Origin of the sequence: Mesorhizobium alhagi CCNWXJ12-2, assembly GCF_000236565.1 — a bacterium.
Lineage (GTDB): Bacteria > Pseudomonadota > Alphaproteobacteria > Rhizobiales > Rhizobiaceae > Allomesorhizobium > Allomesorhizobium alhagi.
This window is the reverse complement of sequence record NZ_AHAM01000300.1, coordinates 1-56,902: the sequence shown is the minus strand read 5'-3', so window position 1 is coordinate 56,902 and position 56,902 is coordinate 1. Positions and strand designations below refer to the sequence as shown.

Annotated in this window: 51 protein-coding genes and 4 pseudogenes; 36 read left to right on the top strand and 19 right to left on the bottom strand. The window is 61.1% G+C overall.

The window, feature by feature from the left end:
- Window positions 1-15 precede the first annotated feature (15 nt).
- From MAXJ12_RS31355 to MAXJ12_RS31340, 3 genes are all read right to left on the bottom strand, one after another.
- Entirely contained in the window at window positions 16-684 is a 669-nt protein-coding gene (locus MAXJ12_RS31355) for a Crp/Fnr family transcriptional regulator (protein ID WP_244421673.1), read from the bottom strand.
- 312 nt (window positions 685-996) lie between these two features.
- Window positions 997-1,197: a DUF6894 family protein gene (locus tag MAXJ12_RS31345; protein WP_008840222.1), complete on the bottom strand. Its 201-nt coding sequence runs from the start codon at window positions 1,195-1,197 to the stop codon at window positions 997-999.
- A gap of 709 nt (window positions 1,198-1,906) precedes the next feature.
- Window positions 1,907-2,158: a helix-turn-helix domain-containing protein gene (locus MAXJ12_RS31340; protein ID WP_008840218.1), complete on the bottom strand. Its 252-nt coding sequence runs from the start codon at window positions 2,156-2,158 to the stop codon at window positions 1,907-1,909.
- Between the two features lie 783 nt (window positions 2,159-2,941).
- Here MAXJ12_RS31340 and MAXJ12_RS37330 point away from each other — a divergent pair.
- Window positions 2,942-3,325, top strand: a complete 384-nt coding sequence (locus MAXJ12_RS37330) for a hypothetical protein (protein WP_139044147.1) — start codon at window positions 2,942-2,944, stop codon at window positions 3,323-3,325.
- Here MAXJ12_RS37330 and MAXJ12_RS31330 read toward each other — a convergent pair.
- From MAXJ12_RS31330 to MAXJ12_RS31320, 4 genes are all read right to left on the bottom strand, one after another.
- Window positions 3,306-5,636, bottom strand: a complete 2,331-nt coding sequence (locus MAXJ12_RS31330; protein ID WP_008840216.1) for a putative bifunctional diguanylate cyclase/phosphodiesterase — start codon at window positions 5,634-5,636, stop codon at window positions 3,306-3,308. The genes MAXJ12_RS37330 and MAXJ12_RS31330 overlap by 20 nt on opposite strands.
- Before the next feature lie 388 nt (window positions 5,637-6,024).
- Complete coding sequence (locus MAXJ12_RS34780) at window positions 6,025-6,333, bottom strand: hypothetical protein (protein WP_050898962.1); 309 nt, start codon at window positions 6,331-6,333, stop codon at window positions 6,025-6,027.
- A 158-nt stretch (window positions 6,334-6,491) separates the two neighbouring features.
- Window positions 6,492-6,770: a hypothetical protein gene (locus MAXJ12_RS34775; RefSeq protein WP_050898960.1), complete on the bottom strand. Its 279-nt coding sequence runs from the start codon at window positions 6,768-6,770 to the stop codon at window positions 6,492-6,494.
- Between the two features lie 192 nt (window positions 6,771-6,962).
- Window positions 6,963-8,420: a TrkH family potassium uptake protein gene (locus tag MAXJ12_RS31320; RefSeq protein ID WP_008840215.1), complete on the bottom strand. Its 1,458-nt coding sequence runs from the start codon at window positions 8,418-8,420 to the stop codon at window positions 6,963-6,965.
- Window positions 8,421-8,535: 115 nt separating this feature from the next.
- On the opposite strand from MAXJ12_RS31320, the pseudogene MAXJ12_RS40290 reads away from it, so the two are divergent.
- The 4 genes and pseudogenes from MAXJ12_RS40290 to MAXJ12_RS31305 form a co-directional block, all read left to right on the top strand.
- A pseudogene (locus tag MAXJ12_RS40290) lies at window positions 8,536-8,682 on the top strand (IS91 family transposase); the annotation flags it as partial.
- 274 nt (window positions 8,683-8,956) lie between these two features.
- Window positions 8,957-9,165, top strand: a pseudogene (locus MAXJ12_RS31315) (SMC-Scp complex subunit ScpB); the annotation flags it as partial.
- Between the two features lie 404 nt (window positions 9,166-9,569).
- Window positions 9,570-9,797: a DUF768 domain-containing protein gene (locus MAXJ12_RS31310; protein ID WP_008840212.1), complete on the top strand. Its 228-nt coding sequence runs from the start codon at window positions 9,570-9,572 to the stop codon at window positions 9,795-9,797.
- A gap of 288 nt (window positions 9,798-10,085) precedes the next feature.
- A complete protein-coding gene (locus MAXJ12_RS31305) occupies window positions 10,086-10,613 on the top strand; it encodes a YciE/YciF ferroxidase family protein (protein ID WP_008840210.1) in 528 nt (175 codons plus the stop codon).
- Between the two features lie 276 nt (window positions 10,614-10,889).
- On the opposite strand, the gene MAXJ12_RS31300 is transcribed toward MAXJ12_RS31305, so the two are convergent.
- The 3 genes from MAXJ12_RS31300 to MAXJ12_RS31290 all read right to left on the bottom strand — a co-directional run bounded on the left by MAXJ12_RS31300 (window position 10,890) and on the right by MAXJ12_RS31290 (window position 13,610).
- The gene (locus tag MAXJ12_RS31300; protein WP_008840209.1) at window positions 10,890-11,720 is read right to left on the bottom strand and encodes a manganese catalase family protein; all 831 of its coding nucleotides are present in this window, start codon (window positions 11,718-11,720) and stop codon (window positions 10,890-10,892) included.
- Between the two features lie 950 nt (window positions 11,721-12,670).
- Window positions 12,671-13,138, bottom strand: coding sequence for a DUF421 domain-containing protein (locus MAXJ12_RS31295; RefSeq protein ID WP_008840207.1), 468 nt, complete (start codon window positions 13,136-13,138; stop codon window positions 12,671-12,673).
- 4 nt (window positions 13,139-13,142) lie between these two features.
- On the bottom strand, window positions 13,143-13,610 hold the full coding sequence (locus tag MAXJ12_RS31290) for an MgtC/SapB family protein (RefSeq protein ID WP_008840206.1): 468 nt from the start codon (window positions 13,608-13,610) through the stop codon (window positions 13,143-13,145).
- A 430-nt stretch (window positions 13,611-14,040) separates the two neighbouring features.
- Here MAXJ12_RS31290 and MAXJ12_RS31285 point away from each other — a divergent pair, with 430 nt between their 5' ends.
- Window positions 14,041-15,315, top strand: a complete 1,275-nt coding sequence (locus tag MAXJ12_RS31285; protein ID WP_157999692.1) for a DUF2254 domain-containing protein — start codon at window positions 14,041-14,043, stop codon at window positions 15,313-15,315.
- A gap of 2 nt (window positions 15,316-15,317) precedes the next feature.
- On the opposite strand, the gene MAXJ12_RS31280 is transcribed toward MAXJ12_RS31285, so the two are convergent.
- A complete protein-coding gene (locus MAXJ12_RS31280) occupies window positions 15,318-15,566 on the bottom strand; it encodes a hypothetical protein (RefSeq protein ID WP_139044145.1) in 249 nt (82 codons plus the stop codon).
- 205 nt (window positions 15,567-15,771) lie between these two features.
- On the opposite strand from MAXJ12_RS31280, the gene MAXJ12_RS31275 reads away from it, so the two are divergent.
- The 4 genes from MAXJ12_RS31275 (at window position 15,772) to MAXJ12_RS34770 (ending at window position 19,752) form a co-directional block, all read left to right on the top strand.
- Complete coding sequence (locus MAXJ12_RS31275; RefSeq protein ID WP_008840203.1) at window positions 15,772-16,260, top strand: DUF992 domain-containing protein; 489 nt, start codon at window positions 15,772-15,774, stop codon at window positions 16,258-16,260.
- A gap of 3 nt (window positions 16,261-16,263) precedes the next feature.
- Window positions 16,264-17,274, top strand: coding sequence for a YihY/virulence factor BrkB family protein (locus tag MAXJ12_RS31270; protein WP_085984143.1), 1,011 nt, complete (start codon window positions 16,264-16,266; stop codon window positions 17,272-17,274).
- 224 nt (window positions 17,275-17,498) lie between these two features.
- Window positions 17,499-18,602: an AI-2E family transporter gene (locus MAXJ12_RS31265; RefSeq protein ID WP_008840201.1), complete on the top strand. Its 1,104-nt coding sequence runs from the start codon at window positions 17,499-17,501 to the stop codon at window positions 18,600-18,602.
- A gap of 934 nt (window positions 18,603-19,536) precedes the next feature.
- The gene (locus MAXJ12_RS34770; protein ID WP_008840199.1) at window positions 19,537-19,752 is read left to right on the top strand and encodes a hypothetical protein; all 216 of its coding nucleotides are present in this window, start codon (window positions 19,537-19,539) and stop codon (window positions 19,750-19,752) included.
- Between the two features lie 546 nt (window positions 19,753-20,298).
- On the opposite strand, the gene MAXJ12_RS31255 is transcribed toward MAXJ12_RS34770, so the two are convergent.
- On the bottom strand, window positions 20,299-21,015 hold the full coding sequence (locus MAXJ12_RS31255) for a GntR family transcriptional regulator (protein ID WP_008840197.1): 717 nt from the start codon (window positions 21,013-21,015) through the stop codon (window positions 20,299-20,301).
- A gap of 155 nt (window positions 21,016-21,170) precedes the next feature.
- Between MAXJ12_RS31255 and MAXJ12_RS31250 the strand changes: the two genes are divergently transcribed.
- From MAXJ12_RS31250 to MAXJ12_RS37325, 5 genes and pseudogenes are all read left to right on the top strand, one after another.
- Entirely contained in the window at window positions 21,171-22,181 is a 1,011-nt protein-coding gene (locus MAXJ12_RS31250; RefSeq protein WP_008840196.1) for an ABC transporter substrate-binding protein, read from the top strand.
- A 52-nt stretch (window positions 22,182-22,233) separates the two neighbouring features.
- Complete coding sequence (locus MAXJ12_RS31245; protein ID WP_139044144.1) at window positions 22,234-23,706, top strand: sugar ABC transporter ATP-binding protein; 1,473 nt, start codon at window positions 22,234-22,236, stop codon at window positions 23,704-23,706.
- Window positions 23,706-24,649 (top strand): annotated as a pseudogene (locus tag MAXJ12_RS31240) (ABC transporter permease). The gene MAXJ12_RS31245 and the pseudogene MAXJ12_RS31240 overlap by 1 nt, the downstream one beginning before the upstream one ends.
- On the top strand, window positions 24,646-25,593 hold the full coding sequence (locus MAXJ12_RS31235; RefSeq protein WP_008840192.1) for an ABC transporter permease: 948 nt from the start codon (window positions 24,646-24,648) through the stop codon (window positions 25,591-25,593). The pseudogene MAXJ12_RS31240 and the gene MAXJ12_RS31235 overlap by 4 nt, the downstream one beginning before the upstream one ends.
- Window positions 25,594-25,767: 174 nt before the next feature.
- Complete coding sequence (locus MAXJ12_RS37325; protein WP_139044143.1) at window positions 25,768-25,971, top strand: hypothetical protein; 204 nt, start codon at window positions 25,768-25,770, stop codon at window positions 25,969-25,971.
- A gap of 77 nt (window positions 25,972-26,048) precedes the next feature.
- Here the strand turns inward: MAXJ12_RS37325 and MAXJ12_RS31225 are convergent, their stop codons facing one another.
- Window positions 26,049-26,276, bottom strand: a complete 228-nt coding sequence (locus MAXJ12_RS31225; RefSeq protein ID WP_040589064.1) for a hypothetical protein — start codon at window positions 26,274-26,276, stop codon at window positions 26,049-26,051.
- A 919-nt stretch (window positions 26,277-27,195) separates the two neighbouring features.
- The gene (locus tag MAXJ12_RS31220; protein ID WP_008840189.1) at window positions 27,196-28,074 is read right to left on the bottom strand and encodes a GNAT family N-acetyltransferase; all 879 of its coding nucleotides are present in this window, start codon (window positions 28,072-28,074) and stop codon (window positions 27,196-27,198) included.
- 243 nt (window positions 28,075-28,317) lie between these two features.
- Here MAXJ12_RS31220 and argE point away from each other — a divergent pair, with 243 nt between their 5' ends.
- The 6 genes from argE (at window position 28,318) to MAXJ12_RS31190 (ending at window position 34,031) form a co-directional block, all read left to right on the top strand.
- Window positions 28,318-29,442 (top strand): acetylornithine deacetylase, encoded by a 1,125-nt coding sequence (argE, locus tag MAXJ12_RS31215; protein ID WP_008840188.1) that lies wholly within the window; start codon window positions 28,318-28,320, stop codon window positions 29,440-29,442.
- A 19-nt stretch (window positions 29,443-29,461) separates the two neighbouring features.
- Entirely contained in the window at window positions 29,462-30,385 is a 924-nt protein-coding gene (locus MAXJ12_RS31210) for a 2-hydroxyacid dehydrogenase (RefSeq protein WP_008840187.1), read from the top strand.
- A gap of 14 nt (window positions 30,386-30,399) precedes the next feature.
- Window positions 30,400-30,756 carry a cupin domain-containing protein gene (locus MAXJ12_RS31205; protein WP_008840186.1) on the top strand — a complete coding sequence of 119 codons (357 nt, stop codon included), beginning with the start codon at window positions 30,400-30,402 and terminating at the stop codon, window positions 30,754-30,756.
- A gap of 151 nt (window positions 30,757-30,907) precedes the next feature.
- Entirely contained in the window at window positions 30,908-31,498 is a 591-nt protein-coding gene (locus MAXJ12_RS31200) for an aldehyde dehydrogenase family protein (RefSeq protein ID WP_008840185.1), read from the top strand.
- Window positions 31,495-32,559 carry a tartrate dehydrogenase gene (locus MAXJ12_RS31195; protein WP_008840184.1) on the top strand — a complete coding sequence of 355 codons (1,065 nt, stop codon included), beginning with the start codon at window positions 31,495-31,497 and terminating at the stop codon, window positions 32,557-32,559. The genes MAXJ12_RS31200 and MAXJ12_RS31195 overlap by 4 nt, the downstream gene beginning before the upstream one ends.
- Complete coding sequence (locus MAXJ12_RS31190; protein WP_008840183.1) at window positions 32,556-34,031, top strand: NAD-dependent succinate-semialdehyde dehydrogenase; 1,476 nt, start codon at window positions 32,556-32,558, stop codon at window positions 34,029-34,031. Before MAXJ12_RS31195 ends, MAXJ12_RS31190 begins: the two co-directional genes overlap by 4 nt.
- A gap of 101 nt (window positions 34,032-34,132) precedes the next feature.
- On the opposite strand, the gene MAXJ12_RS31185 is transcribed toward MAXJ12_RS31190, so the two are convergent.
- Window positions 34,133-34,822 (bottom strand): haloacid dehalogenase type II, encoded by a 690-nt coding sequence (locus MAXJ12_RS31185; RefSeq protein WP_008840182.1) that lies wholly within the window; start codon window positions 34,820-34,822, stop codon window positions 34,133-34,135.
- Between the two features lie 377 nt (window positions 34,823-35,199).
- Here MAXJ12_RS31185 and MAXJ12_RS31180 point away from each other — a divergent pair, with 377 nt between their 5' ends.
- Window positions 35,200-36,576: an aspartate aminotransferase family protein gene (locus MAXJ12_RS31180; protein WP_008840181.1), complete on the top strand. Its 1,377-nt coding sequence runs from the start codon at window positions 35,200-35,202 to the stop codon at window positions 36,574-36,576.
- Window positions 36,577-36,785: 209 nt separating this feature from the next.
- Here MAXJ12_RS31180 and MAXJ12_RS31175 read toward each other — a convergent pair whose 3' ends face one another.
- From MAXJ12_RS31175 to MAXJ12_RS31165, 3 genes and pseudogenes are all read right to left on the bottom strand, one after another.
- Window positions 36,786-37,262: an Lrp/AsnC family transcriptional regulator gene (locus MAXJ12_RS31175; protein ID WP_008840180.1), complete on the bottom strand. Its 477-nt coding sequence runs from the start codon at window positions 37,260-37,262 to the stop codon at window positions 36,786-36,788.
- Between the two features lie 12 nt (window positions 37,263-37,274).
- A pseudogene (locus MAXJ12_RS31170) lies at window positions 37,275-38,347 on the bottom strand (tartrate dehydrogenase).
- Window positions 38,348-38,397: 50 nt separating this feature from the next.
- Entirely contained in the window at window positions 38,398-39,723 is a 1,326-nt protein-coding gene (locus MAXJ12_RS31165) for an NAD(P)/FAD-dependent oxidoreductase (RefSeq protein ID WP_008840179.1), read from the bottom strand.
- A gap of 592 nt (window positions 39,724-40,315) precedes the next feature.
- Here MAXJ12_RS31165 and MAXJ12_RS31160 point away from each other — a divergent pair.
- The 7 genes from MAXJ12_RS31160 to MAXJ12_RS31130 all read left to right on the top strand — a co-directional run bounded on the left by MAXJ12_RS31160 (window position 40,316) and on the right by MAXJ12_RS31130 (window position 48,899).
- Window positions 40,316-40,543 carry a hypothetical protein gene (locus MAXJ12_RS31160; protein ID WP_008840176.1) on the top strand — a complete coding sequence of 76 codons (228 nt, stop codon included), beginning with the start codon at window positions 40,316-40,318 and terminating at the stop codon, window positions 40,541-40,543.
- A 322-nt stretch (window positions 40,544-40,865) separates the two neighbouring features.
- Window positions 40,866-42,530, top strand: coding sequence for an ABC transporter ATP-binding protein (locus MAXJ12_RS31155; protein ID WP_040589075.1), 1,665 nt, complete (start codon window positions 40,866-40,868; stop codon window positions 42,528-42,530).
- Between the two features lie 37 nt (window positions 42,531-42,567).
- Window positions 42,568-44,238: a peptide ABC transporter substrate-binding protein gene (locus MAXJ12_RS31150; RefSeq protein ID WP_008840174.1), complete on the top strand. Its 1,671-nt coding sequence runs from the start codon at window positions 42,568-42,570 to the stop codon at window positions 44,236-44,238.
- Window positions 44,239-44,307: 69 nt separating this feature from the next.
- Entirely contained in the window at window positions 44,308-45,258 is a 951-nt protein-coding gene (locus MAXJ12_RS31145; RefSeq protein WP_008840173.1) for an ABC transporter permease, read from the top strand.
- A 35-nt stretch (window positions 45,259-45,293) separates the two neighbouring features.
- Window positions 45,294-46,172, top strand: a complete 879-nt coding sequence (locus MAXJ12_RS31140) for an ABC transporter permease (protein ID WP_008840172.1) — start codon at window positions 45,294-45,296, stop codon at window positions 46,170-46,172.
- Between the two features lie 58 nt (window positions 46,173-46,230).
- The gene (locus tag MAXJ12_RS31135; RefSeq protein ID WP_040589073.1) at window positions 46,231-47,541 is read left to right on the top strand and encodes an NAD(P)/FAD-dependent oxidoreductase; all 1,311 of its coding nucleotides are present in this window, start codon (window positions 46,231-46,233) and stop codon (window positions 47,539-47,541) included.
- A 50-nt stretch (window positions 47,542-47,591) separates the two neighbouring features.
- Complete coding sequence (locus MAXJ12_RS31130) at window positions 47,592-48,899, top strand: NAD(P)/FAD-dependent oxidoreductase (protein ID WP_008840170.1); 1,308 nt, start codon at window positions 47,592-47,594, stop codon at window positions 48,897-48,899.
- A gap of 150 nt (window positions 48,900-49,049) precedes the next feature.
- Here MAXJ12_RS31130 and MAXJ12_RS31125 read toward each other — a convergent pair whose 3' ends face one another.
- Window positions 49,050-49,988 carry an ornithine cyclodeaminase family protein gene (locus MAXJ12_RS31125; protein ID WP_008840169.1) on the bottom strand — a complete coding sequence of 313 codons (939 nt, stop codon included), beginning with the start codon at window positions 49,986-49,988 and terminating at the stop codon, window positions 49,050-49,052.
- Between the two features lie 307 nt (window positions 49,989-50,295).
- On the opposite strand from MAXJ12_RS31125, the gene MAXJ12_RS31120 reads away from it, so the two are divergent.
- The 7 genes from MAXJ12_RS31120 to MAXJ12_RS31090 form a co-directional block, all read left to right on the top strand.
- Window positions 50,296-51,162: a GNAT family N-acetyltransferase gene (locus MAXJ12_RS31120; RefSeq protein ID WP_008840168.1), complete on the top strand. Its 867-nt coding sequence runs from the start codon at window positions 50,296-50,298 to the stop codon at window positions 51,160-51,162.
- A 20-nt stretch (window positions 51,163-51,182) separates the two neighbouring features.
- A complete protein-coding gene (locus MAXJ12_RS31115; RefSeq protein ID WP_008840167.1) occupies window positions 51,183-52,352 on the top strand; it encodes an alanine racemase in 1,170 nt (389 codons plus the stop codon).
- A gap of 59 nt (window positions 52,353-52,411) precedes the next feature.
- Window positions 52,412-53,686: an NAD(P)/FAD-dependent oxidoreductase gene (locus MAXJ12_RS31110; RefSeq protein ID WP_008840166.1), complete on the top strand. Its 1,275-nt coding sequence runs from the start codon at window positions 52,412-52,414 to the stop codon at window positions 53,684-53,686.
- Window positions 53,683-55,137, top strand: a complete 1,455-nt coding sequence (locus MAXJ12_RS31105) for an aldehyde dehydrogenase family protein (RefSeq protein ID WP_008840165.1) — start codon at window positions 53,683-53,685, stop codon at window positions 55,135-55,137. The genes MAXJ12_RS31110 and MAXJ12_RS31105 overlap by 4 nt, the downstream gene beginning before the upstream one ends.
- 34 nt (window positions 55,138-55,171) lie before the next feature.
- Window positions 55,172-55,534: a nucleotide-binding domain containing protein gene (locus MAXJ12_RS31100; RefSeq protein WP_008840164.1), complete on the top strand. Its 363-nt coding sequence runs from the start codon at window positions 55,172-55,174 to the stop codon at window positions 55,532-55,534.
- Entirely contained in the window at window positions 55,531-56,196 is a 666-nt protein-coding gene (otnC, locus tag MAXJ12_RS31095; protein WP_008840163.1) for a 3-oxo-tetronate 4-phosphate decarboxylase, read from the top strand. Before MAXJ12_RS31100 ends, otnC begins: the two co-directional genes overlap by 4 nt.
- Window positions 56,197-56,433: 237 nt before the next feature.
- The coding region (locus tag MAXJ12_RS31090) for a haloacid dehalogenase type II (protein ID WP_008840162.1) at window positions 56,434-56,902 on the top strand (469 nt) is incomplete at its 3' end.

Below are 56,902 nucleotides of genomic sequence, written 5' to 3'. Positions count from 1 at the left end.
TTAGGGTCCGGCCAGCTATGTCAGCCTTAGATACTCGCTGTCGAAGCTCGACAGTTTCATCAGTTTGGTACGGTTGATTATCTCAACAGATCCAGCCTTGAACGAGGCGATATCGGCCTTCCGCAACGCCCCAAAGGTCCGGCTGACATGAACAGCCGTGAGGCCAAGGATATCGGCAAGATCCTGCTGGGTGAGTGGGCAATCGAATCTCCCTCGGGCGGCCAGGCCGTACGCTGCCAGCCTTTCCTCCAGTTCGAGCAAAAGGTGGGCGGTCCTGGTTATCGCATTGCGTCGCCCGGCGTTGATCAGGTGTTCCGCTAAGATAGAATTCTGGCGCGCGATGGCGCGGGTCAGCGTACTGCCGATGGCTTGGTGCAGGAGCATCGCACGGTCCAGTGCCCGCTTCGGAACTTCGAACAGCGACAGCTCCGATATCGCCGACAGTGTGGCGTAGTTCGGCCCGTCGACAGCCCTGACGCCGATGATGTCGCCCCTAAGAGGCGTGTCGATGATCTGCCTGCCGCCGTTGTGGAGTTCGCGGTAAAGACACCCCCAGCCAGATTTGACGATGAAGATTCTTTCGTCCGTGTCGTCCTGGCGGCTGATTACCGTGTGGGAACGGTAGCGTTTCGCAGCAACATTGAGGAATGCATAAGCCTCGCGTTCATCCTCCGTCAATGACACTCCAATCGGATGTGCACGGACGAACTGCAACAATGTCTGCATGAAAAACTGCGTTATGCCTCAATCGAAACACAACCTACAATAGGTGCTCGGCAAACGCCAGTCTCCGACAGTGTCCGAACGTATACCGAGCAATGCTCGTATCGGAGCCGTCGATTGGGACCGTATCCGTGGCGCGCTGATTAGCCCATGCAGCGGAATTCATCGCGAGCCGTGGGCGGAGAATTGCAGCCCGCGTCCCGATTTTTCTGGTGCTTTGGCGGTTGGGGGCCTCTGAGACAGCGACCTCGATGACCAACGCCATTACGGCTTTCAAGAGGTGCTGTTTTCGTCGCCGACTTCAACGGCAAGACGGCGCATGACCGTGGGTGTGACTTCCCGTGCATAGTCGATGAGGGCGCTAAAAGCCTCGGTCCTGGCCGCATTCCTGTCGCCGGCCAGCCATGTTCCTTCGGTGTCCGAAAAGAGCCGGTCATTGTTGCGTAGGTCCAAATAATAAAGGGAAAGGGCCATGCGGTTAGTCTCCTATGGGCTCACTGCTGTCGAGATCCCACAGCCTTCGAGCGGACTGGACTGCCACTGATCGGCCTTTCGTACCCAGCTTCGGGTGCGCCATAGCTACCCTCAGCGGGCGCGATCAGCGCTTTCGATCACGGATGACGATTTTGCCGCTTGGCACGGATCGATCCGTTGCGGCGCCAGATCGTCGCCGAGAACGGCAGCCGTTCCTGTCATGTCTCATGGCCCAGAATGCCCGCTTCGGCCTCCCGGCCAGTCGCCATCTCGGCGACAATCGAGCCGATGCGTTCCTCGAAGAAGTACACGAACTTGATCGCCATGCCGCTGTTCCAGGTGATTGCGCAGTCCAAGCTTCACATCCAGATGGGGCGAGATCAGGAACCGGTCCTGCAGGTTGAGCATGCAGAGCACCCTGTTCTGTAAAGCGAATTTGCGGAGTGCGGCATCGGCTCCCCCCTTTTTCAAAGGGCAAGAGCACGCGTATCGCCTGGTCGGCTGCGCCCGTAACATCGTGCAGCCGATAATTAAGTATGAGGGTGCGCGCCGTCGATCTGTGGGCGTGTGTACAAAACCGACACGGGACGAGTCTTGGTGTGTCTCCAACAGGTCTGTGAAGCGAGCGTTCAACCGGTCACCAACCTACCCGAAAGCGTCATTGGTTGACAAAGTTCGATATTGCCGCTGACACGGAGAGGCATCCATTTCAATATGCCGCACCACCATCTGCGCCATCGCCTCCTTGTACGTTAGACCTTTTCGGCGGCCATTCGCGCGGCCAGAAACCGTTGTCGAGCGCCTCCATCAGCCAGCCCAGATGCGCCGGGATAATCCTTGGGTTTGTGCGCCGCTCGAACGCCGATATTGTCATCGAGCTGGTGTAACCGAGCAGCGACGCCAATTGCGCTTGAGTAAGGCCGAGCCGCTTGCGGATTGCCCGAAATTCACCTGACGTCATAGTTCTTTATGAGCTACTTCCGCTGCCATTGTTTTGCGCTATCCGGACCGATTCCGGCATCATGAAACGCTCGGCAGCCTCACCCGTTGCATGTCCGGCTTGGTCTGAGCGGATGTCGGCGAGTACCCAGCGTTCAGGCGCGCTCCCCCGATTTTGTTGATTTGGTCACAGCCCAGTAAAGCACTGTCCGCGACGCAGCGGAATCGTTGTCCGGTTTTTTGCGAGATGCGCAGCCTAGGCATTCGTTGAATGGCTTATCCTCTTCAGCTTCCGAGCCTCGCGTTCAAGCGTCGCACGGTCATTGCCGTGCCGCCTGATCAAGTCGCGGACCTGCCCTAGGGACATGTCGAACTCATGGGCGAAGTCGCGAATCTCATAGTGATCACCGGACGATAGGCGACCTTGGTCCTGTTTGCTGTTCTTGCTTTTACCATCTGCCATCACGCTCTCCCTGTCGAGAGCGAACCCGCCCTAGCGGGCAATTGTTCCAAAATGGAGGGCTCCTCTTGGGAGAATGACGACTGAAGAATTATGTTCTAGTGCGGCAATTCTCAAAGTATCGGAGATCGCCATGTCCAGGCGCGAAGCGCCAGCGGTAATACTGCTATTTGGCGGCGAAGCGGGGAGAGCCGGCGCACACACGAGGAGGTGGCTCGGCTCTCACCCTGCCCAGAGGTTCTACCTCCCGCCCTCCGGGTCGTGGTTCTTCAACCACATTTGGCCCGAATTGTTCCGCGCGGGGGTCGTGATGTGTGGGACCGGTGTTTGTGAATCCGCGGCCGGATGCCTGAAATTCTCGACCATACCGCATTCGATGCCTGGCTTGATCCCGGCAAGGTTCGCCTGTCGAAGCGAAGGAAGCTGGGCGATACGCTCGATGACGCGACGTGTTGCGGCTGCTGCGCACGTTTAACCGCACCGGTTCAATGTACTCGGAAATCATCTGCCGGGTCTGAACGCAAGAAACCCGCCGCGCGAGAGGGGACCCGAAGCAGCGGCGGGCTTCCTTTTTCCAAGGGGTTCGGGGTTGCCCTGAGGAGTTCCCCTTGGATACTTGAAAACTGCCGCAAGAGCATCTTGTTCCAAATCCTTGGGCACCCGCTTTCGTGGCTCGACGTCGGGGTTGAGCTGATGCCTAAGGCGATGGCTAGATCCGATTTTGCCTAACCTGTGACTGCAGGCCTGCAAGAATCTCCTCGAATTCGTATCTCGGTAGTGGACGTGACAGCAGGAAGCCCTGAAGCTCGTCGCAGCCGATCGACCCCAAGAAGCGATCCTGCTCGACGGTTTCGACGCCTTCCGCAGTCGTCTTAAGGCCCGTTGCCTTTGCGAGGTCGACGATCGCTCTGACGATCGCCTCGTCACCATTTTCGGAACCAAAGCCCTGGACGAAGCTGCGATCGATCTTGATGCGATCCACATCGAGCTGTTGCAGGCGGCCCAGAGAGGAAAACCCGGTTCCGAAGTCGTCGAGCGCGAACCTCACGCCAAGCTCCTTGAGTGCTTGGATATTTTGCTGCACGTGCCCGTCCTTGTCGGAAAGGGCCGTTTCCGTCACTTCAAGCTCGAGCCGACGCGGACTCATGCCCGTTGCCATGAGTATGTTGGCGACACGAACAGCATACACTGGGCTCCGTAGCTCAACTGCCGAGACGTTGACGGCGAGCGTCTCGACAGACCAGTTGACTGCCGCGCTACACGCTTCATTGAGCACAAATGCGCCCAGCCGCTCGATCAGGCCTGTTTCCTCCGCCAGCGGAATGAAGGCATCAGGCGCCACGCGACCACGTACGGGATGGTCCCAGCGGACGAGTGCCTCTGCTCCGGCAAGCCCGCGGCTCCGGGCGGCGTAGAGAGGCTGATAGTAGACGCAGAACTGGCCAGAGTCATCTAGAGCTTCACGAAGGTCCCGCTCGAGTGCGCGCCTTTCCGTAACCAACTCTTCCTGGGCAGGGGAGAAAATTGCATAGCCGCTCCGGCCGTTTGCTTTGGCCGTGTAAAGCGCGATATCAGCCTTGCGGGTAATGGCAACGCGTTCCACACCGTCCTTCGGTGCAATTGCTGCGCCGACGCTTACCCCAATAAAGACCTGCGTTCCGGCAAGTTCAAAGGGATGGCGGGCAGTTTCGACGATCCTTGTGCATAGCTGCTCGATCTGGGCTTCATCGGCGGGATTGCGGAGAATAATCGTGAACTCATCGCCGCCCAACCTCGCGACCGTATCGCGTTCGTCCGTCAGGCGGCGCAACCGATCGGCGAACTCGCGCAGCAGCTCATCACCCGCCGGGTGCCCCAGCGTGTCGTTCACCTCCTTGAACTTGTCCAGATCGAGGTAGAGGACCGCCACCCGCTCCCCGGCTTTCGCGATTGCAGCAAGTGCTTCATCCAAACGGATCTCGAACTGCTTTCTGTTCGGCAATCCGGTGAGCACGTCGTGGGAGGCGAGGTGCCTTATTTCAGCCTGCGTGCGGTTGAGGGACAAGGAGCGGCGGCGGAGCACGATCAAGAAACCTACCAAGGCCACTATGCCCGCGATGAAGAGGGCCAGAAGCACCGGCCAGACATCGCCGAATACGACCGTGCCTGGGCGATACGGCGTCCAGACGTAGTGTCCGATCGCTTTGCCAGCCGAGTCGATCAACGGGCTGACACCTTCATCCCGACCATGATCTTGTGTCCAGGAGAACCTGAGGCCGTCGAGCAGATAGCTGTTTTGGAGTTCCCTTACGAGGCTGTCGTCAAGGTAGCGGACCGCGATGTGCAGGGCTTCCCCTCCCGCAGGCTGCTCAATTTCACCGCTATCCGATACGATCGGCTTGACACTTATGATTGCGGGCCGTCCGGAAACCACCGAAATCTCCGAGGTGCCGATCGTCAGAACCTGATCCGAAGTCCCCGATGCGTCTCCAGATCTCAAGCGGTTCCTCAACTCCTCTACAAGGGGCTGAGTTTGTGGCCAGATATCACGAACCATCTCCGGATCGGCCATTGTTCCGTCTACGGCAGCGTAGAGCGGCCGGTTTTCTGAATCGATGACATAAGCACCGTCATGTCCGAAGTAGGTGTTCATCCAGCTGCCGAGATTGACGTCGATCCAGTCCGTCGCCCCTGCGCGAACATTCTCGACCGCGTCGTCCCATACGGTGACGCTTTCCTGATCATGTGCGACCGTGGATCGCAACTGCGACACCACGAGATCGACCAGCGCCCTCTGGCGCTCTACGGAGATCCGATCCGCCTCTGCCGTCGACCAGTACAAGAGGCTACCCGCGATCAGGTTGAGACTTATCGCGGCGGCAAAAAAGGGAACGACAGTGCGGATGAAGAAGCGCAGGGCGCTTGGGCTTCCGAAGTGACCCATTACATGAAACCGGCAATTGTTCTTGTTCTTCCGTAACTTTGCCACCTGAAGCATTAACAGGCTGTTGCCGACTGCAGCCCGGACGAGCGCGAAATTTTGGTGTGCGGCATAGTGCATGCCTAGCAAGAGGCTCCCCGGCAGACAGGAGCTCCGATTTGACAAAAACGACGGATCAGCCGTCGACCACCCACACCAGGTTCTCGTAGAAGGCTTCCCGAGACAGCCGTTCCGCATCCGTCATCGCCGAGTGCTGCACCCTCGATAACGATTCCGGATGGGGTCTTTATGTCGGCACGGTGGATTTCCCGTCGGGCGCAATATGAGAGATCTCCCTGCATTCCTCGCGAAACCTGTTCTTCCATTCGCGGTGCGACGGGGTCTCGCTCTCCCACCATGGATCGCAGTCGTGCGGTCGAAGTGCGCCACCGATGCATGATGTGCGGACCGTATTTGGAAATCATCGCCGATCCACATGTCGTACAGACGGAAAGGACTCGCGCCGTTCCTATCGACCAGTACGTCCGGCATAGGGTGACGTCTCGCGGCGCGGCAGAGACAACTCTAGCCGTATATCGAACGGGTCGATCTCCCGAACCGTGTAGTCGGCAGCCTGCATACTGCGGACAATGTCATCGGCTATCCGCTCGCGGCCGATGTTGCGAAAAGCACCGGCGAGGCGGCCGGCAATCGTGCTGTGACCTCCTTCGAGGAGGCGCGCGAGAATTTCAGATGCGTCCGAGAACATCGCCAATGCCGTCCTCGCGCCGGTCCGCTTTTGCGTGAAGAAGGCGTGTGAGGCTTCGATGAGCGCCACCGGTAAGGGGCGTAGAGACGAAGGCCGTCTGATTCGGCAATATCGCGGGCGTGCTAGCCGGCAAGTCAAAAATCGAGGTGCCGTGCAAAAGGGAAGTGGGCTTGTTGCCGCCAACGGGAGATCGCACCAGCAATTGCCCCGGAACCGTGCGATTGCCGTTATGAAGGGCGATCGAGGGTCCCGGGGGCGATGCACCAGTCTTTGCCGAAGCGGTCACTCAAATAGCTGGCGCAAAAGTCCCAAAACGAGGCGTACCAGCCCGTCGTCTCGCCCTGGCGCTGATGCGGATTGGTCGCAAGGTACCAACCCTTCATGACTTCTTGCAGAAAGCCGCCTTTGAGGGGCCGTTCGCGATGGGTGCGGGAGGGATTGCTCGAACGGATGGCGACGATCCGCTGATCCTGCAGTTCTTTTAGCGCAGCGAGCGACTCGGCCAATTTCTCATGTGGCGGTGCCATCTTTCACGGTCCTTGGGTTTTTGTGTTGCGCGCTTATTAGGGTCTTGCGCCGCGCTGTATATGCAATCAGCTGATCGCTGGTTGGTTGGGAAGGCGCAAAAATGCATGCCAGCCGGATTCCTTGAAAACAATTCTTTCCGCCAGTGAGCGCTGGCCCAGCTTTGCGGAAGATCAGCGCGCCCAGAAAGTCGGTGTGAAGATCACCAGCACGGCGAGAATCTCGAGACGTCCGAGCAGCATGGCGAAGGAAAGAATCCATTTGGCCGAATCCGGCAGCGATGAGAAATTACCGACTGGGCCGATGATCGGGCCGAGGCCGGGACCGACATTGGTGAGCGCGGTCAACGCGCCGGTCATCGCTGTCACGAGGTCGAGGCCGGTCGCGCCGAGCATGATCGTCGCGATCGCCCAGATAACGAAGAAGGCTGCGATGAAAAGCACGATCGTCCGCTGCATGTCGTGGTCGATCGTGCGGTCTCCATAACGAACCGGCAGCACTGTATGCGGATAGATCAGCCGGCGCAGGCCGTTGGCCATCAGTTCGAACAGGATCAGGAACCGGTAAGCCTTGATGGCGCCGGTCGTGGAACCCGAGCAGCCGCCGAGGAAGGTTGCGACGAAGATGCAGACGACCGCGAAAGGACCCCATTGCGTGTAGTCGTCGCTGGCGAATCCCGTTGTGGTGATAATAGACATAAAATTGAAGGCCGAATGCGTCAGCGCCTCGAAGAACGGCGTATCGAGCTGGACACGCAGATAGATCGCGACGGCGACCGTAAACACGATGCAATAGCCGGCGAAAACCCGGATCTGCGGATCGCGCAGTGCGTCGAAACGGCCGCGAACCGCAAACAGAATCATGATCGAAAATGGCAGGGCGCCGAGAAACATGAAGAAAACCCCGATCCAGAGGATCGCCGGCATTTCGGCATAGCGGACGAACGACGTGTCGTGGGGGGAGAACCCGCCGGTCGCGAGCGTCGCCATTGCGTGGTTGACGGCGTTGAATCCTTCCATCCCCGCAGCCGCATAGCTGATGGCGCAGGTAACGACGAGGCCGGTGTAGATTGCGATCAGGCTGATGGCGAAGGTCTGGAAACGCTCGAACGGTCTGTCCTCGATGTCCGACGATTCGATCTTGAAATAGGAAACGCCGCCGACGTTCAGGAAAGGCAGCAGGAATAGGCCGAGCGCGATGACCCCGAGGCCACCCATGAAGTTCAGCAGCGAGCGCCACAGGATCAGCCCCGGAGGGGCATTGTCGAGCCCGCTTATCACTGTCGATCCGGTGGTGGTGATGCCGGAGACGGATTCGAAGAAGGCATCCGCCATGCTCATTTCCAGTGACGAGGCCAGAAATGGCACAGCGCCGGCGATGGCCATAGTCAGCCAGAGCAGATTGACGAGGAAGAAGCCGAACCGCGTCGTCACCGGCGGCGCGTGTCCCTGCGTTGCGAGCGCCACCGCGATTGCAAGCCCGCCCATGAACAGCGCCGAAAAGGCGAAGACCCGCCAGTCTTGGTTGCCGAAATAGAGGTCGACCGCCGCCGGGATCAGCATCGCGGCGGAGAGATAGAGGGCGAAGACGGCTGCAACGTGGATCGCGGCGCGAACGGCAATTCTATTCACGTAGACGGGACCCCAGGCGTGACGCGCCCCCGTGCGGGGCAAGCCAGCCGGGGGCGTCGGAAGCCTAACAGTGGCTTCATCGGGATGAATATGCAATACACCTGCCAATCTCTAGCCGGTCGACTACCTCCACCTCGACTTCACCTTGCCGGTCGAGACCGCCGCCGTCGCCGATCAGAACAAGGCGGTGATCCATGACCTCCCGTTCGGCGCCGCCTCGGCACCCGCATGCTTAACCGCCGTCCTACATACGTGCGGCTCGCTATCGCCATTGCCACAGCGGCCTGACTGCGATCGACGGCGCCGGTGTGACCTTCCGCGTCAAGCACCACCGCCGCAACGGGGAGGCGCGCCACTCATTCATACGGTCAATGGCTCTCGATAGAGCGAGAAGCCCTGTCATGCGATCCCCCAAGATCAGTACGAGGCGAGCCTTCGCGCCCGGATTGTTTTGCGGTAAACACGCGATGGTGGAGGAATCCGGCTGACATGCGATGGCCGAACATCAACGCCCAAAGTTCCTTCCATGGCATACCTCCGGGCCGCGCAGCCCGACGCCGGGCGCGCCCTACCTATGTGACGACGAAACAGTTCCTGCTGCAGTTCGGGTTCAATTCGCTGCGCGGCCTGCCCGACGCCGAGGCGCTCGAGGACGAGCTTGCTTTCGAAGGAAAAGCTGCTGGCGGGAGACATGCCGGCGGCGCTCGATGATCCAGCCCGCGATGAAGATGTTGAGGCTGGGTAGAGCAGTTCGTCATTTTGAATTTCGGCTTTGTGGTGTCTTTTGCCATCGACCGGGTCAGCGAGGTGTTCAAGTCCGCGGCCGAACGGACCGAGGAATCCGTCCGCGACAAGACGTGCTCGCAGCCGAAACGCTGAGCCGATGAAAAATTCTGCAAGGCCGCTTCCCCACCGAAGCGGCTTTTGCCGATTCCAGATTTGCGGAAGATTCGAAAGCGACAATGCTTACAACCGAGCCTCCCGCCCGTGATCTATAGACATCGATACCGGTGCAGGTTGGCATCGCACACGCTTGGCGCAGGCGTTCTGTCACTCACGCCGCATAGCCGGTCGTTCCGCTGTCGGCATCCTTTTGCACAGCATGGCGTTGTGTCGAGTGACCGCTCAAGAAATCGCTGGGAGGCTCAAATGAGCAAACGCGCAGAAGACTTCATGGACAGTTGGCTCGATGCCAAAGTTACCGACCGGCACCTCAAGGCGCCGGAGAAGTCGGCGCCGATCCTCGCGGAAAAGTGCGCCAATGACGCCAAGAAAGCGGGCGTTCCGCTTGAGGAACTGGAAGAGGTCGTGGTCGACATAGAACAAGCGATCACCGACGAGCTGACGGTTGCAGCGCCCAAAGGAAATCCTGCATGAGCTTCAAGGGCCTGGTCTTCATTCGCCGATGGGCGAAGGAGGATATCGACAAGCCGCGCGTCTTCGGCGAGCCGCGGAGTCGGCGCGCCCGAACTGGCCGAGGCGTTCCGCAAGGACGCAAATATCGGCGCAGGTCAAGCTTGAACAGGTTGAGGAGGAAGTCGGCCTCCTGGAAATGATGGACGGCTGATCGCTTGAAACCCCGAAATGATGGGAACAACTGTTGGGGCGGCGGGTTATCAGGGGCCTCCGTCAGGCGAGGCTTCTACCAACCCGGAGACGAACACAATGGCAACCACGAAGAAGGCCTCAAAAACGGAAACCAAGGGTCTGGAAGACCTATTCCTCGACGGCTTGAAGGACCTGTATTACGCCGAGAAGAAGATCTTGAGGGCGCTGCCGAAAATGGCGAAGGGAGCCGAATCCGAAGAGGTGACGGCGGCTTTTGAGAAGCACCGGGCCGAGACCGAAGGCCAGGTAGACCGTCTCGACCAGGTCTTCGAACTGTTCGGCAAGTCCGCTCGCGGCAAGACCTGCCCGGCCATTGACGGCATCCTGGAAGAAGGCTCGGAGATCCTCGAAGAGTATAAGGGCGCTCCGGCCCTGGACGCCGGTCTCGTGGCAGCGGCCCAGGCGGTCGAGCATTACGAGATCGCCCGCTATGGGACCCTCATCGCGTGGGCGGAACAGCTTGGAAAATCCGAGGCGGTGAAGCTCCTGAAGGCCACACTCGAAGAAGAGACGAAAACAGACGAAGCGCTCTCCGCCCTTGGCGAGGGCGGTGTCAACGAACGCGCATTGCAACAAGCTGCATGACCATTTGGAATGGGTGGCCGTTGGCCTCCCTTTCCATTGCAATGGCAAGGAGGCCGGCCTTGTCAACTCGTGATTCCAGCTCCTGCGTGACCTTCGAGAGCCGGAGCGGACCCCATGGCGATGTTGCCGGGCAGTTCTCGTCGGCAACTTCAACGCCTTTAGCCAGCGCTGGCTGCTGCGCGACAGCAAGCGTAATAGCTTGTTGGGAGGCCCACCGTCTTTGGTGGTGGGCCTCCTTATCTGCGGATAGCTAGCCTGCCAGTTCGGCTTCGAAGCCTATCCCCTGATCTGCTCGTGCTGGGCGCCGCTGTCTGGCCGCGGCGGCGCCAACACGGGCTCGCTTCCCGTCGGTTCGCCAGCAACCGTCGAGAACTCCCCCTTGCCGTCGAGCGACGGGCCGCTCGACCACCGGCCCTCGGGTGGATCAATGCCTTCGACGAAACAATTGACAAACGCGTAGCTCACATATTGCTGCTCCTGTTCCTGCGGGAACGAATTGGGAATCGGCAGCGAGGCCGCAAGCCCACCCATGTCCTCGATGGCGGCCAACCATTGCTGCTGGTGCATGGTGTCCCTCGCTATCAGGAAAGAAAGCATCTCCTTCATGCCCGGATCGTCGGTCATGTTGTACAGCCGAACCGCGAGAACCCTGCCGCTGCTCTCCGCGGTGACATTGGCCATCATGTCGGCGGCCAAATTTCCGCTGGCATAGACATGCGATGCATTGAAAGGGACGCCGTTCGAGTTCTCAGGAAGCGCGGCCAAGCCTGTCGACAATATGTGCCGGAAGTTCATTCCGTTGAGCACCGATCCCCCCACCGCGTCCTCCGAGACCTGCTCCTTCAGGGACATGGGAGCGTTTTCAAGGTTGAGTGCAACGGCGGTCGAGAGCATCTCGATATGAGAAAGCTCCTCCGTGGCCGTGTTCAGAAGCATGTCGCGATACTTGGTTGGCCCGCGCGCGCCCCAGGCTTGGAAGAAGTATTGCAGCGCCACGCGAATTTCGCCTTCGACACCGCCAATGGCCTGTTGAAGAGCGCGGGCAAAGACCGGATTGGGCTTTTCAACCCGGACGGGAAACTGCAGTTTCTTATCGGTGTAGTACATGTGGTAACCTCCGTTGGGCTTGCCCAACCCGGCGCCCACATGGTTGTTCCGAAAGAGTTCGAAAAAAGCGCTGCATGTATTTCGGAACAAAGAAGTGGCCACGCTGTTTGGCGGGCCACTTGCGAGATGCAAATGCCGCTGTACGTTGCCGAACCTGGGCCGGCGCGGGAAACCCCCGTCGCGCCGGGTAGGCCATAGATAATCTTAGTCATGGTTACAGTCCTTTGTACGCAGGAGTTTGGCCTGACTATCTTTCTGTCGTCCATCAAGAGATTTCCGACTGACCTTGTAGCTCTGATCTTGCGGCAGTTGCAGACTTCCGCAAGGGGTGTGGAAGCTCTGGCGTCGCTGGGTGCGCGAACAGATGGGAGTCGTTCCCACAGTCGTGGTCTTTGGGGTCAAGCCGTTGGACCGGATCAACTGATTCTGCGGGAGGAGGCCTGTATGGGTCTATTCGCGATCGGCTGGAAGATCGGCGAGGCCGAAGCTGATTTCCTAAGGGAACAGCCCCACTCGTGCAAAAGCTGAGGTGACGCTTTTGGAAATCAGAGCGGATGGGCAACTTAGAAATGCGCTTTGCCCGCCAGCCCTCTGCTTGACGCTCAAGCGTTTCGCAATTGTAGCCGTTACCGCTCGGTCAAGTCGCGAGTGTTGGCGATATGCCGAACTCGCGCCCTCCGATCGTGGAGGGCAAGTCGCCAGAAGGAACGACATCACATCCGGTGACGGCCAACTCTGCTTCTTCACAAGCAGAACCGAGCCGAACAGTTTCAATGAGATAAGGTTCCACTGCTCAGGTCTCGTGTTCACTAATGGAAACCGCCACATCAGACCTTCCGGCGCGAATAATCATCATGAATTTGGAGATGAATCGGCAATCGCGGGGCGGAGGTCTTTGAACGCGTCGGTCTGCGTTGAAAACGGAGAACCAGCCTCTTGTTGTCATGACGTTAGCGACTTTGGACTATGCTGATCGAGCCGTCGGTCTCCAAAACCACACAGGCCGCCTCGCTGATGTCATCGGAGCCCTGCTGCCGTAACGCGGCCAGGATTTCCTCTCGGGTCACTCGCTGCGACTTCATCGCCCGGTCAAGGAACGTGCCATCCCTGACCAGAAGCGTAGGCTCGCTCTTTACCAGGTTGCGTACTCGATCCGAGCGCACCGCGAGCCACGTGATCGCGTATTGGAGGCACACCAGCAGCGCCAGGGCCAGCACGCCATCAGCCAACGGAACGGACCTGCTGAGAAGAACGCTGGAAAGTGTCGATCCCAGCGCAACAGTGACCACCAGATCAAAGGCATTCATCTTGCTCAGGGTCCGCTTGCCGGACGCCCGAAGCATGATGATCAAGGCAACATAGGCAGCAGTGCCCACTATCAGAATACGCAGGAGACTGCCCCACGTGTCGAACAGCATCGGTTCAGTCACGGTCTCCACCTTTATGCCCATCCCCATTGCCGGTCGCATGGTTGGCCCTTGTGAGCAGCCACAGGCTGAGGAGATTGACCACACTGAGCACGACCGCGATGTTGGCTCTTCCAAGTCCAACCGCAACTCCGATCGCGCCTGCGTTCCAGATGCTGGCAGCCGTCACCAAGCCCTTGACGTTGCCGCCGTTTTTAAGGATCGCACCGCCGCCGATGAATCCGATCCCGGTAATGACCCCTTGCAAGACTCGGGCACGCGCTTCCGTGTCCTGAGGCGCCGTCATCTCGATGATGATCGCAAAGCCGCAAGCTGCCATGGCCACGATCGGCAGGGTGCGAAAGCCTGCGCTGTGACGGCCACGCCCGCGTTCCCAGCCGATCGGAAAGGCAAGTCCGAAGGCGAGCAGCACCAGTGCAACATCGGAGACGAGCACATCGAGATCAAAGCCAAGGTCAGGCACTTCCTTCTCCAACTGCGGCCTTGTCAGCCTCTGGACCCGACGTGAGGCAAATGGCTGCGGGTGTGATTGGGCTGCCTGTCGACGAACTCCACGATCGTGCCCTGCTCAACCACCTCAGCAAGCTCCAGTTGGTCATGCGAACGCGGCAATCCGAATGGGTCTTGTCGACCAGTTCCGGCTCGGGCGCGCCGTGCAAGCGGTAGGTTGGCTCCGACAAGTTGATCCAGATGCCGCCGCCGAAATCCCGAGGCGATCAATGTGGGCGTCTAGACGGCTTGCCGCGGATACCCGATCGCCAACGCCCGGCGGCTACTCTCACCTGCTCGCACGGCTTCCGATTTGGCATAACGGCTCCCGAATGGCCTTGGTTCCGGCACATGGTTAGCGGAACATCCGCTACCTCGCCGCGTTCGTGCAGCAGGAGGACGATTTGCCGCTCAATTGGTTCCTGTTCAAACGGATCACGCGGGGGCTTTGGTTCCTGCCGGCGCTGTTCTCGGTCTTTGCCGTCCTGGTCCTTGCCGCCGCCTATTTCTCCACCATCTTTTTTGCCGATCCGATCAGACCCGGTAATCTTCCGATCACAGTCTCGCAGGAGGCGGTAGAAAGCATCCTCAGCATAGTGGCCGCGAGCATGCTGACGGTCTCTGTGTTCGCTCTATCGACACTGGTGAACCTGCTGGCGAACGTATCCCAGTCCGGGACGCCCAGGGCCGTTCCGCTCATCGTTGAGGACAGGCGTGCACAGACATCCATATCCGTGTTCATCGGCGCTTTCCTTTTCAGCATCGTCGGAATCATCGGGTTGTCCGGCGAGATCTACAGTACGAGCGGGCGGCTCATTCTATTCGGCGCCACCGTCGTCGTCGTGCTGGCGATCGTGTTTTCGCTCATCAGGTGGATCGGACAGATTTCGGTCGTCGGCCGTGTCGGCGAGACGATCGATCGTGTGGAAAAGGCCACGAAGGACGCTCTCGAGCGTCTCGGTCCGGCTGCGCTCTACGGGTGCTGCAGAAGCACGTCCGTGACAGGCAGCGGATTCGCGGTGCGGGCCGAGCGGGTCGGTTTCGTCCAGCACTTCGACAGGGAACGCCTCCAGGAAATTGCCGAGGGACACAAACTCAGCATACACGTCCTGGCCCGCCCGGGCAGTTATGTCGACTACGACACCATACTGGCGCAGGCTGCTGGAGAGGCGCCCGACGACAGTCTGACAAGCATGCGCCAGGCCTTTCTAGTGGGCGGTGAAAGAACCTTCGACTACGATCCCGGATATGGTCTGACCATTCTGGCGGAGATCGCGCGTCGGGCATTGTCCACGGCAGTGAACGATCCCGGCACCGCCATCGACGTCATCTTCTCGCAAACCCGGCTCCTTGGCGACTGGGCCCGAAGCGCTTATGGAGAGCAGGCAGAGTCAAAATTCGGCCGCATCTCCGTGGAACCGGTGGCGCCGGCCGAGCTCATTGCGGAAGCGTTCGGCTCGATCTCGCGAGATGCGTCTGCATCCGTCGATGTGACCTTGGCCATGGTGCGGGGCCTGAAGACGCTTGCTAAGGCGGCGCCTTCCGATTTCCGGAAGCCCGCGATGCAACTCGCTCAGGAGATCCTTGCCCGGGCCGAGTTCTCAATGAAGCTTCCCCAAGATATTGCCGCCGTTAGGGCGGCGGTTGAAGAATTGGCAACCGCCAAGGCGACTTCCTGAAGTCACCGGTCGCGAGTTTCTCGGCTCGGCAACGCAACTTTCTGTTTGAGAACCGGAGGCATTGACCCGCAGAGCAACAGCGAGTCGAGCGCGCAGCCGTCCTTGTGCGGGTCGGAGCCGCCGATCAGGTTGCCCTTCTTGCAGTCGATGCCCTGCCCGCCGCCACTTCCATCGGCGGCCCGATCGCGCATTTCAGCAGGCAGCGGGACCGGGCCCCGCATCGTGACGAGGCTGATCGTTTCAAAATTCAACATTTCGCTAGGTGAACTTACTAGGGTGTGGCTTCAGAAACTCGAGACAAAGCTGTGGCTTCGGCAACCATCATCTTTTGAGTCGCGTCTGCGCGGCGGCCAAGCATGCACCTTCTGAGGTCTGCGAAACTGCCAACCAGCTAGGGAACAATACCAAGCGCCGTGGGTTCGCGTTTGTAACACCGTGCAAAGAAAGGTGAGCGAGATGATGCATACGCCGATGATCTCAACCGCGGCTGCACTGGCGTTAACCCTGGCTGCCATGGCGATCACGGGTGCGTTCGCGACTACGCGGGCAGGGGCCCAATCCCCGACGGCCCATATGGGAACGCTGACCTGCGTACTCTCTCCTGCCTCGGAGGAGCCGTTCGGGATTGAGCGGGAGCTATCGTGTGATTTCGAACTCTTCAAGGGGCCGCGGGCGAACTTCCGGGGCATTGTCAAGCGCATCGGCGCATCGGTCCCGGACCCAGGGCAGATCGTCATGGCGTGGACCGTGTTCGGGCCCTCGATCAACACCCCAGCCGGCCATCTCGAAGGACGCTATGTGGGATCCCTGGGCACGCAGCCAGAGAATGGCCTGATCGGCGGAATGGAGTCGTCGATCCACCTCAAGCCGCTTACCGCTGCCCCCGACTTCGTCAATGCCGCGCTTTCCATCCTCGAGCTCGAACTCAGCTTGATGAAAGCGTAGAGGATGAGCCAGCCGAGGTCGCATTCGGTGGACGCGGCGACTAGCCGACGCGCTGGTGAACAGGGCCGAGGCCGGCAGGCGGCCGGCCCTTCGCGAATACCGCTGGCTGGATGGAAGGATGTGCTGTGGCGTGTGGCTCGCGAGAGCAATGAGGATCGCATAATGCTGGTCGCGGCAGGTGTGACGTTTTACTTGCTGTTGGCTCTGTTTCCAGCGCTCGCCGCTTTCGTCTCGCTCTATGGCTTTGTGGCCAATCCGCATACGATTGCGGAACATATCTCGTTTCTGGGCGGCCTGCTTCCCTCTGGTGGCATGGACCTCATCCGCAGCCAGCTTGGATCACTGGCCGACCAGGAAACCAATGCCTTGAGCTTCGGCTTCGTCGCCGGACTGGCTATCGCGCTGTGGAGCGCCAACAATGGGATCAAAGCCACCTTTCAAGCCATGAACATCGCCCATGAAGAACAGGAGAAGCGCGGTCTGGTTCGGCTGCATCTTGTCACATTCTCGTTCACGATCGGCTCGATCCTTATCGGCATTCTGTTCCTGGTCTCGGTGGGCGTAGTGCCGGCCGTGCTCGCCTTCCTGAACCTTGGCCAGTGGGCGGAGACCCTCGTCAAGACGCTGCGCTGGCCCGTCCTGCTGATCGTGGTTGCAGCAGCGATTTCGCTCATCTACCGCTTTGGTCCAAGTCGCGAGCGTCCACAATGGCGGTGGCTCACATGGGGCTCTGGAATTGCCACGGTGGTCTGGGTCGTCACGTCGATGGCCTTTTCGTACTATCTGGAGAACTTCGCCAACTACAACGCAACCTACGGCACCCTTGGCGCCGTGATCGGCTTCATGGTCTGGGTCTGGATCTCAGTCATGATCCTGCTCTTTGGCGCCGAACTCAACGCCGAACTGGAACATCAGACCGCAAAGGATACGACGACCGGCGAGCCTCTGCCGATTGGCTCTCGAGGTGCCACCATGGCCGACACGATCGGTAAGTCATCGATCGAGAAGCCCTGAACGTTCAGCCCAGGGAGAAATGGGTATTAGGCGTGAGCTCCACCTCCAACGTCCAGTCCGGTTTTGCGAGTGCGCGGTGCCCATGCCTGGGGCTGGGCGCGAGAGAGGTGAAGGACTCACCTGCCGGTGCCTGATGCGCATCAACGGGCATGCCGCGTTCGAGGGTCGCTTCGGAAATGGGGAAAGATCGGCGTCGGCGTCGATCCGAACATGAAGGCAAACCCGTGGCAAGGATCAGGGACAGCTCCCCCGGAATTCACCCGCTGACGATCGTCAGGTACGCGGTCGCTCTCGTCGCATTTGCGGTTGCCATGCTGTTTATCCTATGGACGGCGAGCAACGCCTTTCTCCTGATCTTCGCGGGCATCCTGTTCGGGGCGTTTCTCGATGGTCTTACCCGTCTCCTCGGCAGGCTGGTCGAATGGAGCCATGGAATCCGCCTGGCCATCGTCTGCACCATTCTCGGCCTTCTGATCGTGGCGGGGATCGTTTGGGGCAGCGCCGTCGTCGCCATGCAGGCGACCGAACTGATGACAACGCTTCGCGAGCAACTCAACCAGGTGCTCGGTTGGCTCGAACAACGCGGATTGCAGGTTCCCGACACCCTTGTCGGTTCCGAGAATGCCGCAGGCGAGCCTCCGGATAGCGAGCCGACCGGCAGCGAATCCGATACGCCAAGCATCCAATCCTTCCTTCCAGATTTGCAGGCCCTGTTCGGAACCGCATGGACGGCGCTCGCGGTGGTGTTCGGCCTGCTCGGCAACGCCGTCGTGATCATCTTTCTCGGGGTCTTCATCGCCGCTCAACCAGCGGTCTATCGGGACCTGCTGCTGCTTCTTTTTCAGCCTGCGCGCCGCGAGCGGGGTCGGGCAGTGCTGGACGAGGCGGGCGAGACGCTCCGTCACTGGCTGCTCGGCCAATCCTTGACCATGACGGTCATCTTCCTGGTCACCTGGCTCGGCCTGTGGCTTGTCGGTGTGGGACCTTCCTTCGCGCTTGGATTGCAAGCAGGCTTGCTCGCCTTCATCCCGACAGTCGGGCCGCTCGTTTCGGGCATCGCGATCATGCTGGCAAGCCTCGCCAGCGGATTGTATGGCGTTATCGGCGCACTGGCGATCTATGTCGGGGTGCAAGCCCTGGAAAGCTATCTCCTCACTCCCATGATCCAGAAGCGCGCGATCTCGGTGCCTCCGGCCGTCCTCTTCGCTAGCCAGATCGTTCTCGGCGTGCTCTTCGGATTGTACGGTCTTGCTCTGGCAACACCGCTCGCCGCCATTGGACGCGTCTTTATCCTCCGCTTCTACGTCGAGGATGAAGAGCGCCCATGACGGCATGCCTGATGTGTTGCGATAGCCCTGCTTCCCGCTGGTGGCAGCGGCATTGGAAGCGCATCGCCGAAAGCACCCCTCGCCCCAGGATGAGTGATAGGGTCGGCGCTTCATGCCGCAGTGGGCGTGGCAATCGCGGTTATGAGTGTGGACCTCATGCCGCGAATCTTGGAGGGCACTCCGCTTTGGTTGGCGGTCGTAGCCTTCCTGTCGTTTGGCATTGAACGTAAGAATGCGCCGAGTTTGGCTCGGGTTGATCATTCAATTATGAGAATCCTGCCTGGGTGGTTTTCAAATTTGCTGCAGCAGGAAAGACCCCGGCCAGTGGGCTTGGGCTATCATGCGTTCGGTGGTGTCGGTGAATCGGAACCTGTTGTCGCCCACCATGTGGCGACGCAGCATTCGGAGCATTTCCGGTCGGGCACGCTCGACAATTGCTATCCCGGCCAGCCGCGCCGGTCGCATGTGAAGCCGAAGGTCGGACTTGCGGGCGTGGGTAGGTTCTCCTGTTCCGCGGCAACGATGCCATCGAGATCGGGTGATGGCGCCGAGCACCCTGAAGCGCCAAAGGTCGCTCTCGTGGCGAATAGGTCTTGGAATGCGTCGCATCAGTAGAAGCCGAGCGATTTCGGCAGGCGATGTCCAGGTCGCGATACCACGTTCGGCCTCGTCGTCGAGTAGCTGTTCGCCCCGAATAGCCGCATCGCGATACTGCCGGAAAGTGAAGGGGAGTTCGCGCCCGTAGGTGTGCGAACGGTGGGACAGGGTCGTAGGCGGGGTGTCGGCAGCTTCGCACGGTCGCCTCCGCCTCGCTCGACAATCAGAAGGAGGTCTGGAAGAAGCATAAGCCTAGCGTCAAAGCCGGCGTGACGACGGTCCACGAGTTCTTCGCAAAGCGTGGCATACTGGCGCTGATTTTCCCGGTACTGTCGCGGTGGCAGCGGTCGTCTTCTGCGGCGTCGTGCAGGCGCTGGGGCTCTTCGGCGCCGGGGCTGCGCCGGAATTCTGGCTTCAGCTCCTCTCGGTCGTGCTGTTCGTTCTAGTCGGCGCGCTGTTCCTGCGCAACCCCGGCGAGAGCTTACTGACACTGACGCTTCTCTTGATCGTACTGTTCATGGCGGAGGGCAGTCGAAGGTCATCTTCGCTCTGACCATCAGGCCGTTTCCGAATTGGGGCTGGGTACTCCTCAGCGGCATTGTCGGCATCGTGCTGGCGCTGGTGCTCTGGGACAGCATGCCCGTCGCTGCAGCGTGGCTGCTGGGAGCGCTTTTGGCCATCGGGTTGGTCAGCGAGGGTTTTGCACTCGCCTGGCTGGCATGGCGTGTGCGTCAGGCGTGAGGGCTGAGAGACCCCGGAGGGCAGCCTCGCCATCGCGGCAAGTTGGTCCAAACTCAATTCACGAGCGGCCGGCGTGGCATCGCTCGCTCACTGCTGTCTGCCAATGTCTGCTTGGGAGGCGATGGCGGACGAAGAAGAAATGACATGGATATTCACAGTTTGATCAGCAGCGCAGGAAAGACGGGCATGGAATGCTAGCACGAATTCATGGATCCGGATTCCACAAAAAGGAGCTGACCCGTTGTGGCTGCTGCAATGCAACTGGGAAGATTTCAAGCGCGTTGAAGGCTGCCCGACGAATGCACTCACCACGTCAAGATATTCTCTGCCGGAGCGTGCGCGGGGCCTCGTACACCAGTCAGTTGCCGTCAAATAACGCCGGGTATTCCCTGGCGAAGTCTTCCAGTTCACCAATCACCGAATCCAGATGGGCCGACATTGCTTTTCGGGCAGCAAGGGCATCGCCGGCGGCGATCGCCGCGACGATTGCGGCATGTTCCCTGAAGGTCAGGGCAATGCGCCTCGGTGTGATCAGCAACCGGCGGGCGCGGTCGAGCGACAATCGCGCCCCCTCCGCCACGGCCCGTGCGCGCGGATAGCCGATCACCGAGACAAACAGGTCGTGCAATTCTAGGTCGAGTCGGTGGAATTGGGCGCGCTCGTCCCCAGCGATCGCTACTTTCTGCTGGCCCATGTTGAGCCGCAATGCTGAAAGCAGCTCTTTCGAGCGGTGTTGCGCGTGGTACGCAACTGCTTCCCCTTCCAGGGCGCGGCGGAGGAACATATTCTCTCGCGCGTCGGCAAGGCGTATGCGCGAAACGATGGATCCGCTTTGCGGGCGGATGTCGACCAGACCCTCCTCCTTGAGGCGGTTCAACGCCTCGGCGACCGGGAAACGCGACACGCCGAACCGCCGCGTCAGCTCCGCCTTGTCCAGTTTGGCCCCGGGTTCAAATTCCAGGTTGACGATGGCGCGGCGCAGCCCGTCGACGACCCGAGCTGTAGCCCCCGAGGGCCGCGTCATGCGCACTACGGGGGAGCCCACCGTCAGACCCGTTTCTTCAGTTGCGCCCATACTGGCATGTTAGTAGGTTGATTGCCGCGTGCCAATGGCGGCTTTGGCCCGGGCCGAAGTGGAGGGGTTCGGGCAATTTGCACAAATCCGCAATTAGGCAGCAAACCGGCAGTCGATCACGCCAACAGCGACGACGACGTCAAAGGGAGGAAGTAATGAACAAAGTTGTGCATCGGGCAATTCTGGCCACGGGGTTCATCCTCGCGGCAACCGCATCCCAAGCCGATACCTCGGACAAGCGGATCGCGCTTTCCAACAACTATGCCGGCAATTCGTGGCGCCAGGCCATGCTGAAGAGCTGGGACAAGGTCACCAAGCAGGCAGTCGCCGACAGGGTCGTCGCTGCGGCTGACGCGTTCACCACGGCCGAGAACCAGGTAACCGAGCAGGCGGCGCAAATTCAGAACATGATCCTCCAGGGTTATGATGCGATCGTCATCAACGCGGCCTCGCCGGACGCGCTCAACGGCGCCGTGAAGGAGGCATGCGACGCTGGCATAACGGTCGTGTCCTTCGATGGCATCGTCACTGAGCCCTGCGCATGGCGCATTGCCGTCGACTTCAAGCAGATGGGCAAGGATGAGGTCCTTTACCTGAAGGAAAAAATGCCCGAAGGCGGCAATCTGCTGGAGATCCGCGGCCTCGCCGGCGTCTTCGTCGACGACGAGATATCGAAAGGCATCCACGAAGGCGTGGCGGAGAACCCGCAGTTCAAGATTGTCGGCTCGGTTCACGGCGACTGGGCTCAGGATGTCGCGCAGAAGGCTGTTGCCGGCGTTCTACCTTCGCTGCCGGAGATCAAGGCGGTCGTGACGCAGGGCGGCGACGGCTATGGTGCGGCACAGGCCTTCAAAGCCGCGAACCGGCCGACACCGCTCATCATCATGGGCAATCGCCAGGATGAACTCGCCTGGTGGAAGGAACAGAAGGACGCCAACGGCTACGAGACCATGTCGGTGTCGATCGCGCCCGGCGTCTCGACACTGGCGTTCTGGGTTGCCCAGCAGATCCTGGACGGCAAGGACGTACCCAAGGATCTGACCGTGCCATTCCTGCGCATCGACCAGGCGAATCTCGAGGAGAACCTGGCCAATACGGAAGCGGGCGGCGTGGCCAACACCGAATATTCGCTCGAGGACGCGCAGAAGGTCATCGGCGGCATGTAATATTGGACCAGGCGGGCAGCCACTCGACAGGCAGCCCGCCTGGCCGATGCAGATGCAGTTGCAGAACAATCATAACGTCCTCATTCATCTGGATGGCGTCGAAAAGAATTTCGGCGCCGTTCGCGCGCTTGCGCGGGTCAGCCTCGCGGTGCCGGCCGGCGTGTGCCTCGGCCTTGTCGGGCACAACGGCGCCGGCAAGTCAACGCTGATGAACATCCTCGCCGGCACGCTTTCGGCTTCAGCCGGCCGCATTCTCGTTTCGGGCGATGATGTTTCCGAGCGCTATGGAGTTGCCGCCGCAAACCGCTTGGGCATACGCTGCGTCTTCCAGGAGCTGTCGCTCTGCCCGAACCTGTCGGTCGCCGAGAACGCTCGAATCATGCATCCGCCGCTAAAGGGGATCGGCTGGCGCCGCCGCGCCGCAACGCTGATCGGCGGCATGCTCGACTCAATTTTTCCTGGCCATGACATCGACCCGTCACAGCTCGTAGGCGACCTTTCCATCGCGAGGCGGCAGATGGTCGAGATCGCCCGCGCCTTCTCGGCAACCGACACGCAGGTCCGGCTGGTTATCCTTGACGAGCCGACCTCGTCGCTGGACGGCGTGCTGGCCGGCCAGTTACTCGCTTTTGTACGAAACTTCGTCACCGGCGGCGGCGCAGTGATCCTCATCTCGCACCTTCTCAATGAAATCCTGACGACCGCCGGCCGCATCGTGGTCATGCGCGACGGCGGCGTTGTCGCAGACCGTGTGGCGCGCGACTTCACACGGGTCACGCTCGTCGAGAGCATGGGCAGCGTGGCACAGGAACAGGCCCCGCGCGAGCAGCGCTCGGCAACCGCCGCCGTCGAACTCAAGGTCTCGGCGGCACCCGCGGTGCAGGGCGACGCGACCACTCTGGTGGCCAACCGCGGCGAGGTCATCGGTCTCGCTGGCCTCGGGGGCCATGGCCAGACCGAAATGTTGGTCCGCATCTTCCATGGGCAGCGCAAGGCGCAGGCCGGGGTCACGGTGTCCGGCAGCACGGCAATGGTTGCGGGCGACCGGCAGGCCGACGGCTTGTTTCCGCTCTGGTCGATTTGCGGCAACGCCACCATCAGTTCTCTGACGCGGCTGACCAAAGGCTGGCTAATCGATCCGCGCGCGGAAGCGCGCATGGGCGAGGAGTGGAAGCAGAAGATCGGCATCCGTACGCCGGACATGGCCAATCCTATCCTCTCCCTATCCGGCGGCAATCAGCAAAAGGTGCTGTTCGCTCGCGCCCTCGGTTCTGACGCCGACATCATCCTCATGGACGATCCTATGCGCGGTGTCGACATCGGCACGAAGCAGGAAGTTTACGGCATGCTGAGGCAGGAAGCGGCGGCGGGGCGCACGTTCCTCTGGTACACGACCGAGATGGACGAGTTGAAGCATTGCGACCGGGTTTATGTGTTCCGCAACGGGCGCATCGTTGACGAGCTTTCGGGCGACTCCATCATTGAGGAACGGGTGCTGCATTCCTCCTTCGAGGCTGCCGCCTGATGCCAGTCTCATTCCTGGCCCGCAACGCCCGCATCCTGCTGCCAATGCTGTCCTTCGTCGCCATCCTGCTGGCGGTATTCTGGCTGCAGCCGCGCGCCATGAGTTATGTCGGCCTTAACCTGCTGCTCAATCTCGCGCTGCCGATCGCCTTTGCGACTATCGCCCAGATGTTCGTCATCACAGTAAACGATCTCGACCTGTCGCTCGGCGCCTATGTCGGGTTCGTCGCCTGCGTCGCGGCCACCTGGCTCACCGAGCAGCCGCTGCTCGGGATGGCGGCGCTGGCAGGCGGGGCATTCTGATCTATGCCGCGGTCGGCGCGTTGATCCATCTCAGGAACCTGCCATCCATCGTCGTGACGCTTGGCATGTCCTTTGTCTGGCTCGGCCTGGCGATCCTCGTGCTGCCGACGCCCGGCGGCAAGGCACCGGACTGGCTGCGAGCGCTGATGACCTGGAAGACGCCGCTGGTGCCGTTCACGATCTACGCCCTGCTCGCTCTCGCGGTGGTCGTGCATTTCGGGCTGATGCGCTCCGCCCTGGGCGTGGTGCTGCGCGGCGTGGGCGGCAATCCACGCTCGGTCGAGCGCGCCGGCTGGTCGCTGCTGAAAGCCAAGGTGATCATGTTTGCGTTTGCCGGGCTGTTCGGCATGTTCTCGGGCCTGTCGCTGGTCGGCCTCACTACTTCCGGCGACGCCAACATCGCCTTGCGCTATACGCTGCTCTCGATCGCCGGCGTTATCCTCGGCGGCGGAGAGTTCACGGGCGGTCGCATCTCGCCGGTCGGCGCGGTCATCGGCGCCATGACGCTGACGCTTGCCGGGTCCTTCCTGTCCTTCTTGCGGCTCAACCCCGACTGGCAGATCGGCGCGCAGGGCGCCATCCTCATTCTGGTGCTGGCGCTGCGCGTGATCATAAACCGCGCCGAGGCGAGTGGCCTATGACGGCGCTGCGCCAGATCCTCAGAAAACCGTGGCTCGGCGCCTATGCCGGGGCACTGGCGATTTGGCTCGCCACCATCGCCTTCACCGAGGGGCTGGGCGGCGGCGGCGTGCTGACCGCTGCGCTGTCCTTCGCCACCTTCTCGGTGCTGGTAGCAATCGGGCAGATGTATGTCATCACGCTCGGTCCGGGCAACGTCGACCTCTCCATTCCCGCCACCATGACACTCGCCGGAGCGGTCTCAATGAAGATCATGGACGGCAGCAACGCGATGATCGTGCCGGGGCTGGCGATCGCGCTCGGCTGCGGCGCCGGCGTCGGCGTCTTCAACTACGGGCTGATCCGGTTGCTTCGCATACCGCCAATCATCGCCACGCTGTCGTCCAGCTTCCTGTTTCTGTCCGCCGCCATCTCATATAGCCGGGGCCTGCGCATCAAGCCGCCACCACTGCTCGCCGACTTCACCACTTGGATCCTGTGGGGCATCCCGCTCCTTGCCGTCGCCGGCATGGTCATCACGTTCGTGATGAGCGTGATCCTGAACCGTACGGTGTTCGGACGGACCGTGACGGCGATCGGCCAGAACGCGCGCGCCGCGCGACTTGCGGGCCTGCCGGTCGACCGCGTGCGCTTCGCCACCTATGTCATGTGCGGTATGTTCGCCGGCCTGACCGGCTATCTGGTCTCCGGCTTCTCCGGCGGCGCCGCACTCAACATGGGCGCGGAGTACCTGCTCGCCTCGATTGCCGTCGTGGTGATCGGCGGGACCTCGGTGGCGGGGGGCTTCGCCAATCTGCCGGGCCTGTGGGGTGCAGCCATGCTGTTGTTCCTGCTCGTCACCATGCTCAACACTTACGGCTTCGGAGCCGGTATCCGCATGGTGCTCACCGGTATGATCATCATCGCGGTTATCACTATCGCCAGCGGTCGCAAACCCTCGGGCTAACGGCCGCACGCGTTTGAGGCCGAATCCGTGATCGGTCGCATCGAGCTCGACTATGAGTACCTCAGCTCTTGCCGGGCAGCCGTGTTCGCTCGGACCAGCGTCGGCCCACCTTCTCGTTCGACTTTGCCCGCGAACTCCACGGGGGAACGGTGTCTGAACGCAAGGCGCGAGGTGATGATTGGCGCGATTTCGTCGCCAGGATCGCCGATCAACGATCCATATGCCAGTATTCCGACCGTCCCGACCATGTTTTCAGCGAAGATTGCCGTCATTGCAAATTGGCAATTTGCCGAATACATCTACGGCAAATTGCCATTCCAGCAAGGGGGCTGTCATGTCGGTTGCCATCTCGCCCCCCTCTCATCACCAAGGAATTAGGATGGCGATGCCACCTTCCCGTATAAACGAAAAAAGCAGAACGCCACGCGTGGAGCAGCGCGGTAGCTCGTCTCAGATCAGGACGGCAACTCGGCTAATGTGTTCTCAATCGCAGCGATATTGAGTTCAATATCAGCCACCCGCTGAATCGTGCTGAGGCTTGGCAGCGTCGCAGATTCCGCGGCGGCGAAAAGTAGCCTCTGCTGTTCGTCCTTGAGCCGCTTCATGAGTGATATCAATTGTTCGCGCATATGGGTCCCCATTTCCACCGCGTGCCTATATGTAAGGTCGCGCCGGTTGTCCATTGGGTCATCAGGGGCTGACAACCCCGGGCGTTTCCTTGGGCAGCCAAGCGCAACGAGCGCCGGCGGCAGCAAGAACCGAAGCGGCTTGGTTCTACAAGCTGGGGTGGAACAGCTCAGTCGATCATATCCGGGAACGAAAGGACGGCGGTGACCCACTCGACGTCACCAATGCCTCTGCGGCCGTCATCATACCCTGGCGAAGGCAAGGGCGAGCAGGATGGCGGAGAGGTTCTGAGCTACAAAAAGGCCCGACCAACGAGGGATTAGCTTTTTGGTCGGGCCCGGCCACGACGTGGACATGCTGCGGAAACCCGTCATGGCTGCCCCTTAGTATACCCCGACGGCAGCAGTGCCACAATGAACCTTCAGAAGGAGCGGCCCGACCAAGGCTGGCAATGGAGAGGGGCGCATGATCGGGCCTGACCATAACAATTTCGCGGAACCGCTATGGCCGCCGATCCCTTACCGCCCCAGCACGGAAACAGCAATCGGCTTCTCCGGTAGGGGGGTGCATATCTCTGGGGCCTCTGGGGGGTCCAACCGCACGGGTGTCACGTTCACAAAATTTCTTCACGCTGCGGAAATTTCGGGTCAGCCGCCGAGGAACGCCAAAAACGGTCAATGACGAAATCAGCACGAGGCCGCGGGCGGCCGGCGTTTAAGCCGACACCGGCGATGAGAAAACCGTCGAGCTGATGGTCTCATGCGACATGTAAGATGAGACCGGCGCAAATAGCCAGAGTTACAGCGATGCTCTCCCGCCAACCATGTACGGCCGATTGGGTCACAACGAAGATATTGTCCGGCCCGAAGCCAATGCCAGAACCAGAGATTGCCTACACGAATGCGACGAGCGTCGGGCACGGCACTGCGTCACGATCTGCTGACAGGACTGTTCGGGGTCTTGCAGTTCCTGTGTTCAGCTCAATGCGTGGCCGGCCAATCCATAAATCCACGACTCACCCGTTTCCCGGTTCAGGAAACGCCGCCCTTTGGACATGGTTGTAACTGTCTCGGCAACGCCGAGGCCGCTCTGCTGAAGAAACTCGGCAAACATGCCATCTTTCTCGCGCGTATCGACGCGAACGAACCGTCCTGACAGATCTCTCAGATGCACCGCTGTGAGATGGACCGCGTCTTCATCGTTCCGCGCGACTATGGGGCCGATCACATGACCGCGCCCGAATTCGCGACGCATGGAATAGCCGACGATCTCGCCGCCACGGCTCAAAGTGCAGATTGTGGCGCCCGCTGAGAGCAACGCGAGCAGCCTCTCGCGGTTTGTCCCAAACGCGCGCGCATCCAGCGCCGTGATCTCCTCCAGCCCGTCCATGGATTGCGCCTGCAATTCACCGTCCAAGGCTGGCATTGTCGAGAGTGTTTGTGGAACCTCCCCCTGGCGCATGTATACGATCGCCTCGGTCGTGAAGCCCAGTGAGACGTAGAGAGGGTAGGCAGCATGGGTAGCATTGAGTGCCAAGTTGCGATCGCCGCACTGTTCAAGCACCTGTTCCATGAGCCATCGGCCGCCTCCTTGCGCCTGTGCGCGAGGCGTTGTGATCACTACGCCGATGGTGGCGAAATCGTCGCCATGAGGAAACCACATCGCACTGCCGAAAACGCGTCCGATGCCGTCTACGGCAACGAGGCCGCGGCCGACACGGCGCAGAAAGTCCCAATCCTTCGGCCGATGAGGCCAGCCGACTGAAATGGAGAGCGCGTGCAGCAGCTCCACGTCGGCATCATTAATGTCCCGCGCCACCAATTCGAAGGACTTCAGGCGCACCGATCTCTCCATTCAGTTCATCCGCTCCTTCAGCAAATACCCAAGTCCACGAGCATGCCTTGATCCTGCTACCTGCTGCAATGCTGCCGCAGGCGTCTTTTGCCCTACCATCGCACTCCAAGGCCAGCATGTTTCGCTAGTTCCGGGCATATATTCGAAATCTTCAGCCAAAGCCCACCGCCATTCGGCAGAGAATGCTCCCGCCGGCTGTTACATTGTCTGTACGCAGCAAATTGCGCGAGTGGAGCGGTACCCGTGAATGTGGAAGAAATTCTCGCGAGGCTAATCGCATTTCCTACTGTTGTGGGTATGCCAAACGGCGAGATCGTCGATTGGATACGTGGATACTGTGATGCAGCCGGCACCGCCGTGTCGGTCCATCCCGGCCCCGAAGGTGACCGGTCCAACCTTTTTGCGACGATCGGCCCGCGCGACGGCCGGGGGTACATCTTGTCCGGCCACATGGATGTCGTGCCGGCCGGTGAATCGGAATGGACCTCCGATCCGTTCACTTTGCGCCGTAATGGCGACAGGCTTTACGGTCGCGGCGCCACTGACATGAAGGGGTTTCTTGCCTGCGCCCTGGCCGCCTTGCCGCGGCTAGCGACCATGAATTTGCGACGGCCCATTCACCTTGCATTCTCATATGACGAGGAGGCGGGCGGCCGCGGCGTTCCACATCTCATCGCAGCGCTGCCGAGTCTATGCGAGCGGCCCCTCGGAGCAGTTATAGGTGAACCGAGCGGGATGCAGGCCGTATGCGCACATAAGGGCAAGGCTGCCGTGCAGCTCGAGGTGATCGGGCGCTCCGGACATTCCTCACGCCCGGATCTGGGACTCAACGCGGTTCACGCCATGTCCGGCCTGATCACTCGGGTCGTGGCCTACGGCCAATCCCTGGCGAACGGACCCTTCCACGAAGATTTTGCGCCGCCATACTCGTCATTGCAGGTCGGCGTTATCGCCGGCGGCCAGGCCGTCAACATCATCCCTGACCGCTGCACGGCCGATATCGAGGTACGTGCTGTGCCGGGTGTTTCCCCGTCATCCCTGCTGGAGCCGGTGAAAGCCCAGCTATTGGCTCTGCGCGACAACGGCTTTGAAGTGGGGTGGCGCGAGCTGAGCGCCTACCCTGGGCTTTCGCTTGCCGAGGAGAGTGATCTGGCAGTCCTTCTGGTCGAGTTGACGGGGCAGGAGCCACTTTCTGCGGTGAGCTACGGCACGGAGGCCGGCCTCTATCAGCAGGCCGGCATTGACGCGATCATTTGCGGCCCCGGGAATATCGGCCGCGCACATCGTCCTGACGAGTATATCGAGATTGGCGAACTTGCTGCCTGCCAGAGCATGATCGAGGATCTCGGCGCGCGCCTTGCAGCATGAATTGGAGAGGGCGGGTTCCATGGCATTTCTTTTCAATTCCGATGCCGCGCGCGGGGCAGTCTTCCGCGAGGTTTTTGGGCGCGAGCTTCCGGACCTCGCATTCTTCCATTGCAGCGAAACAGTTGACCCGAGAGAGGTGCGCTACCTTCTGACCTGGACGGCGCCTGACGATATCTCGCGCTATCGCAATCTCGAAGTTCTGTTTTCCCTCGGCGCCGGCGTCGACCAGTTCACGTCTGGAAGTGTGCCCGAAGGCGTCAAGCTGGTGCGCATGGTGGAGGACGGCATCATATGCATGATGCAGGAATACGTCGTTCTGGGAGTGCTGAGCCTACACCGGGAGATGTTTGCCTATCGCGAACAGCAAAAGAGCCACACGTGGCGGGCTCTTGCCGTCCCGCAGGCAACCGAGCGTCGTGTGGGTTTTCTCGGCCTCGGTATGCTGGCGCAGGCGGCTATCGAGCGATTGCAGCCGTTTCGCTTTCCTCTCACCGGTTGGAGCCGAAGCAAGAAGGAGATCGAAGGGGTCGTCTGCTTTCATGGCGCCCACCAGCTTGCCGACTTTCTTGCGCAGACGGATATTCTCGTCTGCCTTCTGCCGCTTACGGAACAAACCCGCGGCGTTCTCCATGCAGAGCTATTCTCCATGCTGCCGTTTGGGGCGCGGCTGCTACATGTGGGCCGCGGGCCGCAACTGGATCAAGCTGCGCTGATCAACGCCCTCGATAGTGGTCATCTCGCCGCGGCAATGCTCGATGTCACCGATCCCGAGCCGCTGCAGGAAGACCATCCGCTCTGGCAGCACCCGAAAGTGGCGATCACGCCGCATATCGCCTCGGTGACGCAACCACATACGGCGGCGCAATCCGTCGTGGACAACATCCGGCGCCACCGCGCCGGGAAAGCTCTGATCGGCCTCATCGATCAGACGCTCGGCTACTAACCAGGAAACCTCAAATGTCACTTCTGATCACGATCGACACAAATCCCGCCTTCACGCCGAAGGAGGCATTGCCGATGCCGGAGCGGCTCATTTCCGGTACTCCATCCTTCAAGACCTGGGCGCAGGACGCCTCGAAAGGTGAGAAGGTTCTGACCGGCGTCTGGGAGGCGACGCCCGGCGAGACGCATTCGATCAAGGGCACAACCTGCGAGTTCTGTCACATCATTTCGGGGCTCGTCGAAATCGAGGAAAAGGGCGGTGAGACGAAGACTTACCGCGCCGGCGACAGCTTTGTGATGAAGCCCGGCTTTGTCGGCGTCTGGCGCACGATCGAAACTGTGCGAAAGATCTATGTCTGCGTCTCTGATTGAGTGCGGCCTTTAGGTGCGCCGGCATTCCAGAACAATTGGCTGTCCCAATCCTGACTTACGCAATTCGACACTGTCAGTGGGCTCATCCTCGATGAAAAATGCGGTGCGCGGTCCACTATCGTTCCGATGAAACGATCGTGCGAGGTGCACAGTGACGTTAAGCTTCGACCCCGACACACCCGATCTTCCGCTTTATCACTGCATCGGCGGTGAACGGGTGCAGACGGACGGCGCACTGGAAATGCGCCGCCCGTCCGATGGCAAGCGCTATGGCGCTTGGCCCGTCGCGGATTTGGTCGACTGCGTCGTGCAAACGGCAAAACAGTTGCTGAGGACGAGCGGCTGGGCGGATGTCAGGCCGCGCGAACGGGTCGTTGCGCTGCAGCGTTGGGCCGATTTGATCCAGAAGGAGGCATTGACGCTGGGGCGGCTTGAAGCCGTCTCGACAGCGCGTCCGATTGCACAGCTTGTCGGCACCGACGTCAAGGTGATTGCCGAGCAGATGCCGATTGCCCGACCTAGGCCCCGGCCCTACACCCGCGATCTTTCCGGCGCCGTTCGTATCGCCAAGGCTCTGCAGGCGGGAACGGGCGGGGTGAACCGATATGGGTCGCACGCGCCATCATATCCTTCCGACCAGCGGCTACAAACATCCGGCGCAAGAATCTCGGGCCGGAAGCGTACCTCGCCAATCGCAAATCCAAGAGCGTGCATATTGATCTCTAGGAAAGGCTGTCCATGAAGACCTATTCCATAGCGCTGATCCCGGGCGACGGCGTCGGCAAGGATGTAACGCAAGCCGCATGGCAGGTGTTGCGGGCAGCCGCAAAGCGCGGTGGTTTCGGCCTCGAAGGGACGAACTTCCCGTGGTCCTGCGCATACTACCGGAAAACAGGCGCAATGATGCCGAAGGACGGCATCGAGATCTTGCGAAAATTTGATGCGATCTATCTCGGCTCTGTCGGCTGGCCGGCCGAGGTGCCGGACGCGGTATCGCTCCACGGGCTGCTGCTGCCGATCCGAAAGGCGTTCACGCAATATGCCAACATAAGGCCGCACAGGCTATTGCCGGGCGTTCAGGGACCACTTCGCTCCGAAGGATTCGATATTCTGTGCATCCGTGAAAACACGGAAGGCGAATATTCTGGCGCCGGTGGACGTGTTCATTCGGGCACGGGTAATGAAGTTGCGGTTGAAACCGCGATCTTCACGCGTGTGGGTGTCGAACGCATCATCCGCTTCGGCTTCGAGCAGGCGCGTGCGCGCCGGAAGAAACTCGCATCGGTGACCAAATCCAATGCACAGAAATATTCCATGGTCTTCTGGGATGAGGTGACGCGCGAGGTAGCAAAGGAATATCGCGACGTGGAGGTCTCGCACTACCACATCGACGCCATGGCGGCCCGCATGGTCATGGCGCCCGAAAGCCTCGATGTGATTGTTGCTTCGAACCTTTTCGGCGACATCCTGACCGATCTTGGAGCGGCTATCCAGGGCGGATTGGGCTTCGCCGCATCCGCCAATATCAATCCTGACCGCGAGGCGCCTTCCATGTTCGAACCGGTGCATGGTTCTGCCCCCGATATCGCGCATCTCGGCATTGCCAATCCCATCGCCGCGATCTGGTCCGGAGCGATGATGCTCGAACATCTGGGCGAGCGGAACGCGGCAGGCGAAGTGATGTCGGCAATCGAGTCTGTGACCGCGCGGGGAATAGGCACGATCGCGGGCAAGGACCGGACGGAAGCAATCACGCAAGCTGTGCTTGCGGCAATAACTGAAGGTGCAGAGGAACGATCATGAATGCGATCACGAAAATTGGTGCTTTGAACGATCCGGACCTGTTCCGCCAACAGGCACTTGTAGGTGATGTCTGGCAGCATGCGCACACAAATGCCACGGTCGATGTCACCGATCCTGCCAGCCTCAGGGTTCTTGGGACCGTTCCCGATATGGGGCGTGACGAGACCAGAGCTGCAATCGACGCCGCGTCCGACGCGTTCAAAGGCTGGAAGAGGAAGACCCATGCCGAGCGTGCGGCGCTTCTGGAGCGTTGGCATGATCTCATGCGCAAGCACGAGCAGGATCTGGCGCTCTTGCTGACGCTGGAACAAGGCAAGCCACTTGCCGAAGCGCTCGCGGAAATCCGCTACGGGGCATCCTTCGTCAAATGGTTCGCGGAAGAGGCGCGCAGGGTCAGTGGGTCGACCATACCGTCACCTACCCACGATCGGCGCATTTTGGTGTTGAAAGAGGCGGTCGGTGTCTGCGCGATCATCACGCCCTGGAACTTCCCAAACGCGATGATCACGCGCAAGGTTGCGCCCGCCCTTGCCGCCGGCTGCACGGTGGTGATCAAGCCGTCCGAGTTCACACCCTTTTCGGCGCTCGCGCTCGGCGTCCTGGCGGAGCGAGCGGGTATCCCGGCAGGCGTTATCAACATCGTGACCGGCATGCCGGCGGAGATTGGCAAAGAGCTGATGGCCAACGAAACGGTGCGCAAGATCTCCTTCACCGGTTCGACCCGCGTCGGTGCGCTTCTGATGAAGGGTGCCGCCGACGGCATCAAAAGGCTTAGCCTTGAGCTCGGCGGGAATGCGCCCTTCATCGTCTTCGACGACGCCGATCTCGATCTCGCCGTCGAAGGGGCGGTAAACTCCAAATTTCGCAATGGCGGCCAGACCTGCGTCTGCGCCAACCGCATTCTCGTGCAGACCGGCGTCTATGAGGCGTTTGCTGCAAAGCTTGCCAGCCGAGTAGCGAAGATGAAGGTTGGCGCCGGTACTGAGGAGGGTGTCGTCATCGGGCCAATGATCAACGGCGCAGCCATCGAAAAGATCGAGCGGCATCTCGCGGATGCCCTGGACAAGGGCGCAAGGATCATGGCGCAGAGCGAATTGGTACCGGAGGGCCGGCAGTACGCCCGTCCCATCGTACTTGGTGAGGCAACGACTGAAATGCTTCTGGCATCAGAAGAGACTTTCGGACCCGTGGCGCCGCTTTTCCGCTTCGAGACCGAGAACGAAGCAATTGCGATCGCCAACGGAACGCCGTTCGGCCTTGCCGCCTATTTCTACACGGAGAACCTCAAACGGTCGTGGCGTGTGGCCGAGGCGCTGGAGTTCGGCATGGTCGGACTCAATACCGGCACGATCTCAACCGAAGTCGCGCCTTTCGGCGGAGTAAAGCAGTCAGGGCTGGGACGTGAAGGATCGCAGCTCGGGTTGGAAGAGTACCTTGAGATCAAGACGCTTCATGTCGGCGGGCTGGACTAGACAGTTCACTTGCGACCAAACACCACTACAACAAAAAGGGGCGGTCCAACCGCCCCTTTTTCTACTTCAGGCAGTGCGGTGTCACAGACAGGACGCCCGCGTCACGCGACTTCCCGAACAGGCTCCAGGCCGACAGCGGCGGCCAGGCCCGAGATATCCCTGATCTCGCTATATTCGTAAAAGGGGTTCGCGGGCTCATGGCCTCGGTTCACCCAAACTTTGTTCTTGATGCCGAGATCGTAGGCCGTCATCAGGTCGTAGCGGAATGAGGAGGAGACATGAGTGATGTCCTCCGGGCCGCAGCCGAGCTTGTCGAGCATGTATTCAAAGCCCTTCATCAGCGGCTTATAGGCGCCAACCTCTTCGGCGGTGATGACGGTGTGAAATGGCGCACCGAGCTTTTCCACATTCGACATGATCAGGCTGTCCATGGAGTTGGACAGGATCACCAGTGGGATTTCCTTGGCGACCGTGGCCAGTCCCGCCGGGACGTCGGGGTGCGGACCCCAGGTCGGCACTTCGTCATAGATGCGTTGGGCGTCTTCGGGTTTGAACTGGATACCAATGCGCTTGCAGCTGCGTTCGATGGAATTCTGCACCACCTCGAGGAAGGGTTTCCATTGCCCCAGCACCTCGTCAAGGCGATAGCCTCTAAAGGCCTCCACGAAACTGGCCATTGCCTCTGGGGAGAGGCGCTCGCCGTAGACGCGCCGCGCCGCGCCGGCCATATCGAAGTTGGTCAGCGTGCCATAGCAGTCGAAGGTGATGTATTTCGGTCTGAACTGGGTCATGGGCGTCGATCCTTCCAATCCTGTCGGCACTGCGTGCCGCTAACGGGAAGGATCATAGTGAGAACCGGATAAGACTAGTCGCCGCATTCGATGCGCCCTGAAGCAGATTGTTTTGTATTGTGTAAGGGCTTTGGCAGAGAGTTGCGCCGCAGTTCGCTTCGAACTTTGGCGGGAGTGCGACTATCGGCGGTGCTTCGGCATAAGGTGCGGTGCCAGCGGCAAAGGAAAGTCAAAACGCCTATCGCATCGGTTCTGGTCGGGAGGAACTGCGGTCTGCGGCAGCCTAACTTGCGCCCTGGAGACGAAGGCCGGAACTGCATCATGACCACACAACTATGCGTTGACCAGTCAGGCACTCGGTTAATTTGGAGGAAGAAATGCTTGCGAACTCGTTGATCGAACTCGACCGCGCGCATCTGGTTCACCCGGTCGCGTCCTATCGCGGCCATGAAGCGATGGGCGTGCGGGTGCTGAAATCGGCAAAGGGTGCGACGGTAACCGACGACACGGGGCACAGTCTGCTCGACGGGTTTGCGGGACTGTGGTGCGTCAATGCCGGCTACGGGCAGGACAGCATCGTCGAGGCTGCCGCCAAGCAACTGCGCGAGCTTCCCTATGCGACGGGCTATTTCGGGCTCGGCTCCGAGCCAGCCATTCGCCTCGCTGCGAGGCTGGCCGAACTGGCGCCGGGAGATCTCAACCACATTTACTTCACACTCGGCGGCTCAGATGCGGTCGACAGCACGATCCGGTTCATTCGATATTACAACCATGCCAAGGGTACGCCGCAGAAGGACCAGTTCATTTCGGTCGAATACGGCTACCATGGATCCTCGACAGCGGGGTCCGGCCTGACCGCGCTATCGGTCTTTCACGCGGGCTTCGGCGTGCCTTATGACTGGCAACACAAGATCCCCTCCCATTATTCCTATCGCAATCCCGTCGGCTCCGATCCGCGGGCGATCATCGAAGCGTCGGTCGCCGCCCTAAGGGCGAAGATCTCGGAAGTCGGCGCGGATCGCGTCGCCGCCTTCTATGTGGAGCCGATCCAGGGATCGGGTGGTGTTCTCGTTCCGCCGGCCGGCTGGCTGAAGGCCATGCGCGCTGTCTGCAAGGAACACGATGTCCTGTTCGTTGTCGACGAAGTCATCACCGGCTTCGGCCGTACTGGTCCGCTCTTTGCGTGTGAAGACGATGCTGTCGTCCCCGACCTCATGACCACGGCGAAGGGCCTGACCTCGGGCTATGTGCCGATGGGCGCCGTTTTCATCTCCGACCACGTTTACGACACGATCGCGGACGGGGCCGGTGAGGCGCTCGTCGGCCATGGCTACACCTATTCCGCGCATCCTGTGAGCGCAGCGGTCGCGCTCGAATGCCTGCGCCTCTACGAAGAGGGCCTGTTGGACAATGGGCGAAAGGCCGGAAAGCGCCTGATGGAGGGCCTTCGTTCGCTCGCCGATCACCCTCTGGTCGGCGACGTTCGCGGTCGCGGCATGCTTGCGGCTGTCGAACTCGTCACCGACAAGGAGCGCAAGACGCGCCTGCCGCCGGAGGCCGATCCGGCGCGCCGCATCTTCGACCGCGCATGGCAGAACGGCCTCGTCATCCGAGCTTTTGCGAATGGCGTGCTGGGATATGCGCCGCCGCTCTGCTGTACCGATGAGGACATTGACGGTATCATCGAACGCACGCGGATGACGCTTGACCAGACGCTTGAAGACAAGGATGTGCGGGCTGCGATGAACGGATGATCCGACGGCTTCAGCCGGAGTAGTCCGGCTACTTGGGTTAAACTCCGTCAGCAGGGTTTCACGCATTGACGGCGAGGCAGTCCACGGTTATTGGCGCCCTCACTTCGTGTGCCCTGGTAGCTCAAATGAAGCTGGCTAAAACGCCCTTGAGCGGGACCCAGGCCGTTTGCCAGACCCTCATCTTGCGCTGAAGGCAGAGGTCGCCCTTCTCAATTGCTGAAGATGATGTCGAGAGGCAGATGAGATTTCACGATAGGCGACTTCAGCACGACAAAGCTGAAATATTTGTCGATGCCGATGTCCATTTCGATCAAACGCTCCATGACAGTCTGGTATTCGGTGATTCCGGCTGTGACAAACTTCACCAGGTAGTCGTAGCCGCCTGAAACAAGGTGGCACTCGACGACGGAATCGATCTTCTCGACCGTTGTGAGAAACCGTGCGAAGTCGTTCTGGCGATGGTTCCTAAGCGTGATCTCAGTGAAAACCGTCAGAGTCTGCCCAAGCTTGGAGACGTCGATCAGGGCGGAATAACCGGTAATGAAGCCCTCCGCCTGGAGCCGTTTGACCCGCATGAGACATGGGCTCGCTGAAAGATTAACCAGTTCCGCCAGCTCGACGTTGGAAATCCGCCCATGCTTCTGCAATTCGCATAGAATTTTGATGTCGATCTTGTCGAGCTTCATAGGAAAAGCCTATCACAGATTCGATCCGCGGATCGCCTTGCAGACCGCGTCCGTCACTTCGTGCGTGGTCGCTGTTCCGCCTATGTCCGGCGTCAGTACGCCTTCTGCCGTGACGGAGGCCACTGCGCGCATCAACCGAGCGGCTGCTTCGCTTTCGCCCAGATGTTCGAGCATCTGAGCGGCGGTCCAGAACGTGGCGACAGGGTTGGCGATTCCCTTGCCGGCAATGTCAATGCTGAGCCGTGGATGGGCTCGAACATCGAGGGATAGCGCCGCTCGGGATCTATATTGGCGGTCGGCGCCACGCCGAGACTGCCCGCAAGTGCGCCGGCAAGGTCGGACAAGATATCCGCATGAAGATTGGTGGCGACGACCGTGTCGAGGCTCCAAGGTTTCAGCGTCATGCGCACTGTCATAGCATCGACCAGCATCTTGTCCCACGTGACATCGGGGAATTCCCCTGCCACCTCGGCGGCGATTTCGTCCCACATTACCATGCCGTGGCGCTGCGCGTTGGATTTCGTGACGACCGTCAGGAGCTTTCGCGGCCGTGACTGTGCCAGCCGGAATGCATAACGCATGATGCGGGTGACGCCGACGCGCGTGAAGATCGCGACCTCGGTTCCGACCTCCTCGGGAAGCCCGCGATGGGCACGGCCACCGTGGCCCGAGTACTCGCCCTCGGAGTTCTCCCGCACGATGACCCAGTCCAGACCGCCAGGGCTGATACCGGCGAGAGGCGATGAGATCCCAGGCAGGATCCTGGTCGGCCGCACATTGGCATACTGGTCAAAGCCTTGGCAAATCGGCAGCCGAAGCCCCCAGAGGGTGATATGGTCGGGCACATCAGGGGCGCCGACGGCGCCGAAGAAAATAGCGTCGAATGCCCTGAGTTGTGCCAGCCCATCCTCGGGCATCATAAGGCCATGGGCCTTGTAATAATTCGAGCCCCAATCGAAGTGTTGGACGCGAAGCTTGAAATCGCCGCAGCGCTGTTGGAGCGTCTCGAGCGTCTGCAGGCCCGCTGTGATGACTTCTGGGCCGATCCCGTCGGCTGGTATGGCGGCAATCTGGTACTCACGCATGCGGAACTTCCCCGTGTTGCTTATCGTGACGCCGCCCAGGGCGGCCCTCATCAGAATTCAGCGACCTTGCCCCAGGCAGCCATTTTCAGACGTTCGGGCTTGTAGGGACGCGGATCGACGATCGGCTCGCTGCCGGTGATGATATCGGCAATCATGTGCCCCGCGCCGGGGCCGATCCCGAACCCGTGGCCGCTAAATCCCGCGGCTAGAATGAAGCCCGGAATCCCCTCCACTTCACCGATTGCCGGGATGCCGTCAGGCGTGCTGTCGACATAACCTGCCCAGGCATCGGAAATCGCGACGCGTTTGAGTTCAGGCAGCAATTCGCAGGCTCTTTGATGTGTCAGGCGAATCTGCTTCATGTCAGGCTTGGGGTCGAGAATCCGGTTCCGCTCCATTGGTGTGATGTCGTCGAGAGCCCATTTACCCAGGCTTTCATGACCTTGACGCCAGCCCTCGAATGCACCCGGGGCGAGACTGCGCCAGCGGCGGGCGAACATGGGCACGAACTCGCGGCTGAACCTGAACTGCTGCGTCGTGAAATCGACGCGCGCGCGCCCGCTGATCGCCAGCGTGAATCCACCGTTGCCGCGCCGCGTCAGCGAGACGTGCGCAGTATGCAGGGCATCCGGCAGGCCGTTTGCGCCGGGCGCCACGGCTAGAATGGAAGAACGCACGGAAGCTTGTGGGAAGCGGATACCAAGCTGGTTGCAGAAGGACGAAGCCCACGCCCCTCCGGCCATGACGACGATCTTCGTCTGGATGGTTCCCGCTTCCGTCACGACACCACTGACCCGGCCGGCGCTCAGCTCTATGCCACGAGCCGCGCAATGCTGATGCACGGTGCCGCCAGCTGCAATGATCCCACGCGCGGCAACAGGCACGGCCTTCGAGGTGTCTGCCGTTCCGTCGGTCGGTGAGAAAACGCCGCCCTTCCACTTGCGTCCGGTTGCCTTACCCTTCTCGGTGGCTTCTTCGGCGCTCAGCACATGCGTCGTGACGCCGACCGTCCTCGCAAAATCGCGCCACTTTGCCCAGCCCGCCAGCTCATCGTCGCTTTGCGAGAGATAGAGGAGCCCGCAACGGCGAAAGCCGGTGTCTTGGCCGGTCTCCTGTGTCACTTTCTCCCAGAGATCGAGGCTCTTCGTTGCCATCGGCAGCTCGCGCGCATCGCGGTTCTGCTGGCGGCACCAGCCCCAGTTGCGGCTGGACTGCTCCGCTGCAACCCGCCCCTTCTCGACCAGAGCCACCTTGATGCCGCGGCGCGCCAGGTAGTACGCGCTGAACACGCCCACCACGCCGCCGCCAATCACCACGACATCTGCCTCCCGAGGCAGCGATGAACTGGATTCAATGTGCATGAGCGGTGCGGGCATGGGCAGGAAACCTTATGTTTGACGCATTCTATCCTGCTGCCCACAGGCCTACGCTGCGGAGATTGTGCTTGGACGGAATATCCTGCGGTTTCAGGCGCGCAGGACAGGCAATTGTTGCGCGTAACGCCGGTCGCACCCTCGGATTCGGACATAAACGCACTGCATTCGGAACGGCTTCAGACGAGCATGGGGTGACGCAACAATGAAGTTTGCTTCCCACTGCATGACACGTCAGTTCCATTTGGCGGAGCCTTGGCCGGCGCCGTCTCGGGGGATTTTGAGGTGATCGTAATCGGCGCCGGCTTCACCGGCTTGAACGCTGTGCGCAAGCTCGCCAAATTGGCGTGAAGGTCGCACTCGTCGAGGCCCAATGTCGGGTATGGTGCGTCTGGTCGCACATGCGAGGGCTTGGAAGCAAGCTTGAGCTTGCAGTCCGGCGGAAGCTGCACGCAATCTTCTCTTCCTCGATCATCGCCTCGATCATGTCGATCGAGGCGTCATAGGCCCGCCACAACAGCGAGCAGATTGTCGGCATGTTGCCGCACTGGCGAACGTCGAGATCGATTGTTGCTGAGGCGGCCTCGTCGGTTGCATGCCGGATCGCCGTCCTCCGGCCGGCAGCGCCGACGGTGTGATCTATGGCATGGGTTATTCGAGGTACCGTGCACATAGATCGACCCTGATCGGCAATGCGCCGGCTGACATCGCGATGGGTCGCAGGGACAAGAACCCGCTCGAGGGCATGGCCTTGCATGCCGGCAAGCCTTGGTTCCGTCCCATAGTAGGCGCATACTATCGGTTCAAGGACGGGCTTGCGTGACTTGTTCTCGGGCGCCGAAACAGGCGCAGAGCGAAAATGCCAATTTCGACCTCCTTTTCAGAAGTTCCTGCTGCCTGGGCGCCAACTTCCGGCGACTCTGCCGGCCAGAAAGAGTCAAACTGATCGGCAATTAAGGTGCGTTGCTCCCCGGACATCTGCCAAGAGGCAGGCAGGCTCTAAAGGGCCACAGAAGGGGCCTTGGACAGTGAGCCGGAGAGTTCACAATAGGGAACAGTTTTGACCGATGGACCGCCGCGAGGCGGGGATCGAAAACACAATCCGCAACGGGCCAGCCTGCGCGGTTGCAAGGGAGGTGATCTCGATGGTCGCAAGCATCCAGGCTGTAGCCCCCCACGATGTGGCCCTTTCGGTGCGTGATCTCACGATAACCTTGCCGGAAGGCATGGAACGGACCCATGCCGTCGAGAACATCTCCTTCGATCTGAAACGCGGCCAGATTCTGTGCGTCATAGGCGAGTCCGGATCCGGCAAGTCGGTTACCGCCAACGCCATCATGGGACTATTGTCTCGGGTGATCCACGTCTCCTCGGGAGCCATCCACCTGGACGGGATGAACATCATAGGCCTGTCGCCGGACAAGCTGCGCAGCCTGCGCGGCCGGGTGGTGTCGATGATCTTTCAGGACCCGCTCTCGGCGCTCAATCCGCTGATGACCGTGGGCGCACAGATCGACGAGGTCATGGCGGCGCATGGCGTCGGCACGCCGAAATCCCGCCGCGGCCGCGCTCTCGAGTTGCTGACCGAGGTTGGACTGCCCGACCCGGAACTCATGTATCACCAGTATCCGTTCCGCCTCTCCGGCGGGCAGCGGCAGCGGGTGATGATTGCCATGGCGCTGGCGCTGGAACCCACGATCCTGATCGCGGATGAACCGACGACCGCGCTCGACGTGACCACCCAGGCGCAGATTCTGGAGCTGATCCGCGACATTCAGCGCCGCAAGGGAATGAGCGTCATGTTCATCACCCACGACTTCGGGGTGGTGGCCGAGATAGCAGACAGCGTCGTCGTGATGGAGAAGGGCCACATCGTCGAGCAGGGCAGCGCCCAACAGGTCCTGAAATCGCCCGGCCCTCCCTACACCCGGCGCCTTATCGCGGCCGTCCCGCGCCTGACCGGCGAGGACCGCGTTCCTCTGGAAACGGCCAACAAGGCGCCGATCCTGAAGGTCGAGGGCCTGGTGAAGACCTACCGCAGTGGCAGTGCGCTGTTCGGCAAAGCGCGCGTCGTGCCCGCGGTCAACGACGTCTCGTTCGATCTGGCGCCCGGGCGCACGCTTGGCGTGGTGGGCGAAAGCGGTTCGGGCAAATCGTCGCTCGGCCGGCTTCTGATCAAGCTGCTGGACAGCGACGGCGGCGGGATTCTGTTCGAGGGCCGCGACATAGCCAGGCTTTCCGAAGCCGAGTTCCGCCCGCTGCGGCCGCGGGTTCAGATGATCTTCCAGGACCCCTTCGCCTCGCTCAACCCGCGCTCGACGATCGGCCACATCCTGACCGTTGGCCCAGTCGCGCACGGAACGCCCTATGCCCAGGCGCGTGATGAGGCGAAGGCGCTTTTGGCTCATGTCGGGCTCGATGCCGGCGCCTTTGGCCGCTATCCGCACGAATTTTCCGGTGGGCAGCGCCAGCGCATAGGCATTGCTCGGGCGCTGATGTTCAAACCGAAGCTGCTGATCGCCGACGAAGCTGTGTCGGCGCTCGACGTGTCGATCCAGGCCCAGATCCTGCAGCTGCTGGATCAGATCCAGCGGGAGACCGGCGTGTCGATGATCTTCATCACCCACGATCTGCGCGTCGCCAGCCAGATCTGCGACGAAATCGCGGTGATGCAGAAAGGGCGGATCGTGGAACGCGGTCCCCCCTCGCAAATCTTCCTCGACCCGCAATCAGCCTACACGCGTGAGCTGGTGGCGGCGATTCCTGGAGAGCAGCCGGGACCGACCCGTCCGGTTGCAGCAAATGGGTAAGAGCACGGCGGATACCGCCAGAACAAGGGGAATTCCAATGACTGAACGTTCAAACTCCAAATCAAACTACTCGCGGCGCGATGCAATGCGGTTGATGGCGATAGGCGGGGCTGCAGGCCTCATTGCGCCCAATCTGTTGGGCAAACCCGCCTTCGCCCAGACGCCTCCGGCGAGCCCAACCGGCCGCGTCGTCGTCGGATTTTCGCAGGAACCCACCGTCTTCAATCCACTGATGCCGCATACCGAGTGCGATGACGCTGTGCATTTCTCAGTGTTTGATACACTCGTTCGCATGGATCCCAAAGGCGTTCTTCAACCCAATCTTGTGGTCGAAGTGCCCAGCCAAGACAACGGCGGCATTTCAGAGGACGGACTTGTGTGGCGCATTCGCCTGCGTGATGACGTCCGCTGGCACGACGGCGAGCCCTTCACTGCCGATGACGTGAAATTCACTCTCGAGCTCATCACCAATCCGAAATTCCGCGCGTGGCGCACGGCCGGCCATTCGCTGGTGCGCGATATCAAGGTGGTCTCGCCGACCGAGCTCACCTGGCGGATGGAGGAGGCTTTCGCCCCCTACCTGTCGTTTCTCGCCGAAACCTTCATGGTTCCCAAGCACATCCTCGAAAAAGAAGCCGACCCAAATGCCGCCGCCTTCAATCAGGCGCCTGTCGGCACTGGCGCATTCAAGTGGGCGCAGCGCATCGCCGGCGATCATATCGAACTCGTCGCGAACGCGGATTATGCCGGGGAGGGCCCCTATTTGGAGCGGCTCGTGTTCAAATACATCCCCGACATGACAGTGCTCTACACCCAGTTCAAGAGCGGCGACATTGATCTTGTCGACCAGGCATTCATAACCGCCGACCACTATGAGGAAGCCAGCAAACTACCGGATCGCGCGGTCATGCTGGAGCGCGGGGCATCGGTCGAGTCGATCTATCTCAATCTTGAGAAGCCGCAATTCAAGGACCCGGCGGTCCGCCAGGCGCTCTACGCCGCAATCGATAGGAAAGCGATCCTCGAAGCACTCTATTACGGGGTCCACAACCCCACCGAGACCTTCATGCCGCAGAATTCCTACTACTACAATCCGAACCTGCCGGCACAGGAGTTCAACATCGAGCGCGCGGGTCAGATCCTCGACGAGGCCGGCTGGGTACCTGGAGCTGACGGAATACGAGTGAAGGACGGGGTGCGTCTGTCGTTCGCCAACTCCACCACCTCCGGCAACCACCTGCGCGAGCAGACGCAGCAGTTCCTGCAGCAGACATTCGCCGAGATCGGGGTGGAGATGACCATCTCGAACCTGCCGGCCGCCGTCATGTGGGGCGATTTCTGGCTCAAATCCCAGTTCGAGTCAGCGATCTCCGGTGTAACCAACGTCATCGCGGGCGACCCCGACGTTTCCAACCGCCTGCACACCAAGGCGATTGTTGCGAAGGGCGGAAAGGGCTCGAACACAGGCCAATACTCCAACCCGGAGGTCGATGCACTGCTCGACAAGGGCACCCGCACCTTCGACCGGGAAGAGCGGCGCGCCATCTATCTGCGTGTGCAGGAAATCGTCCGTCAGGATCTGCCGTTCCTGCCTCTGTTTGCCTACGCCAACGTGTTCGGCCGCAAGGAAGGGCTGGAGGGTTTCGAGGCAAACTCCAACGCCCGCGTCGCATCCTGGCATGCCGCCGGATGGCATTGGAAGGGCTGACATACTTATGCCGCCGCCGCCTTGCGGCGGCGGCCAGTCATCGGCGCTGTCTTGACAGAGGAGAGTTGAATGCGCGGCTTCCTGCTCAACCGGCTCTCGCAGAGCCTCATCCTGCTCCTGATCGTGTCGGTCATCGGGTTCCTCGTCCTGAACCTGCTACCGGGCGGTCCGCTCGCGCAATTCGGGCTCGATCCCGGCATGACGCAAGACGATCTCGATCGCCTGAAAGAGCAATTGGGGCTGAATCGACCGCTGTGGATGCAGTATTTCGACTGGGCCTGGCGGCTTCTCCAAGGCGACTGGGGCCACTCCTTCCGCGACGGCGCGCCTGTGCTGGCCGTGATTGGCCGGCACGTCTTTGCCACGCTGCTGCTGATGGGTACGTCCACCGCGATTGCCATCGCGATCGGCACCTGGATCGGCATTCGTGGCGCCACGCACCGCTATTCGCTGTTCGACCATGTGGCGACGGTCGGAGCTATGGTCGCGCTGTCGATCCCGACCTTCTGGTTCGGGCTCGTCGGCATCTACATCTTCTCCCTGCGGCTGGGCTGGGTTCCTGCAGGCAACATGTACACGATCGGCGACGGTTCGGTCCTGAACTACCTGCATCACCTGATCCTGCCAAGCATCGTGCTGTCGCTGGTGCATGTCGCGATCTGGAGCCGCTACATGCGCACAGCAACGCTCGACGCCATCAGCCAGGATTTTGTCAAGACCGCCCGCGCCAAGGGCCTGAGCGAGCGCCGAGTCATAATGAAGCACGTCGTCGGCAATGCGCTTTTGCCGATGATCACACTGGCCGGGGTGCAGCTTCCGAGCATCCTGACCGGCGCGCTGGTGACGGAGACAGTGTTTACCTGGCCGGGGATGGGTCGGCTGTTCTTGGACAGCCTCGGCTACAGCGACTACCCGGTCGTGATGGGACTGCTGATGTTCTCAGCCATCCTCGTCATTCTCGGCAACCTGATCGCAGACATCGTGGTGGCGATCGTCGACCCGCGCATTCGTCTGGGTTGAGTGCTTAACCTCATGCCCAACAGGAGGCACCCGAAATGACCGCTCTTGCCGCAAATGCAGAACCAAGCCGCTGGTGGCGTAGCCGCACCGTGCGCCGTTTCACGAGCCATCATCTGGCGTTGCTGGGGGTGGCGATGATCACCCTACTTACGCTGGCATGCGTCTTTGGCCCTCATCTCCTGCCCTATGATTCCCTCTACATCGATTTGCGCGCCCGCTTTTCACCGCCCCTGTCCGGCGACCATTATCTCGGGACCGACCCTTTGGGCCGGGACGTGGCGGCGCGACTGTTCATGGCGGGGAGGACCTCCCTGCTGGTGGCATTCTTCGCCATGCTGCTGTCGACGCTGATCGGAACGCTCGTCGGCGTGATCGCGGGCTACCGCGGCGGCTGGATCGGCGCAGCACTGATGCGCACGGTCGACGGCTTCCTGTCATTCCCCTCCATCTTCTTGTTGCTTGCCTTGGCCGCGGCACTGAAGCCGAGCCCCGCCATGGTCACGGTCATCGTCGCTATCACCAGCTGGATGGAGGTGGCCCGAATTGTCGAGGCCGAGGTTCGGTCGTTGCGCGAGCGCGAGTTTGTGCTGGCCGGGCGCATGGTGGGGCTGAGTGGCACGCATATCATGTTCCGCGAGATCCTGCCCAACGCCATGGGTCCGATCATCGTGGCCGCGACGCTGACAGTGGCGCGCGCAATCCTGCTGGAAGCCTATATCAGTTTCCTGGGTTATGGCATTCAGCCGCCGCTGCCCAGCTGGGGCAACATGCTGGAGGGCGCCCAGCAATATCTGGACAGTGCGCCCTGGCTGGCGATCATTCCCGGGGCCGCCATCACGATCGCCGTAACCAGCTTTAATTTCATCGGCGACGGACTGCGCGATGCGCTCGACGTGCGAGACGATCGGGTCTGATCTCGCCGGCAAACACGGCCCATTCCCGATCCAGCAAACGCAGCGAGAAGTCACTCACGTGCACGAGCCCAACGTCGCCGACAAGAATACACCTTACTGGTGGGAGGCGGCGCCCGTCGTGCCGCTGCCGCCGCAGCCCTTGGCCAGGAAGCTTGATGTAGCCATCGTCGGCGCTGGCTACGCCGGCCTTTCAGCCGGGCTCGCGCTGGCGCACGAAGGACGCTCGGTTGCAGCTTTTGATGCGATGAATCCGGGCGAGGGTGCTTCAACGCGCAATGGCGGAATTACGAGTGGGAGTATCCGGCTGGACTACGCCACCATCACCCGGCGCTTCGGCGAAGAGAAAGCCTTGGCGATCGAGGCCGAGGGCAAGATCGCGCGCGAATTCCTTTACGATTTCATCAGAACGGAAAAGCTCGACTGCGACCTCAAGTTGGTTGGTCTTTTCAAAGGCGCCATCGGATACGAACAGTACGAGAAGATGGCCCGCGGCGCTGAGGCTTTGGCGAAGAAACTTGCGGTCGAATCTTACCCCGTTCCCCATTCGGAGCAGCGCAACTACATCGGGACCGACTTCTACCGCGGCGGCGTGGTGCGGATGGACATTGGTGGGCTGCACCCGGCCAAGTTCCACGCCGAGCTCCTGCGGGTGGCGCTCGCTACGGGACTGACGGTGCATTCAAACACGCCCGTGACCTCGATGGAGAGGGATGGGTCGGGGTTCCGCGTCGAGACCTCGGCAGGGACGGTGCAGGCGCGGCAGATTCTGGTCTGTACAAACGGCTATACGGATGGCGCCAACCCCTTCCTGCGCCGCCGGCTGGTGCCGGTTCGCAGCCGCATCATTGCAACTGAGGAACTCGCGCCTGAGATGATGGCTCGCCTGATGCCGAAGCGGATGATGATGGGCGAGGGCCGCGAGCTTGGCTTCTATTACCGCCCTTCGCCGGACGGCAGGCGCATTCTGCTGGGTGGGCGTGACAGCTCGCGCGTGGGCGATCCGGCAGCGCCGACGCTCCGTCTGCGCAACGGGCTAGTCGGACTTTTCCCGGAGCTGGAGAAGGTTCGCCTTTCCCACAGCTGGTTCGGCAACGTGGCCATGAACCGCGACATGCTGCCCCGCATCTTCGAGAAGGACGGCGTGGTCTATGCCACCGGCTTCTGCGGTTCGGGCGTCGTCTGGGCGCCGTGGGTCGGCACGCGTGCCGCCTACAAGCTGATGGGACATGGTGAGCAGGCGCGCACCGCATTCGACTTTCGGCCGCCTGCGGCCATCCCGCTCTATCATGGCGATCCGTGGTTCATGCCGGCCGTTATCAAGGGCTACGCACTGTTGGACCGTATCGCCTGGTGGCGCGCCAGCCGCTGACAAGCGGGCATTTTTTGAAGGGCATTCCTCTACGGACCGGGCAAGCGGGAATGAAGACTCAGATAGTGGTCGTTGGCGGTGGGGCTGGAGGTCTGGAGCTCGTGCGGCGGCTCGGAGCACGGCTCGGCCGCAAGGATTTTGACATCATTCTTGTGGAGCGGAACCACACTCATGTCTGGAAGCCGCTTCTTCATGAGGTTGCGGCTGGATCACTCGATGCAAATCTCGACGAGATTGGCTATCGCAGCCACGGCTATCGTTGGGGCTACCGCTTCTTCTACGGCTCGTTGGAGGCCATCGATCGGACAGCGCGGCAGGTGATCGTGGCGCCGATTTACGACGATGACGGGTCGGAACTGGTTGGTCGACATCGGCTCCGGTACGATTACCTCGTTATCGCAATCGGTTCGGTCTCAAACGACTTCGGTACGCCGGGAGTGAAGGGCCACTGTCTTTTCCTAGAAGATCGTCATCAAGCCGATCGCTTTCGACTGAAGTTGCTGAATCATTGTCTTCGGGTTTCAAGGACGATGTCAGCTGATCCAGCCGAGGACGTGTCCGTCGATATTGCTATCGTAGGTGGCGGCGCGACCGGCGTTGAGCTCGCTGCTGAACTCTACAATGCTGCATCATCTCTTAGGCATTACGGCCTGGAAGTCTTCGACGAGACGCGGATGAGGGTCACCCTGATTGAGGCGGGGCCGCGGATTCTTCCGGTTCTGCCAGAAGCTTTGGCAAAAGCGGCGCATGAGGAACTTGAGGCCCTCGGCGTCCGGGTGCTCGCAAACACAGCTGTATCGGAAGCAATGGAAATGGGACTGAGGTGCGCTAGCGGAGAGGAGATACACGCCGATATTTGCGTCTGGGCTGCAGGAGTGCAGGGGCCACGTATTCTGGAAGATCTCGACGGACTGGAGGTGGCGCGCAGCAGACAACTTGTCGTCCTTCCCACCCTGCAAACGAGCCGGGACGAGCGCATCTTCGCTTTAGGCGATTGCTGCTTTTTCAAGCCAGAGGGCGCGGGCAGCCCGGTGCCACCACGCGCTCAGGCTGCCCACCAGATGGCATCGACGGCTTATCGCAACATTCTTCACTTGATTGCCGGGGAAACGCCGGAACCATTTGTCTATCGCGACAAGGGCTCGCTGGTGTCATTGAGCCGATTTTCCACCGTTGGTAGCTTGATGGGAAACCTCGTCGGGGGGCGGATGGCGATCGAGGGGCGGCTGGCCCGGATGATCTACGTGTCTTTGTACCGCATGCACTTGCTGGCCGTCCATGGCTGGGTCAAGGGATTGGCTCTTATCTTGGTTGGCCAGGTCAACCGGGTTGTCCGTCCGCGTCTCAAATTGCATTGACGTTACTTAGGCTCGTGGACACGCCACGGCACAGGATCGAAGGTTGCCGCTTGGTGCACATTGCACCTCGCCTGAGCGAAGCCCGATTGGTCTTGCCGCCATCGTTAACGGTGGTGCGTGGTGCAGCTTGCCGCGGGCTAGCACGACAGGTCAGCGGTGGGACGCGTTTGCGCGGATCAGTGCGTCGGCCATGTAGAGGTCCTGTAGGGAGATACCAGAACTGTCGAAGACCGTGATTTCGTTGTCGAAGCGGCGTCCAGGTGCACGCTTCTCAATCACCTCGCCGATTGGTGTTACCGCAAGCACGCCGGCGTCGATCTCGTCGCGCACGTGTTGGAACTCGCCGATCTGGACTGACTGGGAAAGCAGATCACAAAACAGACGTGCCCTGGGAAATAGTTCGCTAGGCAATTCGCGCTTGCCCGGAGCATCCGACCCCATGCTGACAATATGGGTTCCGGGTCCCACCCAAGCGGCGTCGAACAGCGGTTCGCGTGAGGGTGTCGCCGTCACCACGATGTCGGCCGCGCGCACGGCCTCCTCGGGCAAGGCAGCGCGCGCCTCCAGGCCCCTTTCGCCGATCTGATCGACAAGCGCGTCGCGTCGCGGCGAAGGGCGGGCCACGACCAGCATGGTTTCGATTGGGCGGATGCGTGCCAACGCCATCACTTCGAAGCCCGCCTGGTTGCCGGCGCCGAATATCGCCAGAACCTTGGCTTGCGCCCGCGCAAGAAGATCGGCCGCAACCGCGTCGGCGGCGGCCGTCCTGTAGGCGTTGACCTTCCCGGCCTCGATTACGGCGCCGAGCCGACCTGTATGCTGATCGAGCAGTACGACAGTTGAGTTGTGGCGGGGAAGGCCACGTGCCGGGTTGCCCGACCAGAAGGAGCCAATTTTCACGCCGGTCAGGTGGTCAGACGAACCGGATTTGATTGAGAAGGTATTGGTCGCCTCCTGCGTGCGCCCGAGAACAGCGGGAAAGACCCAGCTCTGCTTGCAAGCTGCGGCCACGAGAGCTTGCCGCGCCGCCTCAAAGGCAAGTTCATGTGTGACAAGGGCGGCAGACTCCTCTTCGCTGATGTAGATCATCCAAACTTCCTTGTGAGCATCAAGCCGTTCATCGCGACAAAGTGTTCCCGTGCATGGCGTGGTCAGCCCGAGATTACATCGGTGTAGAGGCGCGGACGCCACGCCGACTGGCAACCATGATGGGCGACGCAGGATGGCAGATGAGTAGTTTCACTCGATTTGCGCCATTTTGTATGCCGAGGGACGGGGTCAAAACGAATGATCCCGTCGAGTTAACAGGGTAAAACAGCAGGGAAATCTGCCTGTCTGGAGCGACTTTAAGGTCTGACTTCAAAACGACCTCGGACCAAGAGACAGCGTTCCACCAATGGCCCTCGAATATGAGAGAGACACCGTCAGCGCCCCAATCGAGCTGATGAACTTCGAAACCCGCCACGTGCCGGGCGCGCTGAGGCTGTCGCAGGAGATGGCCTGGCCTTATCGCCATGAAGACTGGGAATTCGCCGCCATGGTCGGCCAGGGCCTGGTCTTGGAGCGGGCAGGCGAAGTGATCGGCACGGCCCTGTGGTGGAACTACGGACAGACATATGCCACCGCCGGGATGATCATCGTCACCGCCTCCGCACAAGGCGGTGGCTACGGCTCGCGACTCTTTAATGGACTGCTTGAGGCAACGGACGGCCGCGACGTGTTGCTCAATTCGACCGAAGAGGGGCTCACGCTCTACAAGCGACGCGGCTTCACCGCCTGGGGTACCGTGCTCCAGCATCAGGGCCCGCTGACCCTCCCGGTGACGCAGAGTGCGCGCACCGACGTTCGCCAGGCGACAGTCTCCGACCTCGCGGCGATTCAGGCCTTCGACGGACGGGCCACGGGCATGCCCCGGCCGTCGATGGTGGCGGCGCTCGCTGAAGTGGGCAATGTATTGGTCATCGAACGCTGGGGAAGGGTTGCGGGTTACGTCATCGCCAGGAGGTTCGGGCGCGGCTACGTGATCGGCCCTGTTGCAGCTGAAAGCGCACAAGACGCGCGCCTCCTGATCCTGGCCCAGCTTTCGTCGCTTCACCGGCAATTCGTGCGCATCGACGTCTATGCCGAACACGGGTTGGGCGACTGGCTGGAGAGCCTAGGCCTCGAGCGAGTCGGTTATGCGACCGCTATGGTCAAGGGGCGGCGGCCAGTGTCCGATGGGGCCGCCCGCATGTATGCCTTGGCAAACCAGTCGTTCGGTTAAGGAATAAGGATACGGGAAAGATGGAGCCAAACGTAAAAGCGCGTGAAGCGGCCAAAACGATCGACGCCCTCATCACCCCGTCGCTGCTTCTGGACCGCGGACGGCTCGAGCGCAACGTTCAGCGTCTCGCCGAGCGCGCCAGAAAGCTGGGCGTGGTGCTGCGCCCTCACATGAAGACGGCCAAGAGCATCGACGTCGCCCGAGGCGTCTTTCCCCGCGAACCCGGCGCGATCACGGTCTCGACCATCGCCGAGGCGGAGTATTTCGCGGGCCACGGCTTTCGCGACATGACTTATGCGGTCGGCATGTCGCCGGTTTCGGCTAAGCGCGCCATGGAGATTTGTCGCCGTACCGGCGCTGATGTGAAGCTGCTGCTCGATTCCGTGGAGCAGGCCGATGCTTTGGCCGACGTGCGCGAGACCACCGGCGTGACACCGTCCGTCTTCATCGAACTGGACTGCGATGACCATCGCGGTGGCTTGAAGCCGGACGATCCCAGGCTGCTCGAGGTGGCCGAAAGGGTCGTCGCGGCGGGCGCCAAGCTCGTCGGCGTTCTCGCCCATGCGGGCGAGTCCTATGGCTTGAGCACGCCCGATGCACTGGTCGAGGCAGCCGAGAACGAGCGTTCGGCCACCGTGCGCGCGGCCGAAACTTTGCGTGCCCACGGCCATGCCTGCCCGATCGTCAGCCTAGGCTCGACGCCGACGGCGCACTTCGCCCAGAAACTCGAGGGCGTCACGGAGTTGCGCGCCGGGGTCTACATGTTCTTCGACCTCGTCCAGCACGGGGTCGGGGTCTGTACCATCGACGATATCGCGATTTCCGTGTTGGCCACTGTGATCGGCGCCAAGCCGGAAAAAGGATGGGTGTTGGTCGATGCTGGGTGGATGGCGCTTTCGCGCGACCGCGGAACCGCGAACCAGCAGCTCGACCAAGGCTATGGTGTGGTCTGTGACGAAAAGGGGCGGGTGCTCGAAGATGTAGTCGTGTCCCAGGCCAGCCAGGAGCACGGCATCCTCGCGATCCGCAACGGTTCCGGCAAGAGCATGCCCGAGCTCCCGGTCGGTACGCGGATCCGGATCCTGCCCAACCATGCCTGCGCGATGGCCGCCCAGCATGACTTCTACAGCGTCATCAACGGTGAGAGCCCCGAGATCGAGGCGCGTTGGGAGCGGATCCGCGGCTGGTAGGGCTTCAATCTCTACGCTTTGCATGGCGCCCATGCAAATTGACGCACTGGTGGTGCAAAATGAAACTTACGTCCTATTGGCTGGATACGTCTCAACCGTTCGATGACGGATCGTCCAACCCCCTCGAAGGTCGCTATGACGTGGCCGTGGTCGGCGGCGGTCTGACCGGATCCTCCGCCGCATTGGCCCTCGCCAAGAAGGGCGCCCGGGTTGCCCTGCTCGAGGCTGAAACAATCGGCAACGCCGCGTCGGGGCGCAATGGCGGCATGTGCAACAACGGCTTTGCTCAAAACTATGCGATCATGGCCGGCAAGTACGGCAAGGATGCCGCAAACGCGCTCTACAAGGCTTTCGACGCCGGCGTCGATTTGGTCGAGCGGCTGGTCCAGGACGAACACATCGACTGCAGCTTCTCGCGCGTGGGAAAGCTCAAGCTTGCGGCCAAGCCCGAGCACTACGACATGCTGGCACGCAGCCAGGAGCTGCTGGCGGCCAATGTCGATCCCGGAACGAGGATGATCGCCCGGCCCGACCTGCAGGGCGAGGTCGGGACCGACCGCTACCACGGCGGGCTGCTGTTTCCCAAGAGCGCCAGCATGCATGTCGGGCGTTTCGTCCGGGGACTGGCGACCGCAGCGGCGCGGCGTGGCGCGGAGGTCTATGAACATGCTCCGGTCATGGCCATGCGCAAGGTCGCCGGCGGGCATGAGGTTGAGACCCCTCGAGGCAAGATCGTCGCGCGGCAGGTTCTGCTGGCGAGCGGCATTTCCAAGGTCGGTCCGCTTGGATGGATCCGCCGCCGCATCGTGCCGGTCGGCGCCTTCCTGATCGTGACGGAACCGCTGTCGCCTCCGCAGATCAAGCGCCTGATGCCGACGGGCCGCAATGTGGTCGACACGCGCAACCTCGTCGTCTACTGGCGGCTGACCCCGGACAATCGCCTGCTGTTCGGCGGCCGGGCTCGGTTTGCGGGTTCCAACCCTCAGTCAGACGAAAAAAGCGGCCGAATCCTGAAAGCGGCGATGGTCGACGTCTACCCCGAAATGGCGGGTGTCCGGGTCGACTACTGCTGGGGTGGGTTGGTCGACATGACCCGCGACCGCCTGCCCCGCGCCGGCGAGCGCGACGGCGTCTACTACTCAATGGGCTATAGCGGGCACGGCACCCATATGTCGACGCTGATGGGCAGTATCATGACCGAGGTCATGGACGGGCGCCCCGAGCTCAATCCGTGGAGGGATTTCGACTGGCCCGCGATCCCCGGCTATTTCGGGCGTCCCTGGTTCCTGCCAATCCTCGGCGCCTATTACCGCATGAAAGACCTCGTGACATGACCACGCCCCTCGAACACCTGTCTCGCAACGGCCGCCTGGGCAGGTTCTTCATCGATGGCGAATGGCGCGAGCCGCAGGGCACCGCCACGGGCGTTGTGGTCAATCCGGCCACGGAAGAGGCCGTGACCCGGTTTCCGCTCGGAAATGGCGAGGACGTTGATGCGGCCGTTTCGGCGGCCCGCCGGGCGTTCGCCACCTGGAGCCGTACCAAGCCGGAATTTCGCGCGGGTCTGCTCGATCGCCTGCAGGCGCTGCTCGAAGCGCGCATTGAACTGCTTGCACAATGCCTGACTCTCGAAATGGGCGCGGCGATCGGATATGCGCGTACCGCGCAGTTGCCGCTAGCGATTGCCCACGTGCAGGTCGCTCGCGATGTCCTCACAACCTTCCCCTTCGTCGAGCAGCGCGGCCACACCGCGGTCACCCGCGAACCGATCGGTGTTTGCGCGCTGATCACGCCGTGGAACTGGCCGCTCTACCAGATCACCGCCAAGGTCGCGCCGGCGCTCGCCGCAGGCTGCACGGTTGTGCTGAAGCCGAGCGAGCTTTCTCCTTTGAGCGCCCTTCTGTTCGCGGAGGCGATCGAGGAAGCCGGCTTCCCGGCCGGTGTCTTCAACCTCGTCCAAGGTAACGGCCCCGGCGTCGGTGCAGGTCTCGCGTCCCATGCGGATGTCGACATGATCTCCATTACCGGCTCTACCCGTGCCGGCATCGCGGTGGCCGAGGCCGCCGCGCCGACGGTCAAGCGCGTCGCGCAGGAGCTCGGCGGCAAGTCGCCGAACGTGATCCTGCCCGACGCCGATCTCGATCGCGCCGTTTCGCTGGGCATAGCCGCTGCCTTCCGCAATCTTGGCCAGTCATGCAGCGCGCCGACGCGCATGATCGTGCCGCGCGCGTTGCTTTCCGAGATCGAGCCAATTGCCAAGCGGGCCGCAGATGAAATCGTCGTCGGAGATCCTCTCTCGGAAGCCACCACCCACGGTGCAATCGCAAACCGTGCTCAGTTCGACCGAATCCAAACCATGATCGGCGTCGGCATTTCGGAAGGCGCGAAGCTTCTCACCGGCGGACAGGGCCGTCCAGCCGGCCTGAATGTCGGGCTCTACATAAAACCGACGGTTTTTTCCGAGGTGCGCACGGGCATGCGCATCGCCCAGGAGGAGATCTTCGGACCGGTTCTTTGCATCATCCCCTACGAGACAGTGGAGGAGGCCATCACCATCGCCAATGATACCGTCTATGGCCTAGGGGCCCATGTGCAGGGCAAGGATATGGACGTCGTCAAGGACGTCGCGTCGCAGATCCGCGCCGGTCAAGTGCATCTCAACTACCCAGCATGGGATCCACACGCGCCGTTTGGCGGCTTCAAGCACTCCGGAAACGGACGCGAGTACGGCCTCGAGGGTTTGTTGGAGTATCTCGAAGTCAAATCCATCCTCGGCTATTTCTAGGCGACATCTTGCCAAGCGCCGAGGGCGCGCCGGCTTGACCGGGTCGGACACGCCAATCACCGCCGCTGCCGGTCCGTCGATCGCCGAAGAGCTTCTGGAGTCGCAAGCCAGATACGGAACCCTGGAGGCGGGCAGAAAAGTCGAGGAAATTCTCAGTGGTCTTGCAGCGCGGCTGCAGAAGGAAGGTTTCAGCCGGATCGTGGTCGCAGGCGGCGAAACCTCTGGCGCCGTGTCACTCGCCCTTGGCGTGAGAACGCTGCGCATTGGCGCCGAAATTGCGCCAGGGGTTCCTTGGTGCGACGTCGTCGGAAGCGAGCGGCCGCTAGCCGTGGCGCTCAAGTCAGGCAACTTCGGTTGTCCGACATTCTTCCGAGATGCTTTTGGAATGCTCCCATGACCGAAGCCGCACTACGCGAGAAAGTTGCCCGGCTTGGAAAGTCAATGTTTGACCGAGGACTGATGTTCGGATCGCCGGGTAACATTTCCGTCAGGCTGGCCGATGGATGGCTGATGACGCCGACGGGAACCAGTCTCGGAGCACTTGATCCCGCCCGGCTTGCGAAGATCGATGCTGCGGGGCAACTGGTTGGAGGGGATCCGCCAACAAAGGAAGCGTTTCTTCACCCGGTTGTCTACGACAGGCGCGCCCGCGCCGGCGCCGTCGTTCATTTGCATTCCACCCATTCAGTCGCCGTTTCATGCCTGTGTGGGGTGGACCACTCAAACGTGCTGCCGCCCTTGACCGCTTACTACGTTATGCGCGTGGGCACGCTCCCTCTAATACCGTACTTCGCTCCTGGAGATATTGACCTGGCCCGGGCCGTCGGCGAGCTCGCATCGCGGCACCATGCGGTGCTGCTGGCCAATCACGGACCGGTCGTGGCTGGAAAGACCCTGGACGATGCGGTCTACGCGACCGAGGAGTTGGAAGAAACGGCGAAGCTGTTCCTCGCCCTCAGGGGCATGGCAACCCGTCCCCTGACCCAGGCGCAAGTCGACGACCTCCAGAAGCGCTATCCGTTGAATTTTAGCGGTCGCCAACGCGCCCTGTGTTGCTAGTTCCGCTGAGAGTGACTCAGCCAGACGCCAGCGGGTCGGGAAGACCTGCCAAAACGTGCGTGCCCCTTTCAGGGCGCTTCGGCTCAAAAATGCGAGAACGGTCGCACAGCGAAAGGGCGTGCTGGTTTGGCAGCCGACCGGAGGGCCTTCTGCTGAATGACCATGCATTGTGGCACATTCTGCCAAACACCTGCGATTATGCTCGGCTGATAGGGCAGATTGACAGGAACCAAGGACATGAATCGCTTCCGGCCGAAATACGTGACTTTTGATTGCCACGGCACCCTCATCAATTTCCAGATGGCGGAAGCCGCCCGGGATCTGTTCGGCCATCTCCTGGGTGGCCCGCGCATGGATGAATTCATCAGGAACTTCCAGGGGTACCGCCTGGATGAGGTGATGCAGGACTGGAAGCCCTATGCGGATGTCGTTCACAATGCGCTCGAGCGCACCTGCCGCCGCAACAACATCGCATTCCGTGCCGAAGACGCTGAAACGATCTACAATCGCATCCCGACATGGGGACCGCATCCTGACGTCCCCGCGGGATTGGCCAAACTGGCCAAGGAAATTCCGCTGGTCACCCTGACGAACTCCATGATGGCCCAGATTCCGTCGAACGTGGCAAAGCTCGGTGCGCCCTTCCATGCCGTCTTGACCGCCGAAGAGGCGGGTGCCTACAAGCCGCACTTCAAGGCGTTCGAAG

What these genes read in the sequence shown, in the direction of transcription:
- MAXJ12_RS31345 (WP_008840222.1), bottom strand. Translation starts at nt 1,197, where the DNA reads ATGGCCCTTTCCCTTTATTATTTGGACCTACGCAACAATGACCGGCTC.
- MAXJ12_RS31340 (WP_008840218.1), bottom strand. Translation starts at nt 2,158, where the DNA reads ATGACGTCAGGTGAATTTCGGGCAATCCGCAAGCGGCTCGGCCTTACT.
- MAXJ12_RS37330 (WP_139044147.1), top strand. Translation starts at nt 2,942, where the DNA reads ATGCCTGAAATTCTCGACCATACCGCATTCGATGCCTGGCTTGATCCC.
- MAXJ12_RS31330 (WP_008840216.1), bottom strand. Translation starts at nt 5,636, where the DNA reads ATGCACTATGCCGCACACCAAAATTTCGCGCTCGTCCGGGCTGCAGTC.
- MAXJ12_RS31310 (WP_008840212.1), top strand. Translation starts at nt 9,570, where the DNA reads ATGAGCAAACGCGCAGAAGACTTCATGGACAGTTGGCTCGATGCCAAA.
- MAXJ12_RS31305 (WP_008840210.1), top strand. Translation starts at nt 10,086, where the DNA reads ATGGCAACCACGAAGAAGGCCTCAAAAACGGAAACCAAGGGTCTGGAA.
- MAXJ12_RS31300 (WP_008840209.1), bottom strand. Translation starts at nt 11,720, where the DNA reads ATGTACTACACCGATAAGAAACTGCAGTTTCCCGTCCGGGTTGAAAAG.
- MAXJ12_RS31295 (WP_008840207.1), bottom strand. Translation starts at nt 13,138, where the DNA reads ATGCTGTTCGACACGTGGGGCAGTCTCCTGCGTATTCTGATAGTGGGC.
- MAXJ12_RS31275 (WP_008840203.1), top strand. Translation starts at nt 15,772, where the DNA reads ATGATGCATACGCCGATGATCTCAACCGCGGCTGCACTGGCGTTAACC.
- MAXJ12_RS31270 (WP_085984143.1), top strand. Translation starts at nt 16,264, where the DNA reads ATGAGCCAGCCGAGGTCGCATTCGGTGGACGCGGCGACTAGCCGACGC.
- MAXJ12_RS31255 (WP_008840197.1), bottom strand. Translation starts at nt 21,015, where the DNA reads ATGGGCGCAACTGAAGAAACGGGTCTGACGGTGGGCTCCCCCGTAGTG.
- MAXJ12_RS31250 (WP_008840196.1), top strand. Translation starts at nt 21,171, where the DNA reads ATGAACAAAGTTGTGCATCGGGCAATTCTGGCCACGGGGTTCATCCTC.
- MAXJ12_RS31245 (WP_139044144.1), top strand. Translation starts at nt 22,234, where the DNA reads ATGCAGTTGCAGAACAATCATAACGTCCTCATTCATCTGGATGGCGTC.
- MAXJ12_RS31235 (WP_008840192.1), top strand. Translation starts at nt 24,646, where the DNA reads ATGACGGCGCTGCGCCAGATCCTCAGAAAACCGTGGCTCGGCGCCTAT.
- MAXJ12_RS37325 (WP_139044143.1), top strand. Translation starts at nt 25,768, where the DNA reads ATGATTGGCGCGATTTCGTCGCCAGGATCGCCGATCAACGATCCATAT.
- MAXJ12_RS31225 (WP_040589064.1), bottom strand. Translation starts at nt 26,276, where the DNA reads ATGGACAACCGGCGCGACCTTACATATAGGCACGCGGTGGAAATGGGG.
- MAXJ12_RS31220 (WP_008840189.1), bottom strand. Translation starts at nt 28,074, where the DNA reads ATGGAGAGATCGGTGCGCCTGAAGTCCTTCGAATTGGTGGCGCGGGAC.
- MAXJ12_RS31210 (WP_008840187.1), top strand. Translation starts at nt 29,462, where the DNA reads ATGGCATTTCTTTTCAATTCCGATGCCGCGCGCGGGGCAGTCTTCCGC.
- MAXJ12_RS31205 (WP_008840186.1), top strand. Translation starts at nt 30,400, where the DNA reads ATGTCACTTCTGATCACGATCGACACAAATCCCGCCTTCACGCCGAAG.
- MAXJ12_RS31195 (WP_008840184.1), top strand. Translation starts at nt 31,495, where the DNA reads ATGAAGACCTATTCCATAGCGCTGATCCCGGGCGACGGCGTCGGCAAG.
- MAXJ12_RS31190 (WP_008840183.1), top strand. Translation starts at nt 32,556, where the DNA reads ATGAATGCGATCACGAAAATTGGTGCTTTGAACGATCCGGACCTGTTC.
- MAXJ12_RS31185 (WP_008840182.1), bottom strand. Translation starts at nt 34,822, where the DNA reads ATGACCCAGTTCAGACCGAAATACATCACCTTCGACTGCTATGGCACG.
- MAXJ12_RS31180 (WP_008840181.1), top strand. Translation starts at nt 35,200, where the DNA reads ATGCTTGCGAACTCGTTGATCGAACTCGACCGCGCGCATCTGGTTCAC.
- MAXJ12_RS31175 (WP_008840180.1), bottom strand. Translation starts at nt 37,262, where the DNA reads ATGAAGCTCGACAAGATCGACATCAAAATTCTATGCGAATTGCAGAAG.
- MAXJ12_RS31165 (WP_008840179.1), bottom strand. Translation starts at nt 39,723, where the DNA reads ATGCCCGCACCGCTCATGCACATTGAATCCAGTTCATCGCTGCCTCGG.
- MAXJ12_RS31160 (WP_008840176.1), top strand. Translation starts at nt 40,316, where the DNA reads ATGCCGGATCGCCGTCCTCCGGCCGGCAGCGCCGACGGTGTGATCTAT.
- MAXJ12_RS31155 (WP_040589075.1), top strand. Translation starts at nt 40,866, where the DNA reads ATGGTCGCAAGCATCCAGGCTGTAGCCCCCCACGATGTGGCCCTTTCG.
- MAXJ12_RS31150 (WP_008840174.1), top strand. Translation starts at nt 42,568, where the DNA reads ATGACTGAACGTTCAAACTCCAAATCAAACTACTCGCGGCGCGATGCA.
- MAXJ12_RS31145 (WP_008840173.1), top strand. Translation starts at nt 44,308, where the DNA reads ATGCGCGGCTTCCTGCTCAACCGGCTCTCGCAGAGCCTCATCCTGCTC.
- MAXJ12_RS31140 (WP_008840172.1), top strand. Translation starts at nt 45,294, where the DNA reads ATGACCGCTCTTGCCGCAAATGCAGAACCAAGCCGCTGGTGGCGTAGC.
- MAXJ12_RS31130 (WP_008840170.1), top strand. Translation starts at nt 47,592, where the DNA reads ATGAAGACTCAGATAGTGGTCGTTGGCGGTGGGGCTGGAGGTCTGGAG.
- MAXJ12_RS31125 (WP_008840169.1), bottom strand. Translation starts at nt 49,988, where the DNA reads ATGATCTACATCAGCGAAGAGGAGTCTGCCGCCCTTGTCACACATGAA.
- MAXJ12_RS31120 (WP_008840168.1), top strand. Translation starts at nt 50,296, where the DNA reads ATGGCCCTCGAATATGAGAGAGACACCGTCAGCGCCCCAATCGAGCTG.
- MAXJ12_RS31115 (WP_008840167.1), top strand. Translation starts at nt 51,183, where the DNA reads ATGGAGCCAAACGTAAAAGCGCGTGAAGCGGCCAAAACGATCGACGCC.
- MAXJ12_RS31110 (WP_008840166.1), top strand. Translation starts at nt 52,412, where the DNA reads ATGAAACTTACGTCCTATTGGCTGGATACGTCTCAACCGTTCGATGAC.
- MAXJ12_RS31105 (WP_008840165.1), top strand. Translation starts at nt 53,683, where the DNA reads ATGACCACGCCCCTCGAACACCTGTCTCGCAACGGCCGCCTGGGCAGG.
- otnC (WP_008840163.1), top strand. Translation starts at nt 55,531, where the DNA reads ATGACCGAAGCCGCACTACGCGAGAAAGTTGCCCGGCTTGGAAAGTCA.